Raw genomic sequence first — 46342 nt, 5'->3', positions numbered from 1 at the left:
AAACGCGAAGAAATCTTTCCGCAGAAAAGCGGGAAGATTGCTTCGTGTTTTTGCGGCTCTTTCTCCCCGCACCGGCCAACCGCAGCCGAGTCCGACTCCGACCCGTACACGGCACCGGCACCTTGCCGGACGCAGGGGGTGCGGGGGGCGGCGGACACGCCCCCTGCCTCCCTCGCCCCTGCAACGCTCACCCGCAAGGCACCTTGCCGGACGCAGGGGGTGCGGGGGGCGGCGGACACGCCCCCTGCCTCCCTCGACCTGGTGACGAGAAAAGCGGCGTTTACGCTCATAGAGCTCCTCGTGGTGATTGCGATCATCGCGATTCTCGCCTCGATGCTGCTGCCGGCGTTGAATCAAGCGCGGGAGCGGGCCCGGGCGACCAACTGCCTGAACAACCTCAAACAGTGCGGAACCGTCACGACATTCTACACGGGCGATTACCAGGACATATTGCCGGCAGCGCTCAACGTATGGGACGGGGCGGAACTGCAATGGGCGGCGTTTCTCTCGCGGCTGGGATATGCGGGTAAATCCAATTTGAAGAAAGAGGTACGGAATCTGGCACATTTCTACTGTCCGAAAACTGAAAAGCGAGCGTCGGATGAATACGCGGACTTCACGCTGGGGCTGGTCTCCTACAATCCGGAGACAGGCGGAAACGATCTTTATTATCACCGTTCACTCGCGCGGCTGGGGAAACCGTCCGCGTTGATCGTGATCGGGGATTCGGGCAACATCGTGCAGAAAACGGTCGGCGGTTACCATATCCGGAACTGGTACGACAAGAGTGTGCTCTACTTCGGGCACTCCGGCCGGGCGAATGCGGTCATGGCGGACGGCCATGCCGCGACGCTGATTCCGGGGGAGGTCAAAGTGAAATATTCGATCAGCGGAGAGACCGGCTGGATTGCGGGGGCTCTGGAGAACTTTTCCGAGGTAAAATTCTGAGATGAATCCGTTTTACAAACTGTTTTGTGCCGCGGCGCTGCTGCTCGCGTGCGGGACTTCAGCGGAAAGCGCCTGGGAGAATCTCGCCCGGAATCCGGATACCACGCTCTGGTCGCAGGAGAGTTCGCAGAAAGTGCTCCGGTGTCTGACTGACGGCAGCCGGGAAATCGGGATGGTCACGGGGGAGAACCGGGGACGGATTCTGAATTTCCGTTTTCCCGCAACACGGCAGATCGATCACATTGTGCTGTTCACGCCGTACCGTCGGGATGCGGCGGTGCCGCGGCAGGTGACACTGTTGCTGGATGGCAGGGAATTCCGCAGGCTGGAGCTGCCCGACCTGCCGCGACGCGCCATACGAATCGAGGTGAACCGGGAAGCGGCAAGCGTCTCTCTGCGAATCGATTCCATGCACGGCGGCGAAGCGCCCGGCGGATTTGCCGAGGTGGAGATCAATGCCGCGGCGGAGGGGGTTCCGTTCCGGAGCGGCCCCGAGAGCTGGTATCCGGAGGAGAACATCACGCTCCTCTGGCGGCCCGGGGAGGTGACGTTTTCCGGAGCGCCGGCGGGCGGGCGATTCGCCCGGCGCTGCAATCCGCTCGATCTGAGCCGCGTGCGGGAAGTGGCCGTCTCCTGCGAAGTGAAAGGCTCTCCGTGCTCGATCCGCCTGATGCTGGTCCGGGGGGATGGAGACCGTGAGTATCTGGCGCTGCGGGAATCGCGGCAGCTGCAGACCGCGGGGAGCGAAACGTATGTGAAGTTGGCCGGAGAACTGACGATTCCGGAGAATCTTCAGGGAACTCCGCTCTCCGGAGAGCTGCAGATCCACACGGCAAAAGGGGCGAACAGCACCGTCTCGATCCGGAATTTCGATTTCCGGCTCAAGGGGGAAGTCAAGACCGCCGCCGTCGACATTCCGCGCCGGTGGCATTACCGGTTTGCCCCGTTCACGGCCTGCGCCGACCGCAGCTGGACCCGGTGCGGCTTCGACGATTCGAGCTGGAAAAGTTATCCCGTTCCCGGCAGGCCGGAAGAGCCGTTCCGGTACGGGCTCATGCAGAGCCGGACGACGGTACAGATGAAACACGGCGGAGCTTACCGGCTCAACGTGGGCCGGATCAAAGGCAATGATACGACGTTTTTCAACGGCATCAAAGTGGGGGAAACGTTCGGAGTTCCCCGCTCTTTCGATGAGCGGCCGGACTACCTGATTCCGGCCGAAGCGGTGCGGGACGGTGCCAACGTGATCGCAGTGGAGGGAGCGTCCGGATACCGCGACGCCCCCGGCATTCATGCCGGACGGGTACTGCTGCGCCCCCTCGCCGATGACGAGTACCATCTGCAGACGACCGCCCTGGGAGAACACGAGTCCGCGCTTTTTCCGGCAGGGAGCCGGGTCCGCTACCGGATTCGGCTTCACGCCGGCGCGTCACCCGCCGGGAAAGAAGTGCGCGTGATCTGCCGGGCCCGGGATTTTTTCGGAAATCCGGCCGCGCAGGAGGAGACGGTTCTGCCGCTCAAAGCCGGAGGAGCGGAGACGGTTCTCGAGCTGCCGGTGACGCAGACGGGATATTACCGGGTGGAATTCCGCTGTCTGGCGGGGGAACGGGTTCTGGCGGAACGGGAAAGTTCATTCGCCATTCTCTTCGACCTGTCGCGCATCCCCTGTGCACCGGAGGATTCCGCGTTCGGCGTCAACAGCGGCATGGACACGGGCCGCAACATCATCTGCAATCTCGCGGAATATCCGCTGATGAAACTGGCGGGGATCGACCATGTCCGCACCGGAATCTCCTGGGATATGGTCGAGGCCGAAAAGGGGGTTTACGACTGGAGTTTCTACGATCTGCTGTTCCAGGAGATGGCGCGGAGCGGGCTGACGGTTTTCCCGTTTTTCGAGTATGCGCCCTCCTGGGCGACGGCGTCGACGGTGCCGGCGGATTCGGGGCAGTACCAGCAGATGACGGGACGGCCGGATGACCTGGACGCCTGGGAGAAATTCGTGGCGGCGTTCGCCCGGCGCTATCGGCCTTACCTGAAAGAGTGCCAGCTCGGGAACGAGCCCAATCACCGCAGCAAATGGCAGTGTGACTTCCGAAACGGCGGAGCGGCCTGGTACGTCGAATCCCTGCGGCGGGCGGCGGAGGCGATCCGCCGCAACGCTCCAGAGTGCCGGATCATCTCTCCGGGACTCGCCTCAACGGACGTGAATTACCTGAACAAACTGCGTGAACTCGGGGCGTTTCCCGCATTCGACGCGGTCAGTTACCATCCCTACCGGACGCAGACCACGCCGGAAGATCCGGACAAAATGCTGACCCACTGGGATCCCTCCGCCGGAACCGGAACAATCTTCGAGGAGGAGGCCGCCATGCGACGGACGGCGGCGGCGGACGGCGTCGACCGGCCGCTTTACGTGACGGAATTCAGCTGGAGAATCCATCATCCACGACTCTCGGTGGTCTCTCCGGAACGGCAGGCTCAATACATCGTGCGCTATCTCGCCATGGCCATGGCGGGACACCGGCGGCTCTTCTGGTACGAGTTCCGCCATGCGAATTTCGGGAAAAACGGCTGGTCGATTCTGAATCCGGACAATACACCGGCGCCGTCGCTGGTCGCCTTTCAGGTGTTCTGCCGTTTTCTGCGCGGCAGCCGTTACGAGTCCCGCAAAACGGACCGCGACGGAATCTACCAGATGAACTATCGTGACAGAACCGGCCGGGCGGTCGCGGTCGTCTGGACCACCCGGGAGCGTTCCGCCCTGGCACTCACCTGCGGTACGCCGGTCGAAATCCGGGATATCATGGGACGGAAAATCCGGCAGACCGCCGCCGGAGAACAGCTGCTGCTGCCGCTCTCGGAAAATCCGCTCTATCTTCTCGGAGAATGCGAAAGCGCGATCCCCGTCCAGATCGAAACGGCCCCCTCCGTAATCGCCCCGGGAGAAACAGGAAAGGTCGAAATCCGGCTGGTCAATCCGTTCAAACATGCGAAAAGTTTCGTTCTGGAGAATGTCATTGCGCCGGATTACCGGATCACATTTCCGGCGGCGGATCGCCGACTTACCCTCGCGCCCGGAACGGAACGGCGGATTTCCGCAGTGATCGAAATTCCGCCTGCCGCACGATTGAAACGGCACGACATCCCGCTGCCGGTCCGGATCGGGGAAACCGAATCAGCCGCAGCGTTACGTCTGCGCATCGGCTGGCGGACTCCCCCCGGGGAAGAGGCGGGATGGATCGACCGTTTTCTGCTGCTCGGCCCGATTCCCGCGCCCGGACTGCTTCAAACCGCGGTCGCGGAAGAGTCGCAGCTCTCACCACGGGAGGGGGAGCTTTGCGCGGGACGCCGCTGGACCGCCTGCCGCGGACAGGACGGCGCGACCGACGCCCTGCCCGGTGCGGTCGATCTGGCGACACCCGGTTTCGCCGGAGAAAAGACGATCTGCTATGCATTCGTGCGCATCCACTCGCCCCGGCAGGAGTCGGCCGTCCTGCGCCTGGGCAGTGACGACGGCATCGCGGCGATGCTCAATGGCCGCGAGGTCTGGCGGAACGAAGCCCGCCGCAGTGTGACCCCGGACGAGGACGCCGCAGAAATCACCCTTGAGAAAGGATGGAACCGCCTGCTGCTGAAAATCTCGAATGCCGGCGGCGGATCGGGTTTCATCGTGCGCTTCACGGATCGGCGGGGACGGCCTCTGCCGGATCTGCATTACTCCATCGAGCCGGAACAGGATTCATTATTTCGCTGAGATTGCAGGAGCTGGAGATGTTTCAAACGGATTCCCCTTTTTTCGTCGGATGCAACTACTGGGCCTCGCACGCCGGAACCGCCATGTGGCGGGAATGGGATCGCGCCCGGGTGGAAGAGGACCTCAGACTGCTGGCCGCGAACGGCATCGAAGTGGTGCGTATTTTTCCGCTGTGGCCGGATTTTCAGCCGCTGGTCCGGCACACCATCTACAAACAGATTTTCCGGGAGATGCGGCGCGGGGAAGAGGCGCCGGAGCGCACCGAAGCGGGCCGGGCGGGAGTCGATCCGGTGATGATCGAGCGGCTCGGGACGGTTCTCGACCTCGCCGCGGAAGCAGGAGTGCGCGTCATCGTCGGACTGCTCACGGGCTGGATGAGCGGTCGCATGCACGTTCCCCGCGCATTCGAGGGAGTGAACGTCCTGACCGATCCGGGAGCCCTCCGGTATGAGGTGCGCATGGTACGGTACCTCGTCAAAACGTTCCGGAACCATCCCGCCGTCTCGGCCTGGGATCTCGGCAACGAGTGCAACTGCTGCGGACAGATCGACAACCCCGATGAGGCATGGCTCTGGACCTGCCTGATCTCGAACGCGATCCGGCTGGAGGATGCCGCACACCCGGTCGTCTCCGGCATGCACACGCTGCAGGTCGGCCACGTTCCGGGCGGCCGGGCCTGGCTCATCGAAGATCAGGGGGAACTCACAGATGTGCTGACCACACACCCCTACCCGATCTTCACGCCGAACTGCAATCTGGAACCGGTCAACACGATCCGCAATGCGTTTCACGCCGCGACGGAAACCCGTCTCTACGCCGATCTCGGCGGCGCCCCCGCGTTCATCGAGGAGGCCGGGACGCTCGGCCCCTCGTTCGCCGGGGAAACGCGCGTCGCGGGGTACGTCCGCAACATGCTCTGGAACGCCTATGCCCATCACTGCCACGGCCTGCTGTGGTGGTGCGCGTTTCATCAGGATCACCTCGAACAGACGCCTTACGACTGGTGCGCCATGGAGCGGGAGCTCGGAATGTTCTCGGCTGACGGGACGCCCGGAGCGGCGCTCCGGGAGCTCTCCTCGTTCCGCCGGATGCTCGAGGAAAACCGCGTTGCCGCCCTGCCGGAATTCCGCCGCAACGCGGTGATGATCCTCACACCGGGACAGGACCGCTGGACGGTTGCCCAGGCCGGATTTCTGCTGGCCAAGCAGGCGAATTTCGATATCACATTCGCGGACGGAAACGGCGAAATCCCCGAATCGGATTTCTACATTCTCCCCTCCATCGCGGGGAACGAGGGGATTCCGGCCCGCAATTACCGGAAGCTGCTGGCCCGGGTGCGGGCCGGTGCGGTGCTTCTGGTCACCTGCGACGACGGAATTCTGCAGCCGTTCAACGAGGAGTTCGGAGTTGACGTCGACTATCGCGCCCGCACCGGACAGGAGGTGCATGTCCGGTTTGCCGACCTCGATGCGCGGGTCGTACCCCCCTGCTGCATCCGTCTGCTGAACCGCCGGGCGGAAGTGCTTGCCGAAGACGACGATCACTCCCCGGTTTTCTGCACATGTAACTGCGGAGCGGGGCGGCTGCTCTACTGCACGATTCCGATCGAACTCGAATGCGGCCGCCGCTCCGGTGCGTTTCTGCCGGGCGCAGATCCCTGGTGGCGGATCTACGAAGCGGCCGCGAAAGAGGCCCGGATACGGCGGATCGTCACCCGCACCGACCCGTCTCTGACTCTGACCGAACATCCCGCCGGAACTGGCGCCTGGCTGGTTGCGGTCAACAACACCTGCGCCGAAATTTCCGATCACCTCACGCTGCCGGCGGGGGGCCGGCTTGAGCCGGTCTGCGGAGACGGGACGCTGCGCGGCAGCGAGATCCGGATTGCGGCCAACAGCGGGCTTCTGCTGCGATGGACGCCGGAACGGGATGAAATCCCGGCAGCCGCCGAACGGTGATAAATCCGTCCCGGGTCAGCGTCGCGGCGTTTCGCCCCCGGTTGTTTCTTTCTCGCGGCGCAGCCGCTCCCAGTAGGCGAGGCGGCGGCGGATCTCCCGCTCGAATCCGCGTTCGGGCGGGTCGTAGAATTTCCGCCGCCCCATCTTCTCCGGGAAGTAGTTCTGTCCGGAAAACCCCTCGGCCGTATCATGATCGTAGATATATCCCCTGCCGTATCCCGCCTCGGCCATGAGCCGGGTCGGGGCATTCAGGATGTGCGCGGGGGGCATGAGCGAGCCGAACTCTTTCGCCGCTTTCCGCGCTTTTCCCCAGGCCGTGTAGGCGCTGTTCGACTTCGGCGCGCTGCCGAGGTAGATGATCAGCTCCGCGATCGCGAGATCACCCTCCGGCGAGCCGAGCCGTTCATAGGCGTCCCAAGCCGCGAGCGCCATCGGGAGCGCCTGCGGATCGGCCAGACTCACGTCCTCCATCGCAAACCGGGTCAGCCGCCGCAGCAGATAGAGCGGATCTTCGCCGCCCTCAAGCATCCGGGCGGCCCAGTAGAGCGCCGCATCGGTGTCGGAACCGCGCAGGCTCTTGTGCACCGCGCTGATGAGATTGTAATGTCCCTCCCGGTCCTTGTCGTAAACCGGCGCACGCTGCTGCACGAGCTTCAAAAGCGCGGCGGAGTCGAGCGTCGCCCCCTCCGGAGCAAGATCGTAAACCGTCTCAAGAAGATTGATGAGGTAACGTCCGTCGCCGTCGGCGAGCTCCACAAGCGTCGACCGCGCTTCGGCCGTGACCGGCAGCGGACGCTCCAGCAGCGTCTCCGCACGCCCGATGATCCGGTCGAGCGCATTCGCATCGAGCGCATTCATGATGAACACCTTGCAGCGGGAAAGCAGCGCGCTGTTCAACTCGAACGATGGATTCTCCGTCGTCGCGCCGACCAGCACGACCGTGCCGTTCTCGACGTAAGGGAGAAATCCATCCTGCTGCGCGCGGTTGAAACGGTGGATCTCGTCGATGAAGAGCAGCGTTCCCTCGCCGTAAGCGCGCCGTTTCTTCGCCTCGTCAAATGCGCGGCGCAGATCCGCAATGCCGGAAAAAACCGCGGAGAGAGCGACGAAATGAAGTTGCGTCCGACTCGCCATGATCCGTGCAAGCGTCGTTTTTCCGCACCCCGGCGGCCCCCAGAGAATAAAACTGGCCAGGTGCCCCGACTCGATCATGCACCGCAGCGGCGCCCCCTCCCCGAGCAGATGATCCTGCCCGACGATCTCGTCGATGGAGTGCGGGCGCAGCCGGTCGGCCAGCGGCCGCGTGACGTTCGCGGCGAATAAACTCTCCTCATCCGTGTCGTTCATGGTCTCATCCGCTCCGTTTTCTGAGGTGCGCTCGCGTTCGTGCGAAAGCACCACCCCTCATACCATACAGCCGGAAAGGGCAAAATACAACTATTTTTTCCCACGGCGCCGCTTCTCCCGGAGTTCGACGCCGGAAGAGATCTCCTCGACCCAGTTCCGCAGACTCCTCTTCCCGCGTTCCGGAGTCGACTTCCCGTATTTCGGAGATTTCTCCACGGGTTCGGCCGTCTCTTTCCGGGGATTCCGCTTCGCGCCGGACCGCTCCCGGGCGGGAGAGCGTTCGGCTTTCTCCGGCTCTTCCCCCGGGCGGGGAGTCGCGAGCCGGGCGGCCGGACCGCCGCGACGAAATGCCGCAATCACCTGTTCGGCAGCTTCAAAATCGACGTTCACAAAGCTGAACCGGTCGAAACAGTCGATTCGGCCGACCCGGCTCTTCTTGATGCGGGCTTTCTCCCAGAGCAGATCGAGCATCTTCACCGCGCCGTAACCGTCGAGCTTGCCGACGCCGATGCAGAGCCGGGTGGAACCGTGATCGTCCGGCATGCTCTCCCAGGAACGGCGGTCGCGCTTCTTCGGACTGAAGTCCCGATAGTTCTCCGGCAGAAGCTCATCCTTGAACCGGAGCTGCAGCAGTGCGGCCAGAACTTCGGCGGGAGACGCCCCGAGCTTCAGGAGGTCTTCCGCAAAGGAGAGATACTCCTGATGGGAACCTCCCGCAATCGCCTCGGAAACGAGTTCGGAAAACCGCTGTTTCTTCTGTTCGACGATCTCCTTTCCGCCGGGCAGTTCGCGTTTTTCGATCTGCGCATTGGCCTCTCGCCGGATCATCGTCAGCCGCCGGTATTCGGCGGGCGTCACGAAAGTGATCGCCGTCCCGCTCCGTCCGGCGCGGCCGGTGCGGCCGATGCGGTGAACATAGGTCTCGGTCTCCTGCGGCATCGAGTAATTGATGACGTGCGTGAGATCGCTGACGTCGATCCCGCGCGCAGCGACGTCGGTCGCGACGAGAATGCGGAATTTCTTCGCCTTGAACTGGTTGATGACTTTCGTCCTCATCGCCTGCGCGATATCGCCATGCAGTGCTTCGGCCCGGTAGCCGCGCAGCTTGAGCCGTTCGACGAGCTCATCGACGTCGTTCCGCGTGCGACAGAACACCAGCGCATAGATCTCCTCCTCGAGGTCGAGAATCCGCGACAGGGCTTCAAACTTGTCCTCGCGCCGGACCTCAAAATAAATCTGTTCGGTCAGATCGGTTCCGAGCCGGGTCCCCTCGACCCGTATCATCTCGTAATCCCCCATGAAACGCTCGGCGATCTTCCGGATTCCGGGCGGCATCGTGGCGGAGAACATCAGCATGCGCCGGCCGGGGGCAGTCCCCGCGAGAATCGCCTCGATCTCCTCGATGAATCCCATGTCGAGCATCTCGTCGGCCTCGTCGAGCACCGCGAAATCGAGTCCGGAAAGATCGAGCGCTCCGCGCCGCATCAGATCGAGCACCCGGCCCGGAGTCCCGATCACAACATCGATGCCGTCGCGCAGGCGTTGCAGCTGAATCTCGATCGCCTGCCCGCCGTAGAACGGCGCTATGCGCAGAGTGCTCTCCCCTTTCAGGGAATTCAGCTCCTCGGCGATCTGGATCGAAAGTTCGCGGGTCGGAGCGAGCACGAGCGCCTGCGGCTTTTTCCGCCCCGGACGGCAGCGTTCGATGAGCGGAATTCCGAATGCAGCGGTTTTCCCGGTTCCGGTCTGCGCCTGCCCGATCAGGTCGCGCCCTCCCGAGAGCAGCTTCGGAATCGTGAGGATCTGAATCGGGGTCGGAGATTCAAACCCCTTATCCCGCAAGGCTTTCAACGTTGATTCGGAAATACCGAGTTTGCTGAATTCATCAAAATGGTCCATAATTTCCTTTCAGACAGGTCGCCGCAGACAGGCCACAGCCGCAATGCGCGGGGCGCGACAATGCGCCGCCCGGCGGCACGCATCACAGCGGCAGATTGCTGTTTTTCGCCGGATTTTCCGGCGGAGTATATAATATACTGCTCAGCGGGACTCTTTGCAACGCATCATCCGGTAGGGAATCGCTTTTTTCCCGTGAATGTCCCAATAGGTTTCCGCTCCGGCCGAATAGTCCGGCTGCAGGGCGACTTTGCCTCCGCCCTCGGGCAGGTCGATCGCGAAAGTCGGCACCGCCAGCGACGAGAGACGCGGCCGGAATGCCCGCAGAATTTCCAGCCCTTTCCCGATCCCCGTCGCGAAGTGGCGCACCCCGCGCACCGGATCGACGTGAAACAGATAATGCGGTTTGACCCGCAGAGCAACCAGCGAGCGGAAGAGCTGTTCAAGCGTCTCCGCATCGTCGTTCACCCCTTTCAGCAGAACGGTCTGATTGATGACCGGCACGCCGGAGGAAACCAGAAGAGCACACGCCCGCCGCGCCTCGGCGGAAAGTTCGCGCGGATGGTTGAAATGGGTCGCGACCCAGAGCCCCGGAATGCGCCGGAGATAGTCGCAGAGTTCCGCGTCGATCCGCTGCGGCCAGACCGCCGGCAGCCGGGTCGCAATGCGGATGATCTCAATCGACTCGACCGCCGCAACCGCATCGACGATCCGGCGGAAGTGCTCAAACGGCAGCATCAGCGGGTCGCCGCCGGAAATCAGCACTTCGCGGACCGCGGGAGTCCGGCGCAGATACGCGCAGGCCTCTTCGAGTTCGGCATCGGAAATGTCGTCGAGCTCCATACCGGTGGTCCAGGTCCGTTTCCGGAAGCAGAACCGGCAACGCATTGCGCACCGCCCCGTCGCCAGCAGCACGACCCGGTCGGCAAACCGGTGAATCAGCCGTGCAACCGGCATCTGAATCTCCTCCGCCAGCGGATCGAAACTCGAAGAATCGTCCTCGAGCTCCGCCCGGTCCGGCAGCGCCTGCCGGGCGATGGGGTCGTTCCGCCAGTTTGCGGGATCGATCAGTTTCAAATAGTAATCGTTGACATAAACCGGGAATCGCGCTTCGACTTCCGCGGCCTCCGGGGGAATCCGGACGCCGAGTGCCTCAAACGCCGTCCGTGCAGAAGTATGGAATTTCATGATCGGGGGAACAGCCTCTTTTCAATATGATAATCCTCACAATATAAGCCGTTTCCCGTCAAAATTCCACTCGGAGACGGAAAAAAGAGCCGGTTTCCCCGCTGCGCGCCCCGAACGGGATGGAGATTGCGCTTCCGGGGAAACCGTATCCGACCCTCCGCCTCGACCGGAAAGCCCGGCCTCGGATTCGATCTTTATCTGGCGAAAAGCACCTTGATGTTGCGAATGAGATACGTGATGTCATCGGCATTGGAATTTATGCCGATCCGCAGCTGGCGGATCCGATCCGGATCGAGCTGTCCCTCCGGAAACGCGACGAACCGTTCCTCCCATTTTTCGGTGGGTTTCGCAACCGGGAGATAGACCGCGTCTCCGCCCTCATTCTGCGTTCCCATGACGGCCATCACCAGCATCTGCTTGACCTTGTCGGCCGGAAGAGCTTTCACCTCGAAGCTCAATCCGATCGCCCCCTTGAGCGACTCCTGCGGCAACTGCAGAATATACTCCGGATAGGTCCAGCGGTCGACTCCGGCCGGGAACTGCGTCCGGAAACGGATCCCCTTTTCCGCATGATCGAAAGAGATCGTCATTTTCCCCGATGAATTCTGCCGCCAGTTGCCGGGATCCTCCATGCCGGGCATGGCGACGGCACGACTCTCCCGGCTCATCCGCGAAAGCATGCGGCACGGAATCACAGCAGGAGTCGCCTCCTTCCCCTCGAACGTGCCGCTGATCCGGATCTCCCCCTGGAACTTCTCATTGAGTTCCGGCGAAATCGTGAGCGGCAGTTCGACCTTGCCGAATGCCGGAATCGTCACCGTGCCGGGCAGCCCGGAAACTTCGCCGCCGGAGACAATCACCCGGCCGGTTTTGACTTTGTCCGAGAGGTTGAACACCTGCAGCTTGAACGCGGCGTTCTCCTGTTTCACATCCACGGCGGATTTGTCACCGAGCAGCCCGAAGTCGTTCGAGAGTTCGGTGCGGAAGACGATCGTCCGGTCAAACCGGCTGTCGCGCGGCGCCCCCTGTTTCTTCACGGCGGTGAATCGCTCCGTCGGCTCGAGCCCGGAGATTCCCGTCAGGATCGCGGGCATCCGGGTTGCGGTCAGCTCAAGCTTTCCGCCTTTCGACGTCACCGAAAACGGCGTTCCGAATGCGTCAACCCCGTCAAACGTGCCGTTCAAATTCAAAGTGAACTTCCTCTCCCTGGCATCTTTCAGATTCACGGCCGGAATTCCGCCATCGACATCGAGTTCGGATTCGCTCCAGTACACGAGAATCTTCCGCCCATCCCGGCCGCGATAGACGTAACCGCGAATCCCGTCGCCGAGCGTCAGCGTCCCCTCATACACCGCATCTCCAAGCTGATCGGTCAGCGTCGCGAACACCGCGAAACCGGGCTTGACCGTGTAATCCCGGCGCATGAGCCCCCAGTCCTTGCTGCCGCTCTGTTCGTTGTAAGGCGGCAGCACGAAGAAGAAATCCCGATCCACGCCGAGGGACTGCATCAGAATCATCATCTTCGGCAGGAATTCGGCAACGATCATCTCCTGTTCCGGAGAGTGGGCTTTCAGTCCGCTCATATAACTGTCGACCGAGCCGGACCCCTCCATGCGGCAGCCGTTTTCCGTGAACCAGACCGGCCGGTTCTCCACCCCGTGGCGGGCCAGATGAGCGCGGATTTTGCCAAGCAGAGCGGGATACTCCCGCAAGGTCGCGTATGTGTGAATATTGAAGATGTCGAAATACTCTCCCGCACCGTTTTTCATCACCGCGTCAGCATACGGCGGGACATCGGTCTGGGCGTAACCGCCGATCGCGACCGGCAGCTCCGGATCTCCGGCTTTGAACCCGAGATAAGCCGCTTTCAGCGTCGAAGCGTAGTCCCAGGCACCCTCCGGAGCAAAACCGATATCCTGCTCGTTCCAGAACTCCCAGTCCGCCATCTTCCCCCGGAATGTCTCGGCAAGTTTCTTTGCAAAGTTGTAAGTCGCCACCAGATCCCCCGGCAGATGGGTCGTATTGGTTTTCGCCCACTGCGGCGCATTGTGGTACATGCCGGAGACTTTCACGCCGCGCTCCGCCAGCAATGCCGCGTTGGTCATGTACTGTTTCCAGTTGAATTTGCCGGGTTCCGCTTCGCATTCGCTCCAACTCATACGCTCGCGCACCATCTTGAGCCCCGCACGCCTCGCAACTTCCGAAACGATTTCGTAGGCGTCACCGGGGTGACGGTAATTGGCGGAATCCGGCCGGGCCAGCCAGCTCTGCGCAGTGTCCATCGCAAAAAACATCTCCGGATTGCGTGGACGGGACGACGGATCGGGAACGACCGCAAAACTGCGGAAGCCGGTGAACTTCTGCCGATCAGAGGTGAGTTCCAGCGTGTAGTAGCCGTTCGGGAGCGGCTCCAGAAGCAGCTCACGCGAATTCTGCGGCCAGGCGCCGGAACGAACCGTCTCGCCTTTCCAGTTCTTCAGAACCCACTGCGGCCCGGCAACGACAAACGGCTTGAGCGTGAACCGGAGCGGTTCCCCCTGAATAAACGCCGCACCGGGAGTCTGCGCCGTAACAACCTCGGCGACATCGCACGGCGGCTGCCCGGCAGGATCACCGAGCACCTCGATGTTGCGAACGAAAAACGTCAATCGCTCCGAACGGGGATTCATTCCGATCCGCAACTGCCGCACGGAGGCGGGATCTTTCACCGCTTCCGCCAGCGGAATCGTGACTTGCTGATACTCCGGCTTCGGCGCGGGCAACGTGAAATACGGCATTCCGTTCTCAAACATCACATAGGCGCACCGGTAACCGGCGTCCGGCTTCTCCTGCTCGGCCCGGAACTCGAACCGGATCGCCTGCGCTTTTGCGAGCGACTCCCCCGCGGCGAGACGCAAACGCGGATAACACCAGAAATCGGTCCCGGGCGTAAATTCCGCATCAAACCGGATCGCATTCTCTTTTGCGTCCTTTGAAATCGTCAACTCGCCGGAGCAGTTCTTTTCAAATCGTTCCACCCGGTTCAGATTTTCGGACCAGGGAAGAACCACCGTCTCTCCGGCAAAGAGAACTCCCACTGCGGCAACTGCCGCAAAAATCCATATCGCTTTCATCTTCATTCTCCCTCACAGACCAACCCGGCCGCCACCGTCGATCACGGCGGTGAAACCGAGCGATTTCAAATCATTTCTGCCCTGCGAAAGCGCATGGCCGTCGAAAAAACTCATGTTGCACCGGCCGGCGTGATGAACGGAAATTCCGCTGTCATCATTGCCGGAACCGTTCCACCCCGGAGAATACACCCACATTCCCTTCCCGGAATAGCTGGACGTGGAATTGCACATGGTATCCGCAACCATGGGAATCTCAGTCGGCTTTTTCATTCGGGTCGTGGCATAATATAAACTGTCTTCCCCGGTAATCCGAACCGGGAAATTCCCCCACTCATCTTTTTTATTATTGAACCATGTGTTGTTCAGCGAAGTCCGGTACATCCCGTACACACGAAAATAATCAATTCCATCGACCTCCAGATTCGGGCAGTTCCGGATTTTCTTGTCCATGTATTTTTGCGTCGCCAGCAGGTTTGCCCACGGCGTCGGACCGGGTTGCACATGCGTAAACATGTACCCGCGGTAGTCGTCGGCATAAAGCTGAAACGACCTCGACACCTGGGAGACGCGGCTGAGGCAGTTGGCCGATCGCCCACGCTCGCGAGCCTGCGACAGCGCCGGAAGAAGCATTCCAGCCAGAATCGCGATAATCGCAATTACAACCAGCAATTCTATCAACGTAAAACAATGAAAAGAACTGGGGCTGTATTGCTGAAGTCCGATAAATTCTCTCGTTACTCGTTTCATTTTCACCTCCTGAACTTAGGAAAATTTTCGGGCAGTTCGCTTTAGATTTCCGCATTGCAAAGGGACGATTGAACCATCGGACCGCTTCCGGCCTTTTCGTCCCAATTCGCGGCCGCAACTGGTCTGGCCGCAGCAAGAGTCTCTCCTCGAATCAGTTCCGTTTGGGTTCTGAGAGTTCTGACGGGAGCTTCCGGATGCTCCGTCCGCCAACGCACCAGCTCCAGAGCCTGGAACATCTGATCGCGCAGTCGAAGCGAAAGAGTTGCCGGACGAGGCCGGTAAAATCTGGCTTCCTGCCGCTCGCCGAGAGTAAACACCGACAGATCTTCCGGCACACGCAGTCCTGCATCATAAATCCCGGCCATGACTCCCCAGTAAAAACTCAAGGGACAAATCACCGCAGTGTACTGCTTCAGAATCTCCCGGTGGGCAACTAGTTCCCGGTGAATCGTGTGATGCGCCAACTCTAAGTGCGGAATCTCAAACGTAAATGAGGTCTCATCCACCAGGACGTCCGGATGCTCGGCATGGAAAAAGTCACGAAAGCCATGCAGACAGGGATGGAACATCCCCTCTGACTTTGTTTTCTGATCAATCCGGGCGATCCGGCGATGCCCCAGCCGATAAAGCAATTCCGCCGCCTCTTCCAAGGAGGAGTCCGGCAGGTAAAAAATGGAATCCGCACCATAAGCGGAAGCATCTGTATCACAGAATACAATCGGCTTCGTCCGATTCCGAATGCGCTCCCGCAGTGAATCCGGAAGCGTGCGGAGATCATTCACAGAACCGCAGACGAGAGCATCACTGTTCTGCCAGAGATCAAGGATCGCGCGTTCCTCCCAACTGCGCGCATAGATGATTTTCACCAGCCAGCTGGCAGCGGCGCAGGCCTCGGAGATGTACATGATGAAATCAAGATTCTCCGGTGCGGACCAGGCCGGAATCACAACCCCGAGTTTTTTTTGCACCTTCTCCTCGGAGATGTTGCTGCAGACAAACGTCCCGCTGCCGCGGTTCCGCCGGAGCAACCCCTCCCCGATCAGACCGCCCACCGCCTTGCGCATCGTCATGTAGCTCACGCCGAACTGTTCCGCAAGCTCCCGCTCCGGCGGCAGAGCCGTGCCGCGAGCAAAATTGCCGATCTCAATCTCACGCCGGAGCTGCTCCTCGACAAGTTGTACTTTTGTCACCCGTTCCCGCAACATCAGACTTCCCGGATTGCGCTTCTCTGTTCACATATAGCAAAGTTCTATCAATATTATAGCAAAGTTCTATAACGATGTCAATAGCCGGAAGAATTTTTTTGGAATTTTTTTTGGAAAAAAAGTCGATCCGTGGAGAATTTTACTTATTTTCCGGGAAGGAGAATCACGAGAGTGCCCGCCAGAATCAGCGCGCCGCCGGCGATGCCGCGCCAGCCGGGATGTTCGCCGAGCAGAACAATCCCGAGTACGATCGTGATCGCCACGCTGAGCTTGTCAATGGGTGCAACCAGAGAGGCGGGTCCCCCCTGAAGCGCCTTGAAGTAGAAGAGCCATGAAAGTCCGGTCGCGATTCCGGAGAGAATGAGAAACATCACGCAGCGCTGCGAAACATCACGGATTCCGGCCGCAGTCCCGCTCACGAGCACGATTCCCCATGTGATGATGAGAATCACCGTCGTGCGGATCGCCGTCGCCAGATTCGAGTCGACGCCGTCCACCCCTTTTTTGGCGAGAATCGCAGTCAGCGCCGCAAATACCGCCGAAAGCACCGCATAAAGTTTCCACATGGCCGCTTCTGCGCGGAAATCACCCCGCGTTCCGAAATCAGTTCACCACCAGAACGCTGTTCAGCGTCCCGAAATCGTTGGGTGCGAAATTCGGATTTTCGTCGTCGAGAATCCAGAGATCCTCGAGGACGAATTTATACTCGTAGGAGCCCGGAGCAAGCGTAATCCGGCAGATGTAATGCCCGTCCCCGGACGGATCGCTCATCGGTGCCGCTTCCGGATCCCAGTCGTTGAAGGAACCGGCGACAAAGACTTTCAGCCCCGGTTTCGCCGTCACGGAAAATTCGCAGACCCGTCCGGCGGTCGCGTCTTTTTCGCCATCAAGCAGTTTCACCATCCCTGTTTTTCTCCATCAGTCGAGTTCCTCCGGCAACCTTACCGCGGAGGCCGGCATCCATCTTCTCACACCCACTTATATCAATATACATCCATCCGCCGCTTTTCGCAACCCGGATTAGTTAAGAAAACAAAACTATTTTCCCGCGCGGGGAACGGGGAAAATATTCCGGACGGCTTTTTTTTGATCTTTTTTTCTTCCGGGGATGGTTTCCGTCATTTTTTACAGTATATTTGATACAAGAGACGATCGAGATCAAACAACCGCAGGGAAAGGCTGCGCAATCATGCAGGACATCGCCAGAAAAACAGCGCCGTACCAACTGGAATTCCGCCGGATCGGCGGTTCCTATCAGGCTCTCATCCGGAATGCCGAGGATCTCAAACTGCTCCTCGCGCTCGATGAGGCACACTGGGCGCTGAACAGCATCAGCGTGACCTCCATGCGCTGCGATGAGCAGTTCCTCGCATTTCTCGACGATGACCTCAACGGGCAGATCCGGACCGAGGAGGTGAAACGCGCCGTTCTCTGGTTTCTCGGGCTGCTCCGCGATTTTCGCGGCTTTGAAGAGGGAAGCGATACTCTGCTGCTTTCCGCCATCAACGACTCGACGCCGGAGGGCGGGCGGCTGCTCGACGCTGCGAGACTCGTCCTCACGAATCTCGGAGCGGAGGAACTCGACCGGATCACTCTCGCGCAGATCCGCAACGACAAGGAGATCATCGCCTGTGCGCGCCGCAACGGCGACGGAGTCATCCCGCCCGAATCGGCCGACACCCCCGAAGCAGCCGAACTCATCGAAGTGGCCATGAAAGCATTCGGCAGCATCCGGGATGCCAGCGGCAGCGAGGGGATCGATGGAACCATCCTCGACTCGTTTGCGACCGCAGCCACCGCATATCTGCAGTGGGCCGACGCCCCGGCAGCATCCCCGGAAACGCTCCTCCCGTTCGGTGATGATACCGCAGCCGCCTATGAAAAGTACAGGGCCGTCGCAACAGAAGTCGACAACTACTTCATCGCCTGCGAAGCGCTCAATTTCAGTTCGGAATCCACGCGGAGACTCGGCAAGGTCGAAAACACAATCGACCCGTTGAACAACCCCGCCATCCGCGACTTCTTCTCCTCGGCTCCGCCGGCGGAACCGAACCGGGAGGAGGTGCTCGATTTCTCGACCCGTCTCAATCCCCTGCAGCATGATGCGCTGCGGGCGTTTGCTGAAGACGTTCATCTCAAACAATTTCTGGACGGATCCAAACTGTCGGCGCAGAAGTGGGTGGAGATCAGAGAGAAGTTCGCGCCCTATGCTTCCTGGCTCGCCTCGCGCCCGGAAGATCACTCCGGAGGAGCCGATCTCGAAACTCTCCGGCGGCTGACTGAGCCGGAACGGATCGCCCAGCTGCGCGAAATGATAGAAGCCGACCTTGCCGTCGCTCCGAGAATCGGCGCGTGCAATCAGCTCCACAAGTTGATTCTGTTTCAAAACTGCCTCAAGGAGTTTCTGAACAACTTTGTGAATCTGAGCTGCCTCTTCAATCCTGAAACGCCATCGCTGCTGCAGGCCGGGAAACTCGTCATGGACGGAATGTGTCTCTCTCTCTGCACGACCGTGCAGAACCCCGCCGAACATAAAAACATCGTCCAGCGCAGCAACATCTGCGTGATCTATCTCGACGCCAGAACCGGGGCTCCCGACGCGGCCAGAACCATGAAACTCGCGGTCGCCGTCACGAGCCGGAACATCAACAACTTCTTCATCGGCAAACACGGAATCTTCTTCGCGCCCGACGGCGCGCTCTGGGATGCGAAGATCACCGATCTCGTGCAGCAGCCGGTTTCGATTTCCGAAGCTTTGCGCATGCCGTTCTACAAATTCGGGGAATTCATCTCCAATCTGGCCGATCGCTTCTTCTCAACCAAAAGTCAGGACGCGCAGAAACAGCTCGAAGTGAACCTCAACTCCGCCGCGACGGCCGCGACCACCCCCGGCGCCCTCCCGGGCAGCGCGACCGGAGCCCCCGCAGCGCAGGCGAAACCTCAGACTCCGGCGGTTTCCGGCTCCATGATGCTCATGGGCAGCGGGATCGGAATCGCGGCGATCGGCAGTTCCATCGCTTTCATCGTCAAACAACTTGCGCACGTCTCGATCTGGAACGTCCTGGCTGTTCTGCTCGGGATCATCCTCATCTTCGGCGGACCGGTTGTGGTGGTTTCCCTTGTCAAACTCTACCGGCGAAATCTCTCCCGCTTTCTGGAAGCGAATGGAGTTGCGGTCAATCGCCGGATGCGGCTCAGCCGCAGGATGGGAACCATCTTCACCTACGTGCCGAAACTCCCCAGGGCCACCTTTTTGAAGCGTGATCTGGTCAATTACTTCAGCCACCCGATCAGCAACTGGCCATTGCGGATTCTGCTGATTCTGCTTCTGGCCGCGCTGTGCGCCTGGGGCGGATACTGGGGATTCCGCTGGATGACCAGATCCAAATCCGATCCGGAATCCCGCCGGACGCCCGGGGAAACGACGGCCGTAGAAAAGCAATCTAGTTTGCCGCAGCAGGAGGAACCGCGCCCGCAAACTCCTTGAGCATGGCGATCTCCGCGGCCCAGATCTCTTCGTTCGGCGTCTCGAGAATCAGAGGAATGCCGTCGAAACGTTCATCCTGCATGAGCCGACGGAAAAACTCGAGTCCGAGCTCCCCCGCCCCGATGCTGTTATGGCGGTCGAGGCGGCCGCCGAGCACGCTTTTTGAATCGTTCAGGTGCATTCCCTGCAGATATTGAAAACCGATCAACCGCTCGAATTCCGCAAACGTCCTCTCGTACCCCTCGGGAGTTTTGAGGTCGTATCCGGCCGCATAGGAGTGGCAGGTGTCGATGCAGACGCCGACCCGTCCGGGACGATCGACCAGTTCGAGCATCTCGGCGATCTGCTCGAACGCGAATCCGACGTTCGTCCCCTGCCCTGCCGTATTCTCGAAGACGGCCGTCACGCCGGGAACGGTATCGACCGCCTCGCGAACGCTCGCGGCGATGAGGCGGAGCTCCTCTTCGAGCGTCACCTCTTTCAGATGGCTGCCGGGGTGAAAGTTCAGCTTCACAAGCCCGAGTTCGCGACAGCGGGCAAGTTCATCGACGAACGCCGCAAGCGAACGTTTCCGCTTCTCCGGATCAGGCTGCCCGAGGTTGATAAGGTAGGTATCGTGGGGGAGAATCTGCTCCGGACGATAACCGAACGCCTCGCAATTCGCCCGGAACGCCGCGATCGACTCCGGGGAGAGCGGCGGGGCGCTCCACTGGCGCTGATTTTTCGTAAACATGGCGAATGCGGTCGCCCCGAGCCTGTGCGCGTTGACCGGCGCGTTTTCCACCCCGCCCGAAATGCTGACATGCGCTCCGATATATTTCATGGCTTCTCTCCCTGGTTTCCATACCGGCTCCGCGGCGAAAAAACCGAAAAAATAGCCTGCCGCGACGATTGCCGAAAAGCGGTTTTTATGCTATTTTAATAAACAATACATCGAGGTTTTTTTCAAATGGATTCGTTCGCAAAGGTGAAAAAGTTTCTCTGGTTCTTCGCGAAACTCGCGATTGCCGGAGGCATTGTGGCTTACCTTGTGCTGCGCAATCCGGAGGAAATCGCGGCAAGTTTCCGCGCATTCAACTACTGGTGGCTCATCCCGGCATGCGCGATCTATCTCGGGCATATTCTCGTCTGCGCCTGGCGCTGGTACCGCCTGACCGGAATGCTCAACGTACAGCTCTCCACATTTGAGGCGCTCTCGCTGACCATGCAGGGGAACTTCTTTTCGCTCGTGATCCCCGGCGGGGCAATCGGCGGAGACGTGGTCAAAATGGGCGTACTCTCCAAACGGTCGAAAGCGGGCAGCAAGGTGGAGGGGGCATTCACGATTCTCATGGACCGGATCATCGGCATGATTGCGCTTTTCCTGCTGGCGCTCGTGCTGCTCATCCCGGCCACGCCGCTGCTGATGAAAGTCGAGCTGCCGCAGCTCCCGCTGACGGACACAATGCGGATCACCGGAATCATCTTGCTGGCGGGACTCTGCATCGCGGGACTCGCCGCCTCGTGCGTAATCTTTTTCCATCGCCGGGTTGAAAAACTGCCGCTTTTCGGCGACCTCATGCACTGGGGAGACCGCATCACGCACGGCATGGTCTCCCGCATGACCGCCGCGACCGACATCTATGCAAAACAGTGGAAAGAGCTCGCCGTTCTCACGATCGTGAGCATCTTCTTTGTTCATCTGATGACCGTGGCGGCATTCAGCTGCATCATGGCCGGACTCGGGATCACGGTTCCCGTGCTCACGCTCGTCACGGCCGTAACGATCGGCAACATCGCCGGACTTATCCCGCTGTGCCCGGGCGGCATCGGAGGCCGCGACGTTGTGATCATCACGATTCTCGCCGCCGGAGGGGTCGCCATCGGCGACGCCAAAACCGGACAGCTGCTTTATACGGCAACGGTACTCTTCTTCAACCTCCTGGGCGGCGTGTTCTTCCTGTTCGATCCCGGCAGAAAAACCACGGAGGAGACCTTGAAAAAAGAACTGGAGGCCTCAAATGGGTGATCAGATGGAATCTGTGACTCCTCCGGGGAATCGTTTCCGCAACGCGCTCAGCAACGGGGAGTTCGTGCTTCTGGTGGAGAGTTCCTCGCCGAGTCTGTCGAACGATCCGATCGCGGCGGGCGAACGGCTTGCCGCACTTGAGTCGGCGGTGCTCTCCGTCCCCGGGATCAATGCCGCGCTCGCCGTGACCGACCGCTATCTGAGTCTCGACTCCTGGCGGGCGGTCGAGTACGCGAACGCGCTGCGGGAAGAGAACCGCGACCGCCATGTGATCTACCTGTCCGGACGCAACACCACCGTCGAGGAGCTCGAACAGCTCGCCGACGCCGCCGCGAAGAGCCGCAACTTCAATATCGTGCCGGTCAGCGGGAACTGCATTCCGGGAGACACGGTGCGCGAATGCCGCAAACGCATTTTCACCGAGAGCGTCGAGATCATCCGCGGACTGGCGGCACGTCCGCAGCCGTTCTTCCTCGGAGGAACTGTGAACCCTTACGCCTACACGCCATACACGATGATGGGTCAGTATTTCAAACTGGTCAAGAAGCTGAATGCGGGAGCGTCATTTGTCGTTGCGCAGGCGGGATGGGACATGCTTAAACTCCAGTCGCTGCGCTGGTATTTCACCGGTCGGAATCTCTACGATCCGATGATCGCGCGGCTCGTGCTGCTGACTCCGACACTGGTCGAGAAAATCCTTGCCGGGGAGTATCCGGGAATCTATATTTCGCGGGATTTCCAGAAGATTCTGGAAAAGGAGCTGCGCTATTCGATGAACCAGTTCGAGGCCGCCCAGTACCGTCGTCTCGAGCTTCAGGCGGCCGGCTGCCGGTTGCTCGGCTTCAGCGGAATTCAGCTCGCCGGGGCCGAATTTCCGAGCCGCGCGAAGATTGCGGCCGAACGCATTGCAAATGCACTCAGGGAGTTCGACAGCTTCGACAGCTGGCTGGAGGAGTACAATTCCTACCTGGCGCGCGCGGAGATGTCGCCCTTTACGAACAGCTTCTATCTCTACGACCACACGCTCCGGCGCGCCTATCCGGAAGAGGAGCACCCGACCGTGCGCGATTTCGGCGAACCGAAAATCTCCCCGGGAGAGAAATTCGCGTTCCGTCTGCGCCGTTTTCTGTTTGAACACGCGGACAAACAGCGCGCGGATTCGCGCCGGCTGCTCAAACATCTCTTCGCCTCCTGTCGCGGCTGCGCGGAGTGCCGGCTGCCTCATACGAAGTTCGTCTGTCCGGAGAGCTGTCCGAAGCGGCTGCCGAACGGACCGTGCGGAGGCGTGAAACCCACCGGGGAGTGCGAAATCGCGCCGGGGGAATGTATCCACAGTAAAATCCTCCGCCTCTCCTACTGGGATGAGTCGATGCAGACACTCGAAGATAATATTCTCAACTCCGGGCGAAATGAATCGTTCCACTGACAACTCAATTTTCAAATAAGGAGATATTTGAATATGGCTGAACTTCTTCCATTCCACGGATTGCTGCCGGTGCCGGAACGCGCCGCGCAGGTTGCCGCCGTCCCGTACGATGTGGTCAACACCCGCGAAGCGGCGGAACTTGCGAAAGACAATCCCTACAGTTTCCTGCACGTATCGCGCCCGGAGATCGATCTCGAACGCGGCATCGATCTGCACGACGAAAGGGTCTATCGCCAGGCGGGAGAGGCGTTCCGCAGACTCTGCCGCGAGGTACCTCTCTCCGTCGACGCGGGGAAACACCTCTATCTCTATCAGCTTCAGATGGGGGATCAGATCCAGACCGGCGTGATCGGAGCGGCCTCCGCCGCGGAATACAAGGCCGGCATCATCAAGAAACATGAAAAGACCCGCCAGGACAAGGAGGATGACCGCACCCGTCACGTGATGGAGCTGCGCAGCCACACCGGCCCGGCGTTCTTCACCTACCGCGGCAAAGCCGATATCGACGCGCTGATTGCCCGGGAACTTGAGAAAGAGCCGCTCTTCAACTTCACCGCTCCGGACGGGATTCGGCACACGCTCTGGCGTATCGATGAGGCGACCAGCGAAAAACTCTCCGAACTCTTCCGCACGGAAGTTCCGGTTTTCTACATTGCCGACGGACATCACCGCAGCGCCGCAGCCGCGCGCACCGCGGCGGAGTGCACACCGAAAAACCCGAATCACACGGGGAAAGAGGATTACAACTATTTTCTGACGGTCGCATTTCCGGCCGATCAGCTCAAAATTCTGCCTTACAACCGGGTGGTCAGGACGCTGAACGGCCATACGCCCGCCGAATTTCTGGCTCTGCTCGGGGAGAAATTTGAAGTGCTCCCTGCCTCCGATGGAGAGGTTGAAAAGCCGGGCGAATTCAAGTTTTACCTCGCGCACATGTGGTATCTGGCAAGACCGAAGTTCGACGTATCGAAGCTGAACGTCATCGAGCGCCTCGACGTGAGCATCCTGCAGGACAATGTGCTTGCGCCGCTGCTCGGGATCGACGATCCGCGCACGAGCAAAGAGATCGACTTCATCGGCGGAATCCGCGGCACGAAAGAGCTTGTGAAACTCGTCGACTCGAAACAGTATGCGATCGCGTTCTCCATGCACGCGACCACCGTCGATCAGCTCATGGCCATCGCCGACGCCGGCGAAATCATGCCGCCGAAATCGACCTGGTTTGAACCGAAACTGCGCGACGGACTCGTCTCGCACAACTTCTGACGGGACGGACGTGATGCCACGGCGCCGCTCAGCTCAGCCGTTCGGCTGCTGACGGCGCCGGTATTCCCCGGGAGGCATACCGGAAGTGCGTCGGAATGCGCGGTAAAAACTCTCGAGATTCTCGAATCCGCACTCCTCGGAGATCGTTTTGATGTTGTCATCGCCGCCCGCGAGGCGGATACGCGCAAGACGCAGCCGGTAATTCAGCAGATACTGGTGCGGACTCACGCCGAGATGCTTGTGAAAGAGCGCGTAGAGATACGGTTCGCTCACGCCGGAGCGCTGCGCCAGATCCCGCACAGAAAAAGTCAAAGCCGACGCCTCCCGGAGCACTGCGAGCGCCCTGGCCAGCGGTTTCGGATAAGCGGCTGCGGCGCTGTGGCGGTTGTAGATGTAACTCTCCCAGAAAAGCCGCCGATGGACGTATTCGCAAAGGTAGGTGCGGTCGATGGTTTCGTCATGAAAGCGGCTCACAACCTCATCCACGAATCGATCGAGTTCGGCCTCATTGCTCCAACCGGTCACGCGCGGAACGGAACGCCGGTTCTCCGCTACGCGAAAGCGGATCGCGAGGCAGCGGTACGGGTCGTCAGGGGGGGATCGGAAGATCGTGTACTCCCCGGCGATGTGCCAGAATATCGTTCCGCGCTCAAACTCGCGGACCTCGCCGTCCAGCTCAAAATAGACGCGGCCGCCGATCATCACCTCGACAACCTCGGTCCCCGGAACGGTCTCGACGGGCCGGATCGGCCGGTTTGCCGGAGCGAGGAAAATACTCGCCCCGAGCAGCTCCAGAGGCCGGTTGATTCCCTGCATATTTCAGCTCCTTGCGATAAGCGGTAAAAAAAAAATAGGTTTGGTAAATTGCCAAACGCTTTTCCACGCTATAAAATATATTGGCGTTTGCATTTTTTACAATTCCCAATCGATAAAAAAACAAAATTAAGGAGTCGGAAAATGTTTCAGACAGCGGTGCAGCTCTACTCGTTCCGGGATCAGTGCGCAAAAGATTTCGTCGATATTCTGAAACTGGTGGCGATCATCGGATTCAAGGGCGTGGAACCGGCCGGCTTTTTCGATCTGAAGCCGAGGGAATTCAAAAAGATCGTGAATGACCTCGGGATGGAGGTCTGCTCGGCCCACGGCCCGTGGTGCCGCTCGGCGGAACAGATTCCGGAGATCGTCGACACGCTCGGGGAACTCGGACTCTCCACCTGTGTCTGCGGCTTCGGCCCGAATGAATTCAAGGACATGGATTCGATCAAGCGCACGGCGGAGATGACCTCCGACTGGCAGGAGAAGCTCGAAAAACAGGGAATCACGCTCTTCCAGCACAATCATGCGTTTGAGTTCGATCTGGTCGACGGGCGGATCGCCTACGACATCTACGCCGAACTCTGCCCGAAGATGAAGTTTGAAATGGACTGCTACTGGTCCGCGAATCACGGCAAGGTTGACCCGGTCGAAGTGATGAAACGCTATCGCGACCGGACGATCCTGATCCATATGAAAGACGGCGTGCTCGATCCGGACATTCCGCAGATTCCGCTCGGCTCGGGCAAGCTGCCGATTCCGGCAATCCTCGCGGAGGCCGACCCGAAGCTCGTCAAATGGGTCATCGTCGAACTCGACAACTGCGTGATCGACATCTACCGCGGCATCAAGAAGAGCTATCAGTATCTGACGAAAAACGGGCTCTGTGTCGGGAATCGCTGAAACAGCCACTCCCGGATCAAATACAGCATAAGGAGAAAAACAGAATCATGAAAAAAACAAAACTCGGCGTCATCGGGTGCGGAATGATTTCCGGAGCCTACCTGAAAGCGGCATCGCGATTCCAGAACATCGAGATCGTCGCCGGTTCGGACATCGTGCCGGGCCGCGCGGCCGCGAAACGGGATGAGTTCAAGGAGTTCGGCTACAACGAGAACACGTTCCGCGCCTACGACGCAAATCCGGAGGGGACGAACGAGGAACTGCTCGCCGATCCCGAAATCGAAGTCGTGCTGAATCTGACCCCGCCGAAACAGCATTCGCGCGTGGATCTCGAAATCCTGAACGCGGGCAAGCACGCCTATTCCGAGAAGCCGTTCGGCGTGAATCTCGAGGATGCGAAGAAAGTCCTGAAACTCGCCGAAGAGAAGAATCTGCGCTGCGGATGCGCACCTGACACGTTCCTCGGCGGCGGCCAGCAGACCGCCCGCAAACTCATCGACGACGGCTGGATCGGCAAGCCGCTGGCCGGAACCGCAATCGTGATGGGGCGCGGTCCGGAAAAGTGGCCGCAGGCTCCGTTCTTCTTCGACTACGGCGCGGGTCCGATGCTCGACCTCGGCCCCTACTATGTGACCACACTCGTGAACATGCTCGGCCCCGCGAAGCGCGTGACCGCTTTCACGAAGAAGTTCGACGATATGCGCGTCGGCGGTCCGGAGACCCAGCCGCCGGTCTATCCGATCAACGTCACGACGCACCTGACCGGTGTGATCGAATTCCAGTGCGGCGCGCTCATCACGATGATCAGCAGCTTCGACGTCTGGAAGCATGGCCACTGCCCGATCGAAATCTACGGATCGGAGGGGTCGCTGCAGGTTCCGGACCCGAACACGTTCGGCGGCCCGGTCCGCGTCTTCCGCAAGGGATTCGAGGATTGGCAGGATGTGCCGATGCCGTTCGGCTACACCGACAACTCCCGCAGCATCGGCGCGGTCGACATGGTCAACGCGATCAAGTCCGGCCGTCCGCATCGCGCAAACAACAAACTCGCTTATCACGTGCTTGAGATCATGTGCTCGTTCGACAAGTCCAGCGAACTCGGCCGCCCGGTCGATATCGAAAGCACCTGCGAGCGCCCGGCGCCGCTGCCGCTCGGCCTCGACGACGGCTTCCTCGACGACTGAGGATTCCGCAAAAACAGCAATTCACCCCGCGGAGTTTCGCTTCGCGGGGTGTTTTTTTATCGGAACATCCGACAAAAAAAACGCACCGCGGAAACGGTGCGTTTCGTATTGACTCGAAAGAACGTCGAAATCACATGCCCATATCGGCCGGAATTTCGATGTGGTACTTCACGTTGTACTCTTTCTCGAGTTTGCCCAGATACTCCATGACGGCTTTCTGCTGCGCCTGCTGCTCCTCCATCGCTTTCTGCATCTGGAGGTAACGCTCGATGTTGGCCTTGACTTTCTCGAACGGGACCGTCGAGGCCTGCGTCTTGAGCGCGTTGCGCCGGATGATGTGGTAACCAAACTGAGTCTTGACCGGCTCGGAAGTGATCTCGCCCTCTTTCAGCGCGAGCGTCGCCTTTTCAAATTCCGGAACCATCTGGCCTTTCGAGAAGACATTCAGATCGCCGCCGTTCGCACTGCTCGGGCAGGAGCTGTTGTCTTTCGCGATCGACTCGAAATCCGCGGGCTTCTCTTTCAGGACCTTGATGATCTGTTCGGCTTTCTTCTTCGCGTTCTGCTCGGCCTCGGCGCCCGTGCCCTCGATGGCGATCAGGATGTGGGAGGCGCGGATCTGATCGGGTTTGTCGGCCTCTTCCTTGAACTGATCCTTGTTCTCGTTATAGAACTTCTGCGCGGCATCCGGCGCGATGGTCTTGTCGACCTTGACATTCTTCAGAACTTTGTCCTCGAGGAAGATCTGGCTGGCCATCTGCTTCTGGAACTCCGGATTCTTCGCAAGTTCATCGATGAACTGATCGAGCGTCTTGCCCTGCATCTGCGCCTGCTGCGTCAGAGCAGCGAGCTGCATTTTGTCCATCTTCTTCATCTCGGCCTCGAGCTTTGCCCGGGTCGCCTCGGCACTCGGCTTGACGCCGGCTTTCGCCATTTCATCCTCCAGAATCTTCTGGTAGACGAGACTGCGGGCGAGACCCGGCAGCATCCGCTTGATGAGATCTGCCGAGATTCCCGGCGGAAGCTGGCCGCCGGGCAGGTCGCCGACCAGCTGTTCGACAACCATGTCTTTCGTAATCTTCTGCCCGCCGATCTCGGCGAGAACCGGAGGAATCGCGCTGAACGGGTCTTCCGCCGGAGCCGGGGCGGGAGCCGGTTTTGCCGGAGCCGGGGCGGGAGCCGGTTTTGCCGGGGCCGGTTTCGCCGGAGCCGGAGCGGGAGCCGGTTTCGCCGGAGCCGGAGCGGGTTTCACCTCCGCAGGTTTCTCTTCCACGGGTTTGGCCGGGGCGGGTTTCGCTTCCGCCCCAAATGCGGAAAAGCCGCCGCAGACGAGGCCGCCAGCGACGAAAAGCGCCATAATTCTGCTGTGATCCATTGTATTGTTTCTCCTTGTTGAACGGGGAAACCTTTTCCGACTGGTTTCCCGCAAACTCTTCTTCATACTGCCCCGATGCAGAGTGCATCGGCTATTTTAACATTTATACACTCTCAAGTATGAAATTTCAACCCCGGAATCCGAATATTCCTCAGGAATTTTATTCTTTCATCCGATTTCCGGAGTTTTTTTGCGGGAAACCACCACGGAAAACAGCGTCAGGCTCGCAGGACGAGATAACCATCCGGCGGCAGTTCCGCTCTGCCGTCGCACCATGCCGCCCCGCCGCCGCAATCGATCACCCAGCGTCCGTCCAGCGGAAGCGAATGAGCCTCACGACCGAAATTCACGGCGACGGCGATGCTCTCGCCCTCCCCCTCCCGCCGGAACGTGAGCACCGACTCCGGATGCGGGTTGTCGAGCCAGACGGTCCGCCCCTCCGCCAAAGCCGGAATGCGGCGGCGCAGCTCGATCATTCTGCGGATGAATGCCATACGGTGCTTTCCATGCGGAGTCGCCGCATTCGACCAGTCGATCCCGATGTACCCGCCCCCGTGAAACCGGTTGCTGAAAATGCTGTGACGCCGTGAGTCGGCGATCTCCTGGCCGTTGTAGAGGAACGGAATGCCGTCGATCAGGAAACAGAACGCCAGCGCGGCCTCGACTCCGGCACTGTGAAGTTTTTCGGTCCGGCACTCATACTCATCGTTTGAAATGTCGTGATTATCCGTACTGCGGATGAAACGGGCACCGGTGAGTCCGCCGGCGGCCTGCGATTCGTGTTCCCGACGCAACTCCGAGGCGGGTTTCTCCCCGGCCAGAACCGCACACGCGATATGCGGAATACCACAGTACTGCATATCGAACGCCGCTCGCTGCTCGAGCTCACAGCCTCCGAAACTCTCAGCGAGCATGACGATGCCGGGCTTGAGCGCGTCGATTCTCCGACGCCCCTCCTCCCAGAAGTCGAGCGGAACCTCACTGGAGACATCACAGCGGTAACCGTCGACATCGAACTCCCGGACGAAATATTCCATATTCCGCCACAGATACTCCCGCAGTGCAGGAGATGCGAAATTAAGTTCCGGAAAATGCCAGAGGCCGTTCTTGACCGCGCCATTCTCGTCCCGCACGACAAAATCGGGATGCTCCTCGATGAAAACCGCAGTCGGCCCGCAATGGTAATAGACCAGATCGAGCAGCACGCGGAGATTGTTGTTGTGGGCAGTGCGGACGAACGACTTCAAATCGTCATCCGTGCCATATTCCGGATCAATGGAGTAATAATCTTTCATGCGGTACATATTCTGCGGATTGCCGAAACCGGACTTCCGCTGCCGTTCGCTCCAGAACTCTTCGCGCGGATCGTCGTCGGCCAGAAAAACCGGACAGAGGTAAACCAGATCGATTCCGAGCGAAGCGATGTGCGGCAGCATCGCCTCCGCAGACTTCAGCGTGCCGCCGGGCGTAAACGCCCGCAGGTTAATCTGGTAGATGACCGAATTCTTCAGGAATCCCGGAGCTTTTTTCGCCGTCTGATCCGACATGATATTTATCCTTTCCAGTGTTTGCTATTCCATCCGGATGTTGTATATTATATCGTTTTCTGCTCAAAACAGCAATAGCCATAGTGATCATATTTTTAACCAATGTGATGATTCCATGCAACAGAGCCTGATTGAAAAAGCGTGGCGGCTGCCGGAACCGGAGAGCTATTTCCGCGGACTCGAACCGCCGGAGGGAGTTCCTCCGCTGCCGGAAAATCTTCTGCTTTACTGGCATGATTATCCGCATGAGCGCACGATTATCAGCACCCGGTACATGCTGATCCTCCCGGCGCGCCCGATCGAATACATCGTGAGCGGCAACCAGATCGAACTCGATGCCGACCGGGCGCTGCTGGTCAAACCGTATCTGCAGCGCAGCGTACCGGAAAGCCGCGACCGGTATGACCGGCTCATCGTCTCGTTTGAAGCTCCCGAGGAGGCGTGCTATCTGCCCGGAGAAACGGTCATGAAAACGAGCCCGGAATCACAGGCCGCGGCGGAACGTCTTGTCGATGCTTATCTCGACGGCGACATGCTGCGGGCGATCTTTGAACTCGTGCTGCTGCTGCGGGAGCTCTCGCGTCATCCGGTCCGGCGGGAGATTCCTCCGCTCTCGACGCCGATCCGCCTGGCGCTGAACCGGATCAATCAGTCGCTTGAACTGCCGCTCTCGATCAAGGAACTCGCCGCGGAATCGAAACTGTCGACCAGCCACTTCCGACGCCGGTTCCGGGATGAACTCGGGATCACTCCCGGCGACTATCTCGCCGAACGGCGCATCAACGCCGCCCGCAGACTGCTGGAAGAGACCGACGACCCGATCGGAAAAATCGCGAAAGCCTGCGGCTACGACACGATCTACACGTTCAGCCGTTTCTTCCGGAAACGCACGGGGAGCTCCCCCTCGGAATGGCGGAAATCCCGTCTCCGTACATAAAAAAAGAGGAACGACCGTCAGGCCGTCCCCCCCCGAAAAACCGCGGAAATCGTATCCGATCCACCCAAACAATCGACTTCGATTTCCACGTTCTTTCTCATAGTCTCCAACAGCACGCGAATGCCCGCGGAACCGTCCGGATCGGACAATGCGTCATACGTGAACCATTTCTGCGGACTCGGCTCGTTTTCTCCGGCTTCGGCAGCACAGCGGGCCGCCCGCTCCATACGGAGATCGTTCCTGCGGACCGGAAGTGCGACACCAGCAGAAAATGCCCGGAATCAAGCTCCCCCGGAAAACTCCAGAAAGGCTCCCTCCGCCCGTGAACAACCGCGGCCAGCGAGATCGACAACTCCGGAGCCAGAGCGCCGTCCCTCACCCAGTCGAAATTCACGGAAAAAACCATCGGGAACTCCCTTTCCTGTCAGGCAGGAATTACTTCGCGTTCCCGTTCTTCTGGACCACACCCGCCTCGACCAGCTTGTCGATCAGCTGCTGCATCGAGCCGAACATGTTGAGGAATCCCTGCGGCGGCATGATGATCCGCTGGACGACCTGCGTCTCGACCTTGTCGCTGCCCTCTTTCGGCTGAACGGAGACAAAGTCAAACCGCACCATGCCGCCGGTGAAGTGAATCTGGCCGATTCCATCGACGAAGATCTCTTTTCTGCAATTCATGTTCCATCTTTCCTTTCAACGTTCGCTGTACTCCCTGCGGCCCCGCCCCGTGCGGCTCCGTCATGAGGAGACATTCCGTCATGAAGAGGTAACTTAGCGCACGGTCCGGCGATTATCAACCCTGCGGAAAGAGCTTTTCCGCTTTTTTCAGAAAAAAACCGCCCATCGCTCCCCTCTCCGGCCGAAAACCCGCAAGTTCCATCGGATTCCGCCGGAAGAACAGATTGAAAAAACACCGGTTTCGTGGTATATTGAGTCGGATTACTGAAGTTCCGGAAAAGTTTGCACATGGTCAGCATCGTTATTCCCTCGCGAAACAACGAAGAGCGGATCGGCCGAACACTGGCTGCGTTCTTCGCGCAGAACCGGCATGACATCGAAGTCGTCTCCTGTGACGACAATTCGACCGACCGGACCCGGGCCATTCTCGATTACTATCCGGAAGTGAAACAGCTCCGGATGCCGCCGGGACGGCATTTCCCCGGGGAACTCCTGAATCATGCGATTCCGGAATGCCGGGGGGAAATCATCGTCATCAACCATGCCGACGCCTGTCCGCTCGACGCGGAGTATCTGGGCAATCTCATAAGACCGCTCGAGGAAAACCCCGGAATTGCGGCCTCGTTCGCCCGACAGGAGGCGCGCAGCGATGCTCCGTTCGCCCTCAGGAGCAGCATTGCCCGGAAATTCGCCGCGGAAACTCCACCCTTTTCTCTGGCCGGAGCGGCGATCCGTCGCAACTGGGCGGAGCAGCAACCGTTCAGCACGAACCTGCCGCTGGCATTTTCGCTCGAATGGGAAAAACGACTGCGCGCCGCCGGCGGCAGGATCGTCCCGGTTCCGGATGCCCGGCTCGAATACTCTCCTCCGGTCGACTGGTCCAACCTCCGGGAATACAGTCGACTGCTCGGAGCATCCCGGGCCCGGGCCGTGGGGGAGAGCTTCAGCGGGCGCACGTTTCTGCACCGGTGTCTCGCGGAAACCCGCGCGGATCTGCGCCTGGCCGGAGCCTGGCACAATCTCGGAGCCCTGCCGGAAATCCTCCTGTGGCGGCTGATCGAATATTACGCATATTTTCGCGGCAACCGTGCCGCTCAAGCAAAAGGAAACATCACATGCTGAAAACCGCTCAGATCATCCGACGGTTCTCTTTTGAAGAGTGGGGAGGAACCGAAAACACCATCTGGAACAGCGTGCTCGGAATGCGCAGGCACAATGTGGAGTCGGAAATTCTCAGCACGACGGCGCTCGCCCCGACCGAATTCGAGGAACGCAACGGCGTGACGATCCGCCGTTTCCCCTATTTCTACCCCTACTGGCCGCTGAACAGAGAAGAGCATCTTCAGCTCGACCACCGGCTCGGCAACCCGGTCAGTCTGCAACTTTACAGCTACCTCAAATCAGCGGATTACGAGCTGCTGCATGTCCACAGCACCGGACGCATCGCCGGGCTCGTTCGCGCCGCGGCACGAAAACGGAACATTCCCTACATCGTGAGTTTCCATCGCGGCTACCTGCAGATGCCGAAACAGGAGCGCGCCGAAATGGAACGGCCGCTGCGTCATACGTTCTCCTACGGGAAGTTCATTGAACTGGCTTTCGGCTGGCGCCGGCACGTCATCTCCGACGCCTCCGGCATCGTCTGCGTCGGTGAAAAAGAGGCGGATTTCCTGCGGGAACGGTGGCCGAACAAACGGATTCTGCGCCTGGCCGACGGCGTTGATTTTGAGCGATTTTCCACTCCCGTCAAGACCGACGCGCGCAAGGCGTTCAACATTCCGCCCTACCGGACGCTGCTGCTGTGCGTTTCGCGCATCGACGAGCAGAAGAATCAAAAACTGCTCGTGCGCTTCATCTCGACTCTCACGGAAGAGGGCGAGAACGTACATGCGCTCATCATCGGTCCGCCAAGCACCCGATACTATCTGCGCGAACTCACGGAACTGGCGCAGGAGCTGCAGGTTGCCGACCGGGTCACGATCGTTCCCGGACTCGGGGCGGATGACGAACGGCTGGTTGCCGCCTATCAGGATGCGGATCTCTTCATCATGCCGTCGAAAGACGAGACATTCGGCATCGTCGTGCTCGAAGCGTGGAGCGCGGGTCTGCCGGTGCTGGCCTCCGCCGTCGGCGGACTCAGGCAGCTCGTCCGGGACGGCGAAAACGGCCTGCTCTTCGAGCCGGACAACCTCAGCAGTCTGCTGAACGCCTACCGGACGCTTTCCCGTTACGGCCTGCGCGACAAACTCACAACCAACGCCCGACGCGAAGCCTCAACCCGGTACAGCTACGACGCCATCAGCGGCCGCCTCGCGGAATTCTACCGCGAGAGCATCGAAGAACAGAACAACTGAAAAAGAAAACCACCGGCTCTGCCGGTGGTGCGCGCCACGCCGGGAGATCAGTTAAAAAAAACCAGAGACCCGGAAGCGGGGGGAATCCCTCTTCCGGGTCAGCGTTTTATCTCACAACCGGCCGTCTTCAGCGGTAGATGTACGGCGGTTTGAATTCCGATTCCGAAATCGGCACATCGAGCTGGTAGTCGACGACATGGACGCGTGTCGTGTCGCCCCCCTTCACCGTCTGGATCTCCACGGGAATCCGCACGCCTTCATGCATGCCGTAGCGGACGATCTTCGACATGGAGTCCCCGATCCGGTAAACCTTGATGAGAAAGTCATCCTTGTCGATGTAGATGTTCAGCGCAGGAGCACTCTCGTCGGCATCGTTCACGCGGCAGCTGAGCCGGTAGTAGTCCTCCTCCTCCATGACGCATCCGGAAATCGAAATATGATCGAACACCTTCGAAAGACTGCTGCCGGGATTTGCAATGAGAATCAGAGTCTTGACCAGCTTCATCCGCTCTTCGCTGAGTTCACTTTCCCGCTCATCCACATAGTTGTACAGCCATCCCCGTTCTCCGTCGATGAAAACGCCGCTCTGCGGGCGGTTGTCAACCCGGGTCACCATCTTGAGCTTGTCGGGCGCGAGGAACCAGACATCCGTGATACTCTCTCCGACATTCTCCTCAAGCCAGTTCTCCGTCACCGAGGTCTGGCGCTGAAAATAACTCTTCGCCTTCGCGTACCGCCCGTCCGGATCAAGGGCTTTCTGCATATTCGTCTCAATGGTCTCAAGCGAAATATCGACCGGATAAAGCTCTTCATCCGGCAGCGAACTGCACCCGACCAATCCCGCGGCAAACACCACCGCGAACAGCGCCATCCCGAAGCGCGCCAACCAGAATGAACTGTCTCTCCTCATAAAACCCCCATATATTCGCTGTTGTCACATCCAATCCGCATGGAACGTCTCCCCGCGCGGGCGGTCCACCCGCTCAAACCGGTGCGCCCCGAAAAAGTCCCGCTGCGCCTGAATCAGATTGCCCGCCGACCGCCGCGCCCGGCAGCTGTCGAAATACGCGAGCGCTCCGGCAATCGCCGGCATCGCCACCCCTGCGAGCGCTCCCGCCGCCGTACACCGCCGGAATCCCGGCAGATTCGCGGCAAGTTCCCCACGGAAAAACTCGTCGAAAAGCAGATTCTCCAGCTCCGGATCGCGCTGATAAGCCGCGTTGATGTCGTTCAGAAAACGAGCCCGGATGATGCACCCGCCACGCCACAGCAGCGCGATCGACCCGTAATTCAGCGGCCAGCGGAACTCTCTCTCCGCCGCTTTCAGAAGCGCGAATCCCTGCGCATAGGCACAGATCTTCGCCGCGTAGAGCGCACTTTCCAGATCCGCGACGGCCGCCGCCGATTCCTCTTTCCGCGGCAGGGCGACCCCCTCCCCGGGCAGCAGATCAACGCCGCGCCGCCTGAGCTCCACATCGGCGTTCAGAAACCGTTGAAACACCGCATCGGCGATCGTCGGAGCCGGGGTGGCGGTTTCGAGCGCCGCCACTCCGGTCCAGCGGCCGGTGCCTTTCTGGCCGGGCGCGTCGAGAATCCGGTCCAGCAGCAGCCCCTCCCCCTCCGGATCGGCTTTCCGGAAAATTTTCGCAGTGATCTCCATCAAATATCCGGCGAGAACGCCTCCGTTCCACCGCTCGAAGATGCTGCCGATCTCACGGTTGTCGAGCTTCAGGCCGTCACGCAGAAACGCATAGGCCTCCGCGATGAGCTCCATATCGGCATATTCGATGCCGTTGTGAACCATTTTCACGTAATGCCCGGCCCCCTCCGGCCCGATCCAGTCGCAGCACGGGACTCCGTCGACCTGTGCGGCGATGGTCTGAAGATACGGGGCGACTTCCGGCCAGGCGCTCTCATCTCCGCCGGGCATGATCGAGGGACCGTTCAACGCCCCCTCCTCCCCGCCGGAGATGCCGACGCCGAGGAACCGGATCCCCCGCTCGGAAAGCTCACGGCAGCGCCGGACCGTATCCGGGTAATGGCTGTTGCCGCCATCCATGATGATGTCGCCCGGTTCGAGATACGGCAGAAATCCGGCGATGCACGCGTCGACCGCCGCCCCGGCCTGCACCATCAGAATGATCTTGCGCGGCCGCGCAAGCGCGCCGACAAACTCCTGCGGCGTCCGGAAAGCGCCGAAACCTGCTTCCGGGGCGCGTGCAAGCAGCGCTTCGGTTTTCTCCCATCCACGGTTCCAGACCGCGACACGGAATCCGTGATTCGCCAGATTTCGCGCGAGGTTGCCGCCCATGACGGCCAACCCGGCGACTCCGAATTCGTAAAGATCGTTCATTGCGCCTCCTCTTCCTGATGAGTTGTTGTAATATGCACCATACCGCCTGAAATTTCCAACTCGATTCCGGTTTCCCCGTCATTTTTTTCCCGGAAAACTTGACAAGCGCCCCATCCCGGGAATATTGTACTATATACATGTGCGCATGTGCGCATGAGGAATTCACGGAATACGGACGTTTTCAGGAGATCACCGATATCATGTCAAAACTGTTGATCGTCGAGTCGCCGACCAAGGCGCGCACCATCGGCAAGATGCTCGGCAAAGATTACACCATCATCGCCTCGATGGGGCACATCCGCGATTTGCCCGAACGCGAACTCGGCGTGGACATCGCACACAACTTCGCCCCGCAGTATGTCGATACGGCCCGGAGCAAATCCGTGGTCAAGGAGTTGCGCGCCGCGGCCAGAAAGGCCGACGAAATCTATCTCGCACCCGACCCCGACCGCGAGGGAGAGGCGATCGCCTGGCATCTGGCCGAGGTGCTCGAGAAAAGCACGAAGAGCCCGTTCTATCGCGTCTCATTCCATGAGATCACCCGCAGCGCCATCGAAAAAGCGCTCAGTGAAAAGGGAAAGATCAATTTGAATCTCGTCGACGCGCAGCAGGCGCGCCGCGTACTCGACCGCATCGTCGGATACCAGGTCAGCCCGCTGCTCTGGTCGCGCATTGAAAAGGGATCGAGCGCGGGGCGGGTACAGTCGGTCGCGCTGCGGCTCGTGGTCGAACGCGAACGCGCGATCAAAGCATTCCAGCCCGAGGAGTACTGGATCTTTTCTCTCGTATTCCGGACGGAGGACGGGCGCGAATTCACAGCACGGCTCTTCAAGATCGACGGGAAAGATTTCCGGGTCGCGACAGGACCCGAGGCCGAGGCGCTGATTGCCGCAGTGAAAGGCGGAGCCGCCCCCGCCGTCGGGCAGCTCACCACGGCCGAGCGCAAACGCAACGCCCCGCCGCCGTTCACAACCAGCACGCTGCAGCAGACGGCGAACACCGTGCTCCACTACAGTGCGACCAACACCATGCGTTATGCGCAGCAGCTCTATGAGGGCATCGACATCGGAGAGGGAGGCTCCGTCGGTCTGATCACCTACATGCGTACCGACTCGGTCACGATCGCCCGCGAGGCGCAGGAGGCGGCCCGGAACTTCATCCGCGAGAGTTACGGGGAGAAATATCTGCCGGAAAAACCGAACTTCTTCCGCAACAAGAGTTCCGCGCAGGAGGCGCACGAAGCGATCCGGCCGACCGACGTGCGCCGCACACCGGAGGCGATGGCTCCGTTCCTCGATCCGCAGCAGCTGAAGCTCTACACGCTGATCTGGCGGCGGTTCGTCGCGAGCCAGATGGCGCCCGCGCTGCAGAATCTGACCACGGTCGACGTCGAAATCAGCGGAAAGGATTCGCACAACTACCTCTTCCGCGCGACAGCGACCGTTCCGGTGTTCGCGGGATTCGGCAAGGTCTACGAGGAGTCGAAGAAGAGCCGGGATGAGAGCCGCGAAGCGGAGGTGCTCGGCAGCCTCAAAATCGGCGATCCGCTCTCGATCCGCGATCTCGACACCGAGCAGAAGTTCACCGAGCCGCCGCCGCGCTACAGCGAAGCCGCGCTCATCAAGGAACTCGAGGAGAACGGCATCGGCCGCCCCTCGACTTACGCGACGATTCTGCGGACGATTCAGGACCGCGCCTACGTGACGCGCGAACAGGGCAAGCTCGTGCCGACTCAGCTTGGGTTCAACGTGAACGACTTCCTCGTCGAACGGCTGCCAGAACTCTTCGACGTCGGGTTCACCGCGAAGATGGAGCAGGAACTCGACGAGATCGAAGAGGGAAAAGTCCGCTGGACCGATATGATGACCGAATTCTACGCGAAGTTCGCTCCGTGGCTCGAGGAGGCGAAACACAGCGACGCGCCCCCCGCAGAAGAGGTCGGCGCACTGCTGAAGCTCTTTGACGGAGTCGAATTCGATGCGCCGGAGAAAGTCGGACGCCGCACCTACGACGACGGCAAATTCTTCCGTTCGCTGCGTGAGCAGTTTGAAAAAGACGGAAAAATCACGGCAAAACAGTTTCAGGCGCTGCTTTCGCTCGCGGCGAAATACCGCGCCCGGATCGGCGACAAGGCTGCACTTCTGCCGGAACAGCTCCAGTCCGCACTCAATGCCGCGGCCGCGGAGCATGCCGAACGCGAGGAGAAGCGCGGGCAGTCGCAGGCCGCAGCCGCGGCGATCGATTATGCGGGACTCTTCGCGGCGTTCGATCAGGTGACGTTTGAACCGCCGACGAAAAAGGGACGGTTCACCTACGACGACAAGAAGTTCCTGCTCTCGCTGAAGCGCCAGGCTCTCGACGGCAAGGCGCTTTCGGAGAAACAGAATGCCGCGCTGCGCCGCATGGCGGCGAAATACCGCGGCCAGCTCGTAAACCCCGAACTGGTCGATTCGATTCTCGGCACGAGCGCCCTGGCGGCGCCGGAGGGGAGCGCGGGAGGGGCGGAAACCGGAACGGCACCCGCCGCCGCGCCCGCCGAACAGGATCCGCGGGTCGCGCCGCTGCTTGAACAGCTCTCGCATGTGACGCAATGGGCCGAACCGGTCAAGCGCGGCCGGTTCACTTACGATGACAGGGAGTTCTACGAATCGATCGCCAAACAGGCCGCCTCCGGTCGGATTCTGAGCGCCCGGCAGGTGGCGGCCCTCGTGAAAATGGCTGCAAAATACGAAACCAAACAGGAGGAAACCGGAAAATGAGTGACGACAAATCCCAGGATGTGAAAGCTCCCGAAACACCGGACAAACCGGCGGGAAACGCGCCCGCCGCGTCTCCTGCCCCGGCGAAGAAAAAACGGCGCTGGATGCGGATTCTCGGCTGGGTGGCGGTCGTGATCGTCGTGCTGCTCGTCGCCGCAATCATCGCGCGCGACGCGATCATCAAGGCGGCGGTCGTGAATATCGGTTCGGCCGTGACCGGAACCAAAGTGGAAATGGATTCGTTCTCAAGTTCATTCGGTGGAACGGTGGAACTCTCCGGCTTCCGGGTTGCGAATCCGGAGGGATATCAACAACCTTACGCGTTTCAGGTCGGACGGGTCCGGGTTGCAGTCGACGTCGGTTCACTTTTTTCGGACAAGATCGAAGTGAAAGAGGTCCTGATCGAAGGGACACGGGCCAACTACGAGCTGAAACTGGACGGCAGCAGCAATCTGACCGACATTCAGAAAAACATCGAAGCTTTCTCCGGCACGGGAGAGGGTTCCGAAGCCGAGCCCGGGGAGCCGGAAGCCACCCCGGAGGAAACACCGGAAGAGTCTGAAGCCGCGAAGAAGAAAGTCGTCATCCGTCTTGTGCGGATCGAGGGAACGGAACTCTCGGTCTCTTCAAAACTCCTGAACACGGACGTACCGCTGCCGGTTCCGCCGATCACGCTGGAGGATCTCGGAGACGGCAAGACTTTCGGCGAGACGCTCAACGAGTTTACGGCCAAAGTGCTCATGTCCCTCTCGACCGCGCTCTCCGAGTCGGGAATCCAGGGCGTCGGCGACGCCCTCAAGGATGCGGGGAAAAACCTCAGCGAAACCCTCAAAGGAAGCGGCGACTCCCTCAAAGAGGCCGGCAACTCCCTCAAGGAAGCCGGAAAGAACCTCGAAAAGGGATTGCGCGGACTCTTCAGCAAGGAGTGAGATCATACACGCTTCCCCAAAAACGCCGCCGGGGCATTCGTCCGGCGGCGTTTTTTTTCAGCCGTTTCGTCAGATGCCGAGCGGACTCTTCTGCGAGGGGAGAAACTCCCGGAAGTTCGCGTAGAGTTCGTCGAGCTTATTCAGGTAGTATGCGACATTTTCGTCGCGCGCGTCGGCGGGGGCTTCGGAGAGCAGCTTCGCATTGTCGACCACGGAAACTTTCTTCTTCTCCCCGGTCAGATAATAGGTCACCTGATCCCCGGCGCGGTAATCGCGTCCGGAACGGATCGCAAGTTCATAAGCGGCGCTGCGGCGGCCGGTTCCGGCGGCGAGTTTGCGTTTGTAGGTATCGAGAGAGTCGTTCAGATTCTCACTCTTGGCGAGATCGGCGAGCGGCAGTTCGCGCCGCTCGATCCGGCCGCGCATCTCTTCGTACATCGCCGGAACCGCCGCGAACTCCCGCTTCAGAAGCAGCTCGACCAGCTGCGAAATGAACCGACGCTGGAACGGCTCAAGTCCGCGCGACTTCAGAGCCGCCCCCGTGATGCTCACCACTCCGTCGCGCCCGAGCAGCGCGTAATTCTTGCTCTTGTAGGAGAACATCGCCGCGTAAGTCGCATCGAGCTCGACCTCGATTCCGGGCGGCAGCGCGGACTGAATCCGCTTCTGAAACGCGGTCTGCTCCTCCACTCCCGGCGGCGGCTGGAAGTAGATGCCGTCGGTATCCATCTCGATCACGTTCGCGCCCGCGCCGGTCAGGAAGTCGAGCATCATCGTCAGGATCTCGCGGCCGCGCGCCGTGACCCGCTCGGCGAGATCGAAGTCATTGAAACTCCCCTGCGAAAACCCGAGATAACCGTAAAAGGAGTTGATGAGGATCTTGAACGTCCCCTGCAGCGCCTGAAGCTCATTGCGTTCGGCCGGGTCGGTTGCCGCGCGCATCGCGTCTTTCGCCTCGAGTCGGAAACTCCGCAGCGCGCCGAGCAGCCGCGGAAACACCCGCAGCACATCGCGCGACGGCGCCCACTCCGAGGCGAGCAGAATCGACGGATACAGCGACCGCACGTCGCAGTGCCAGACATTCTCGAAGATGCCGCACTCGTCCGCCCGGGTCAGCGCGCCGGCGAACCGGCGCGGCTGTTCCGGCAGCGGAAACGAGTGATTCGCTTTCAGATACTCCGAGATGAACAGCGCGTCGAGACTTGTTCCGCTGCCGCGCACGATCACGTCCTGATACTTCATCGGCAGGATCGACGCCTGATAGAAGTAACTCGGGCTCAGCAGCGCCGCGAGACTCCGCGTCTCGCGCACGTCGTCGAGCGCATATGCGAGCAGCCGCTCCCGGTCGCGCACCCACGCTTCAGAGATCTCCGCGCCGTCGACGTAGGTACGGTCGGGAGAGGCGAAGTTGAAATGTTTCGCGAGATATTTCAAATTGTACGATTCGAGATTCCGGTTCGAGACGTCATACATCATCGCCAGATGCAGCGTATCGACCACATGCCGCCCGAAAACATCGTAACGGGTGTAATTGACGATCCGCTCCGCAACAGTGAAGCGGCTTGAACGCGACTTCAGAAGAGCCCCGCCGCGCCCGAGCGCGAGTTTGACCTTGTGCCGTTTCGCCCGGGCCTCGAGATACGGCAGATCGAAGCGGCAGATATTGTGCCCCTCGATCACGTCGGGATCACGCTCCGCGACGGTGCGGACAAAAGCCTCGAGGAGCTCCTTTTCGTTCATTTTCTCCTGGGAGAGCACGAGCTCCCAGCCGGTCGAGTCGCTCATGGAAATGATCACGATCTCGTCGGCCTCACGCTCCGGATTCGGGAAGTCGAACCCCGGCGTCGTACGCACTTCAAAGTCGAACTGAAGCCGCCGCAGCTCCCGGAACTCCATCCCGGCGAAGAGCCTCGTCTCCTGCTGCTGCAGAATCTGCTGCGGCAGGTCGCGGAACGTGTAATAAGCGCCTCCCCGCTTCTTCAGATGCTTGAGCGCAAGTTCATACTCCTTGAGCGTCGGAAACTTCGCGAGAAAGCGATAGGTCATCTCCCCCGCGAGCGGAGTGACCGCGGCGACTCCGGAGAAATCTTCGAGCTGCTCCGGCGCGGAGAGCAGCACCATCGGCGTAAACGGGATCTCCTCCTCGCGGAAGCCCGCTCCGTCATGATAAAAAAACACCGCCCCGTCCCCGCGCGGTTCAACCGCAACGACTCCGGAACGCCGGGAATTCACGAGTTTTTCCAGCAGCATAGCGCCTCCTCCTGCATTGTCTCTGCGGAATGTAACACCTCGGACACCGGATTGCAACCCGCAAAGCGGCAAAATCCGGAATCGGAACCGGCTTTTTTCCGGAATCCGTCGCGACACGGTTGACAAAATACCGTTTCAGCGGTATATTTCATCAACGGTTATGCGGGGCGGCCCGTCGGTCGGGTGCGTCTCTCCACACAACAGCAGTCAGGATTATGAAAGAGAAACGGAAAAAGAGCAAGATCAGCGAGGATCCCGGACCCCGATGGCGTGAGGCCGTGCCGGGCGCTCTTCTTTCCGGATTTCCCGGCTGATCTTTCCGGAACGCCCAGCCCCCCTTTCCCGGGAGTGTGTGCGCGGCTTCACGCCTGTCGACGGTTCGACGGATACCGGCGCCGGATGTTCACTCCGGCAGTGTCGAAACCCTTTAAAAACAGGATGGATTTGCCATGTTCAGATGCTATGATCTGGTCGACGGCCGCGTGCAGAGCTGCCCGGAGGGACAGCTTGGAATCATTCAGGTGTACAGCGCCCCGACCGAGGAGGAGAAGCGCTATCTCGTCGACCAGTGCGGAATCGACGAACACACGCTGCTCTCGGCCCTCGACGAGGACGAGATCTCGCGTGTCGAATACGAACACAATCACATCGCGGTCATTCTGAAGCGGCCGCGCAACTTTCAGGTGGACCGGACGATGGCGTTCAAGGTGTCGTCGATCGGCGCGTTCCTTTTCAAAGACCGCATTATCGTGCTGCAGGCCGAACCGATGCCGCTCTTCGAGCACGGTCGGATGCCGCTGCGCGGAAACACGATTCAGGGGGTGCTGCTGCGGCTGCTGCACCACTCGACCCACCACTTTCTGCAGCATCTGCGGATCATCCGCAACATCTCGGACGAGATCGAGAACAAGATCGAATTCGCCGTCACGAACAAGTCGCTCGTGAACATGTTCTCGCTGCTCAAAAGTCTGACCTACTATGAGAGCGCCACAAGCGCGAACCAGCTGCTGCTGATCAAACTGCGCAACGACGCGAACAAGATCGGATTCAATGAGGAGGAGCTCGACTTCCTCGACGACATCACCGTCGAAAACAAGCAGTGCGACAATCTCGCCGGAATCTATGCGGGCATTCTGACCGGCATGTCCGATGCGCGCGTATCGGTTGTGAGCAACAATCTCGCCGGAATCATGAAGTATCTGGCGATCATCAACATCGTGTTCATGCCGCTCACGGTCATCACCGGCCTCGGCGGCATGTCGGAGTTCACAATGATGACCGAAGGGATCTGGTGGCCGCACGCATACAGCGCACTCGTGCTGGTGATGGTCATCATCGGGTACGTCACCTATCTTCTGGTCAAACAGATCGGCATGCGCGACAACGGCAGGAGGCGGTAACATGAGCTCGAATCTCAAGAAAACCCGTTACCGTGAATCCGTCTCCCGCCGCGGCCGCGAACGACTTCGGAAAGCGAATCTCCGTTTTGATCTCTGCGCGGCGGCGCTTGCGCTGCTGATTCTGATCGCGATGGCGATCTGTTTCCGGCAGGAGTATGAACTCGGCTCGAATCAACCGTCGGGATTTGCGATGTGGTTTCTGCTGTTTCTGGCCTATCTGCCGCTGGAGCTGGTCGGACTGGTGAGCTGGCTGTTCCACGCGCAGGATTCGTCACTCATGCAGTTTCTCGTCTATCACAATCCGCCGCTGGGGCTCGGAATCTTCGATCTCGGACTGCTCGCGGTGGTCTGGGCGGTGATCCGTTTCTACTGCAGCCGGCGTTACGGAGCGAACTGGATGAGAACCGCGGCCACATTTCTGACCATTCTTGTCGTCTGGGGAGCGTTTCAGCTCGGATGCGTCGCGGCCGTGCTGATCTGGCGCGGCGGCGGATTTTCGCCGCTGCACCGCCACCTGCAGCGCGAAGCGGAACCGGAAAAGGTCATTGTCGTCGAACGGGAAGCGGTTTCCGCCGCGGAGCGGACTCCGGAACCGGTACAAAAAAATCCATAGAGATTCCCGGATTTTCCATTGCGAAAGCGCATTCCGGGGCTATATTGATTGAAAACAGCAACACAGCAGCATGTGGGGGATGCGCAATGCAGATCAGGATCATCAGTCCGCTGGAAAAAATTTTCGACGACGTCGCCGAGCTCCAGGCTCCGGCATTCAAATCCACAGCAGTCGCCCGGGGGGAGATCTGCTCCTTTCAAATCGCGGTGAAAGAGGACGGCGATGAGCGCGGCTACATCCGGGTGGTCTGCGAGAGCGCTCTGAACGTCCGGATCCGCACGGTCGATTCGGTACCGGTTCATCTGGCGGCGGACACTCCTGACGACGATTATCTGCGCACGACTCCGGGACTTTATCCGGATCTGCTCAGTGATCTGGAGGATTGTGATACGTTCCGCATTCTGACACATCAGCGGCGCATGCTCTGGGTGACGATCCCGGTTCCGGAGGAGTGCCGCCCGGGGCGTTATGCGGTGCGCTTCCGATTTTCGCGCATGGTCGAGGAGGAGTGGACGCCGTGCGCAGAAGCGGAATTTGAAGTTGAAGTTACGCCGTTCTCACTGCCGGAACAGGAGCTCATCCGGTACGAGTGGTTTCATGCCGACGCGCTCTGCTCCTGCTACCGGGTCGCAGCCTGGAGCGAAGAGCACTGGGAGATCGTCGAGCGATTCGCCTGCAATGCGGTGCGGCACGGCATCAATGCGCTGTACACGCCGCTCTGGACGCCGCCGCTCGATACGGAGGTGAACGGCGAACGGCCGACCTGCCAGCTTCTCGACATCGCTTATGACCCGGCGACGCGGAGTTACCGGTTCGACTTCGGCAAGCTCGAGCGTTTTCTCGACATGGGGCTGCGTCTCGGCTTCAAAAAGTTCGGCATGAGCCACCTCTTCACACAGTGGGGAGCGAAATTCACGCCGAAAATCATCTGCACGCTGCCGGACGGGAGGGAAGAGAAACGGTTCGGCTGGCATGTGGCGGCCGATGACCCCTCCTATGCGGAATTTCTGCGGGCGCTGCTGCCGAAACTCATCGCGTTTTTCCGGAAAAAGGGGATTGCGGAAAGATGTTTCTTCTCGATCTCGGACGAACCCTGCGAGGAACAGAAAGAGAGTTATTCCCGCGCGGTGAATCTGGCGCGTCCGCTGCTGGAGGGGATTCCGACCGTCGAGGCGCTGTCGCGCATTGAATTTTACGAAGCGGGGCTCGTGCAGCATCCGGTGCCGAGCTGCAATATCCTCGAATCGTTCCAGGGCAGAGTGAAAGATTTGTGGACCTATTACTGCTGCGGTCAACAGCAGCAGACGCCGAACCGTTTCATGGCGATGCCGTCGGCGAGAGTCCGGGTCATGGGTATGCTTGCCTATGTGTATGATCTGGCGGGATTCCTGCAGTGGGGATTCAACTTCTACTATGCGCAGTATTCGCGGAAACCGATCGACCCGTTCGCCTGCACCGATGCGGGCGGAGCGTTTCCGGCGGGAGACTCTTTTCTGGTCTATCCGGGATCGAACGGCGAACCGCTCGACTCGATCCGCCACGAAGTGTTCCGCGACGGGCTGCAGGATCTGCGGGCGCTGAAACTGCTCGAACGGAAGATCGGGCGCGAAGCGGTGCTCGCGTTTCTGAAACAGGGACGGACGGAGCGTTTCACCATGACGGATTATCCGCGTGATCCGGAGTATCTGCTCGAGTTGCGTCCGCGTATCTACGCGGAACTGGCGAAAGCGTGAACAATTCACCGCACCAGGAGAGAGAAAAAAGCTTTTTTTTCATTTTCGCACTTGAAAAAAGCAGGATCGCGAAGCATATTATATGATGTGATGCGCTCATAGCTCAGTTGGTAGAGCAAGTGACTCTTAATCACTGGGTCCTGGGTTCGAGTCCCCGTGAGCGCACCA

The 46342-nt window shown here is 60.0% G+C and carries 34 protein-coding genes and 1 tRNA gene; 18 read left to right on the top strand and 17 right to left on the bottom strand.

The features are described 5' to 3' along the window. The 3 genes from Q0J85_RS09220 to Q0J85_RS09210 all read left to right on the top strand — a co-directional run. Positions 1-948: prepilin-type N-terminal cleavage/methylation domain-containing protein (locus tag Q0J85_RS09220; protein ID WP_294480663.1), on the top strand; the 948-nt coding region annotated here is incomplete at its 5' end. A 1-nt stretch (position 949) separates the two neighbouring features. After that, complete coding sequence (locus Q0J85_RS09215) at positions 950-4705, top strand: hypothetical protein (RefSeq protein WP_294480661.1); 3756 nt, start codon at positions 950-952, stop codon at positions 4703-4705. A 17-nt stretch (positions 4706-4722) separates the two neighbouring features. Next, complete coding sequence (locus Q0J85_RS09210; protein ID WP_294480659.1) at positions 4723-6663, top strand: hypothetical protein; 1941 nt, start codon at positions 4723-4725, stop codon at positions 6661-6663. A gap of 15 nt (positions 6664-6678) precedes the next feature. Here Q0J85_RS09210 and Q0J85_RS09205 read toward each other — a convergent pair whose 3' ends face one another. From Q0J85_RS09205 to Q0J85_RS09170, 8 genes are all read right to left on the bottom strand, one after another. Further along, the gene (locus tag Q0J85_RS09205; RefSeq protein WP_294480657.1) at positions 6679-8010 is read right to left on the bottom strand and encodes a replication-associated recombination protein A; all 1332 of its coding nucleotides are present in this window, start codon (positions 8008-8010) and stop codon (positions 6679-6681) included. Between the two features lie 90 nt (positions 8011-8100). After that, positions 8101-9909, bottom strand: a complete 1809-nt coding sequence (locus Q0J85_RS09200; protein WP_294480656.1) for a DEAD/DEAH box helicase — start codon at positions 9907-9909, stop codon at positions 8101-8103. A gap of 141 nt (positions 9910-10050) precedes the next feature. Then, positions 10051-11094, bottom strand: a complete 1044-nt coding sequence (locus Q0J85_RS09195) for a KamA family radical SAM protein (RefSeq protein WP_294480654.1) — start codon at positions 11092-11094, stop codon at positions 10051-10053. Positions 11095-11288: 194 nt separating this feature from the next. Beyond that, entirely contained in the window at positions 11289-14207 is a 2919-nt protein-coding gene (locus Q0J85_RS09190) for a hypothetical protein (protein ID WP_294480651.1), read from the bottom strand. A 12-nt stretch (positions 14208-14219) separates the two neighbouring features. After that, positions 14220-14954, bottom strand: a complete 735-nt coding sequence (locus Q0J85_RS09185) for a type II secretion system protein (RefSeq protein WP_294480650.1) — start codon at positions 14952-14954, stop codon at positions 14220-14222. 41 nt (positions 14955-14995) lie between these two features. After that, positions 14996-16159 (bottom strand): GntR family transcriptional regulator, encoded by a 1164-nt coding sequence (locus tag Q0J85_RS09180; protein ID WP_294480648.1) that lies wholly within the window; start codon positions 16157-16159, stop codon positions 14996-14998. Positions 16160-16302: 143 nt separating this feature from the next. Continuing rightward, positions 16303-16725 (bottom strand): EamA family transporter, encoded by a 423-nt coding sequence (locus Q0J85_RS09175; protein ID WP_294480647.1) that lies wholly within the window; start codon positions 16723-16725, stop codon positions 16303-16305. A gap of 37 nt (positions 16726-16762) precedes the next feature. Then, on the bottom strand, positions 16763-17062 hold the full coding sequence (locus Q0J85_RS09170) for a glycogen-binding domain-containing protein (protein ID WP_294480644.1): 300 nt from the start codon (positions 17060-17062) through the stop codon (positions 16763-16765). Between the two features lie 286 nt (positions 17063-17348). On the opposite strand from Q0J85_RS09170, the gene Q0J85_RS09165 reads away from it, so the two are divergent. Beyond that, entirely contained in the window at positions 17349-19646 is a 2298-nt protein-coding gene (locus Q0J85_RS09165) for a hypothetical protein (RefSeq protein ID WP_294480641.1), read from the top strand. On the opposite strand, the gene nfo is transcribed toward Q0J85_RS09165, so the two are convergent. Continuing rightward, a complete protein-coding gene (gene nfo, locus Q0J85_RS09160; protein WP_294480640.1) occupies positions 19603-20469 on the bottom strand; it encodes a deoxyribonuclease IV in 867 nt (288 codons plus the stop codon). The genes Q0J85_RS09165 and nfo overlap by 44 nt on opposite strands. A gap of 126 nt (positions 20470-20595) precedes the next feature. On the opposite strand from nfo, the gene Q0J85_RS09155 reads away from it, so the two are divergent. The 3 genes from Q0J85_RS09155 to Q0J85_RS09145 are packed head-to-tail and all read left to right on the top strand — an operon-like array spanning position 20596 to position 24346. After that, the gene (locus tag Q0J85_RS09155) at positions 20596-21654 is read left to right on the top strand and encodes a lysylphosphatidylglycerol synthase transmembrane domain-containing protein (RefSeq protein ID WP_294480637.1); all 1059 of its coding nucleotides are present in this window, start codon (positions 20596-20598) and stop codon (positions 21652-21654) included. Continuing rightward, positions 21647-23080 carry a methylenetetrahydrofolate reductase C-terminal domain-containing protein gene (locus Q0J85_RS09150; RefSeq protein ID WP_294480635.1) on the top strand — a complete coding sequence of 478 codons (1434 nt, stop codon included), beginning with the start codon at positions 21647-21649 and terminating at the stop codon, positions 23078-23080. Before Q0J85_RS09155 ends, Q0J85_RS09150 begins: the two co-directional genes overlap by 8 nt. 33 nt (positions 23081-23113) lie before the next feature. Then, positions 23114-24346, top strand: a complete 1233-nt coding sequence (locus tag Q0J85_RS09145; protein WP_294480633.1) for a DUF1015 family protein — start codon at positions 23114-23116, stop codon at positions 24344-24346. A gap of 33 nt (positions 24347-24379) precedes the next feature. Here Q0J85_RS09145 and Q0J85_RS09140 read toward each other — a convergent pair whose 3' ends face one another. Continuing rightward, positions 24380-25162, bottom strand: coding sequence for an AraC family transcriptional regulator (locus Q0J85_RS09140; RefSeq protein ID WP_294480631.1), 783 nt, complete (start codon positions 25160-25162; stop codon positions 24380-24382). Positions 25163-25303: 141 nt separating this feature from the next. Here Q0J85_RS09140 and Q0J85_RS09135 point away from each other — a divergent pair, with 141 nt between their 5' ends. Both Q0J85_RS09135 and Q0J85_RS09130 read left to right on the top strand, forming a co-directional pair. After that, positions 25304-26062: a sugar phosphate isomerase/epimerase gene (locus tag Q0J85_RS09135; RefSeq protein WP_294480628.1), complete on the top strand. Its 759-nt coding sequence runs from the start codon at positions 25304-25306 to the stop codon at positions 26060-26062. Positions 26063-26109: 47 nt separating this feature from the next. Continuing rightward, positions 26110-27246 carry a Gfo/Idh/MocA family oxidoreductase gene (locus Q0J85_RS09130; RefSeq protein WP_294480625.1) on the top strand — a complete coding sequence of 379 codons (1137 nt, stop codon included), beginning with the start codon at positions 26110-26112 and terminating at the stop codon, positions 27244-27246. Positions 27247-27376: 130 nt separating this feature from the next. Here Q0J85_RS09130 and Q0J85_RS09125 read toward each other — a convergent pair whose 3' ends face one another. Together Q0J85_RS09125 and Q0J85_RS09120 are read right to left on the bottom strand one after the other, a co-directional pair. Then, positions 27377-28621, bottom strand: coding sequence for a peptidylprolyl isomerase (locus tag Q0J85_RS09125; RefSeq protein WP_294480622.1), 1245 nt, complete (start codon positions 28619-28621; stop codon positions 27377-27379). A 218-nt stretch (positions 28622-28839) separates the two neighbouring features. Further along, on the bottom strand, positions 28840-30168 hold the full coding sequence (locus Q0J85_RS09120) for an alpha-amylase family glycosyl hydrolase (RefSeq protein ID WP_294480619.1): 1329 nt from the start codon (positions 30166-30168) through the stop codon (positions 28840-28842). Between the two features lie 115 nt (positions 30169-30283). Between Q0J85_RS09120 and Q0J85_RS09115 the strand changes: the two genes are divergently transcribed. Next, entirely contained in the window at positions 30284-31105 is an 822-nt protein-coding gene (locus Q0J85_RS09115) for an AraC family transcriptional regulator (protein WP_294480616.1), read from the top strand. 97 nt (positions 31106-31202) lie between these two features. Here Q0J85_RS09115 and Q0J85_RS09110 read toward each other — a convergent pair whose 3' ends face one another. Next, positions 31203-31511, bottom strand: a complete 309-nt coding sequence (locus tag Q0J85_RS09110) for a hypothetical protein (RefSeq protein ID WP_294480614.1) — start codon at positions 31509-31511, stop codon at positions 31203-31205. Positions 31512-31540: 29 nt separating this feature from the next. Beyond that, positions 31541-31783: a hypothetical protein gene (locus Q0J85_RS09105; protein WP_294480612.1), complete on the bottom strand. Its 243-nt coding sequence runs from the start codon at positions 31781-31783 to the stop codon at positions 31541-31543. A 288-nt stretch (positions 31784-32071) separates the two neighbouring features. Between Q0J85_RS09105 and Q0J85_RS09100 the strand changes: the two genes are divergently transcribed. Both Q0J85_RS09100 and Q0J85_RS09095 read left to right on the top strand, forming a co-directional pair. After that, the gene (locus tag Q0J85_RS09100) at positions 32072-32905 is read left to right on the top strand and encodes a glycosyltransferase family 2 protein (protein WP_294480610.1); all 834 of its coding nucleotides are present in this window, start codon (positions 32072-32074) and stop codon (positions 32903-32905) included. Beyond that, positions 32899-34137: a glycosyltransferase family 4 protein gene (locus Q0J85_RS09095; RefSeq protein ID WP_294480606.1), complete on the top strand. Its 1239-nt coding sequence runs from the start codon at positions 32899-32901 to the stop codon at positions 34135-34137. Before Q0J85_RS09100 ends, Q0J85_RS09095 begins: the two co-directional genes overlap by 7 nt. Before the next feature lie 127 nt (positions 34138-34264). Here the strand turns inward: Q0J85_RS09095 and Q0J85_RS09090 are convergent, their stop codons facing one another. Both Q0J85_RS09090 and gnd read right to left on the bottom strand, forming a co-directional pair. Further along, the gene (locus tag Q0J85_RS09090) at positions 34265-35047 is read right to left on the bottom strand and encodes a hypothetical protein (protein WP_294480604.1); all 783 of its coding nucleotides are present in this window, start codon (positions 35045-35047) and stop codon (positions 34265-34267) included. Positions 35048-35071: 24 nt separating this feature from the next. After that, positions 35072-36490 (bottom strand): decarboxylating NADP(+)-dependent phosphogluconate dehydrogenase, encoded by a 1419-nt coding sequence (gene gnd, locus Q0J85_RS09085; protein WP_294480602.1) that lies wholly within the window; start codon positions 36488-36490, stop codon positions 35072-35074. 200 nt (positions 36491-36690) lie between these two features. Between gnd and topA the strand changes: the two genes are divergently transcribed. Further along, entirely contained in the window at positions 36691-39249 is a 2559-nt protein-coding gene (gene topA / locus Q0J85_RS09080) for a type I DNA topoisomerase (RefSeq protein ID WP_294480600.1), read from the top strand. After that, positions 39246-40178 (top strand): AsmA family protein, encoded by a 933-nt coding sequence (locus tag Q0J85_RS09075; RefSeq protein WP_294480598.1) that lies wholly within the window; start codon positions 39246-39248, stop codon positions 40176-40178. Before topA ends, Q0J85_RS09075 begins: the two co-directional genes overlap by 4 nt. 69 nt (positions 40179-40247) lie before the next feature. Here Q0J85_RS09075 and Q0J85_RS09070 read toward each other — a convergent pair whose 3' ends face one another. After that, positions 40248-42428 (bottom strand): DNA polymerase domain-containing protein, encoded by a 2181-nt coding sequence (locus Q0J85_RS09070; protein ID WP_294480596.1) that lies wholly within the window; start codon positions 42426-42428, stop codon positions 40248-40250. 449 nt (positions 42429-42877) lie between these two features. Between Q0J85_RS09070 and Q0J85_RS09065 the strand changes: the two genes are divergently transcribed. The 4 genes from Q0J85_RS09065 to Q0J85_RS09050 all read left to right on the top strand — a co-directional run bounded on the left by Q0J85_RS09065 (position 42878) and on the right by Q0J85_RS09050 (position 46342). Beyond that, complete coding sequence (locus Q0J85_RS09065) at positions 42878-43828, top strand: magnesium transporter CorA family protein (RefSeq protein WP_294480592.1); 951 nt, start codon at positions 42878-42880, stop codon at positions 43826-43828. Between the two features lies 1 nt (position 43829). Next, the gene (locus Q0J85_RS09060) at positions 43830-44441 is read left to right on the top strand and encodes a hypothetical protein (protein ID WP_294480589.1); all 612 of its coding nucleotides are present in this window, start codon (positions 43830-43832) and stop codon (positions 44439-44441) included. Positions 44442-44527: 86 nt separating this feature from the next. Beyond that, positions 44528-46174 (top strand): DUF4091 domain-containing protein, encoded by a 1647-nt coding sequence (locus tag Q0J85_RS09055; protein ID WP_294480586.1) that lies wholly within the window; start codon positions 44528-44530, stop codon positions 46172-46174. 92 nt (positions 46175-46266) lie between these two features. Then, positions 46267-46342 (top strand) — tRNA-Lys (locus tag Q0J85_RS09050).

The organism is uncultured Victivallis sp., from assembly GCA_944389935.1.
Classification (GTDB): Bacteria; Verrucomicrobiota; Lentisphaeria; order Victivallales; family Victivallaceae; genus Victivallis.
Note: the sequence above shows the minus strand (reverse complement) of the source record. Positions and strands in the feature narration are given on the sequence as shown.

What these genes read in the sequence shown, in the direction of transcription:
- nfo (WP_294480640.1), bottom strand. Translation starts at nt 20,469, where the DNA reads ATGAAATATATCGGAGCGCATGTCAGCATTTCGGGCGGGGTGGAAAAC.
- gnd (WP_294480602.1), bottom strand. Translation starts at nt 36,490, where the DNA reads ATGAACGATCTTTACGAATTCGGAGTCGCCGGGTTGGCCGTCATGGGC.
- Q0J85_RS09065 (WP_294480592.1), top strand. Translation starts at nt 42,878, where the DNA reads ATGTTCAGATGCTATGATCTGGTCGACGGCCGCGTGCAGAGCTGCCCG.
- Q0J85_RS09115 (WP_294480616.1), top strand. Translation starts at nt 30,284, where the DNA reads ATGCAACAGAGCCTGATTGAAAAAGCGTGGCGGCTGCCGGAACCGGAG.
- Q0J85_RS09125 (WP_294480622.1), bottom strand. Translation starts at nt 28,621, where the DNA reads ATGGATCACAGCAGAATTATGGCGCTTTTCGTCGCTGGCGGCCTCGTC.
- Q0J85_RS09205 (WP_294480657.1), bottom strand. Translation starts at nt 8,010, where the DNA reads ATGAACGACACGGATGAGGAGAGTTTATTCGCCGCGAACGTCACGCGG.
- Q0J85_RS09145 (WP_294480633.1), top strand. Translation starts at nt 23,114, where the DNA reads ATGGCTGAACTTCTTCCATTCCACGGATTGCTGCCGGTGCCGGAACGC.
- Q0J85_RS09175 (WP_294480647.1), bottom strand. Translation starts at nt 16,725, where the DNA reads ATGTGGAAACTTTATGCGGTGCTTTCGGCGGTATTTGCGGCGCTGACT.
- Q0J85_RS09180 (WP_294480648.1), bottom strand. Translation starts at nt 16,159, where the DNA reads ATGTTGCGGGAACGGGTGACAAAAGTACAACTTGTCGAGGAGCAGCTC.
- Q0J85_RS09210 (WP_294480659.1), top strand. Translation starts at nt 4,723, where the DNA reads ATGTTTCAAACGGATTCCCCTTTTTTCGTCGGATGCAACTACTGGGCC.
- Q0J85_RS09155 (WP_294480637.1), top strand. Translation starts at nt 20,596, where the DNA reads ATGGATTCGTTCGCAAAGGTGAAAAAGTTTCTCTGGTTCTTCGCGAAA.
- Q0J85_RS09135 (WP_294480628.1), top strand. Translation starts at nt 25,304, where the DNA reads ATGTTTCAGACAGCGGTGCAGCTCTACTCGTTCCGGGATCAGTGCGCA.
- Q0J85_RS09070 (WP_294480596.1), bottom strand. Translation starts at nt 42,428, where the DNA reads ATGCTGCTGGAAAAACTCGTGAATTCCCGGCGTTCCGGAGTCGTTGCG.
- Q0J85_RS09215 (WP_294480661.1), top strand. Translation starts at nt 950, where the DNA reads ATGAATCCGTTTTACAAACTGTTTTGTGCCGCGGCGCTGCTGCTCGCG.
- Q0J85_RS09200 (WP_294480656.1), bottom strand. Translation starts at nt 9,909, where the DNA reads ATGGACCATTTTGATGAATTCAGCAAACTCGGTATTTCCGAATCAACG.
- Q0J85_RS09185 (WP_294480650.1), bottom strand. Translation starts at nt 14,954, where the DNA reads ATGAAACGAGTAACGAGAGAATTTATCGGACTTCAGCAATACAGCCCC.
- Q0J85_RS09095 (WP_294480606.1), top strand. Translation starts at nt 32,899, where the DNA reads ATGCTGAAAACCGCTCAGATCATCCGACGGTTCTCTTTTGAAGAGTGG.
- Q0J85_RS09140 (WP_294480631.1), bottom strand. Translation starts at nt 25,162, where the DNA reads ATGCAGGGAATCAACCGGCCTCTGGAGCTGCTCGGGGCGAGTATTTTC.
- Q0J85_RS09150 (WP_294480635.1), top strand. Translation starts at nt 21,647, where the DNA reads ATGGGTGATCAGATGGAATCTGTGACTCCTCCGGGGAATCGTTTCCGC.
- Q0J85_RS09110 (WP_294480614.1), bottom strand. Translation starts at nt 31,511, where the DNA reads ATGGTTTTTTCCGTGAATTTCGACTGGGTGAGGGACGGCGCTCTGGCT.
- Q0J85_RS09060 (WP_294480589.1), top strand. Translation starts at nt 43,830, where the DNA reads ATGAGCTCGAATCTCAAGAAAACCCGTTACCGTGAATCCGTCTCCCGC.
- Q0J85_RS09190 (WP_294480651.1), bottom strand. Translation starts at nt 14,207, where the DNA reads ATGAAAGCGATATGGATTTTTGCGGCAGTTGCCGCAGTGGGAGTTCTC.
- Q0J85_RS09165 (WP_294480641.1), top strand. Translation starts at nt 17,349, where the DNA reads ATGCAGGACATCGCCAGAAAAACAGCGCCGTACCAACTGGAATTCCGC.
- Q0J85_RS09075 (WP_294480598.1), top strand. Translation starts at nt 39,246, where the DNA reads ATGAGTGACGACAAATCCCAGGATGTGAAAGCTCCCGAAACACCGGAC.
- Q0J85_RS09100 (WP_294480610.1), top strand. Translation starts at nt 32,072, where the DNA reads ATGGTCAGCATCGTTATTCCCTCGCGAAACAACGAAGAGCGGATCGGC.
- Q0J85_RS09090 (WP_294480604.1), bottom strand. Translation starts at nt 35,047, where the DNA reads ATGAGGAGAGACAGTTCATTCTGGTTGGCGCGCTTCGGGATGGCGCTG.
- Q0J85_RS09105 (WP_294480612.1), bottom strand. Translation starts at nt 31,783, where the DNA reads ATGAATTGCAGAAAAGAGATCTTCGTCGATGGAATCGGCCAGATTCAC.
- Q0J85_RS09130 (WP_294480625.1), top strand. Translation starts at nt 26,110, where the DNA reads ATGAAAAAAACAAAACTCGGCGTCATCGGGTGCGGAATGATTTCCGGA.
- Q0J85_RS09120 (WP_294480619.1), bottom strand. Translation starts at nt 30,168, where the DNA reads ATGTCGGATCAGACGGCGAAAAAAGCTCCGGGATTCCTGAAGAATTCG.
- topA (WP_294480600.1), top strand. Translation starts at nt 36,691, where the DNA reads ATGTCAAAACTGTTGATCGTCGAGTCGCCGACCAAGGCGCGCACCATC.
- Q0J85_RS09055 (WP_294480586.1), top strand. Translation starts at nt 44,528, where the DNA reads ATGCAGATCAGGATCATCAGTCCGCTGGAAAAAATTTTCGACGACGTC.
- Q0J85_RS09195 (WP_294480654.1), bottom strand. Translation starts at nt 11,094, where the DNA reads ATGAAATTCCATACTTCTGCACGGACGGCGTTTGAGGCACTCGGCGTC.
- Q0J85_RS09170 (WP_294480644.1), bottom strand. Translation starts at nt 17,062, where the DNA reads ATGGTGAAACTGCTTGATGGCGAAAAAGACGCGACCGCCGGACGGGTC.